The sequence below is a fragment of the Acinetobacter sp. NyZ410 genome, assembly GCF_022828975.1.
In the GTDB taxonomy this organism is placed as follows: Bacteria; Pseudomonadota; Gammaproteobacteria; order Pseudomonadales; family Moraxellaceae; genus Acinetobacter; species Acinetobacter guillouiae.
The window spans coordinates 1-57,671 of sequence record NZ_CP094620.1 but is presented as its reverse complement, the minus strand read 5'-3'; the positions used below and the strand labels follow the sequence as shown (position 1 = coordinate 57,671).

Genomic DNA, 57,671 nt, shown 5'->3' with positions numbered 1-57,671 from the left:
CAGCAGCTTGCACATGGATCGACGTTGTATCAAACAGCGGAACAGAAAACTGAGTATCTCCAATGAGCATACAAATTTCTGTACATCCCAGAATAACGCCTTCAGCACCCTCTAATATTAGCTGCTCAACAATATGGATGTATTTTTGACGAGATTCTTCCTTGATCACACCTAAACACAATTCATCATAAATAATATTGTGAACCAGCTGTCGATGCGCTTGGTTAGGCACCAGTACATTGATGCCTTGTTGTTCTAACCGATGCTTATAGAAGTTCTGTTCCATGGTAAATTGAGTACCTAGCAAACCAACTTTGCCAATGTTCTGATTTAAAACTTCTTTTGCTGTTGCATCTGCGATATGAATAAATGGAACTGAGACCGAGCTTTCAATAGTAGAAGCAACTTTATGCATGGTATTGGTACACAGTAAGATCCCTTCTGCCCCTGCTTTCTCCAACTGAATTGCCTTCTCTGTTAAATACATTGCTGCATCGTCCCATAAGCCTTGACGCTGTAATATTTCTATCTCAGCGAAATCAACACTGATTAAAACAGTTTTTGCAGAGTGTAATTTTCCTAATTTTTGTTGAACGCTTTTATTCAGCTGTTGATAGTACAAGTCTGTAGATTCCCAACTCATTCCACCTAATAAACCAATCGTTTTCACTTTTTTTACTCGCTTAGAATTTTCATCTTTTCTAGGGTGTTTTGAGATTTCATCAATGGTTTGCGTTTTAGACTCAAATTGGGCAAGTCAGGCATATGATCAATATCAATCAAGTTACTTATGTTTCAAACCTATATATTTTCCAATACAAGCACTTTAAATATCCAGTGACTATCGTACGATATCGTCGTGATCAAGCCTTCATTGTTTCAATTTAAATCTCGTCTTACTCATCGTTGAAACAATCTACACGATATCGCATATTTGTATGATTATTCAGCTATACTTTGATCTCATTTCAGCTCTTTATGATTCGCATGCGCCTAGACTTCTTCGATTTGCAACTGTTTATCAATATCGTGGACACAGGAAGCCTCACCAAAGGCGCAGAACGCTCGTCGATTTCACTACAGGCAGCCAGTGAACGTATTAAAAAACTCGAACAACAATATGCCACAAGCCTTTTTACCCGGCATGCCTCTGGGGTCAAACTCACAATTGCAGGTCAAACTTTTGTAGAACAGGCTTTACGTCTAATACAACACAGTAAACAGCTTGAACAAGCGATGTCACCCTTCGCAAAAGGTCTAAGCACACAGATGACTTTGTGGTGTAATTCATCTGCACAAAGTGAATATCTGCCTTTATTACTTCCTCAGTATTTAGTTGAAAACCCACATATTCAGATTGATCTACAGGAAGCTGAAAGTAATGAAATTATTCAGACCATTGAAAAAGGCAATGCAAAACTCGGCTTAATTTCGAGCTTTTTTAATGCACATCAATTACAAACTTTAGCCTTTTCAGATGATCCGTTAGTGCTGATTTGTCCATCAAATCATGAATTAAGCCAGCGAACAGAGCTCAGACTGGTCGATACTCTGAACTATGCCTTTGTGGGTTTAATGCAATATCACTCTCTACAGCAGTCGATTGAAAACCAAGCCAAATTGCTCAATTGTGCAATTCAGTATCGTTTAAGATTGCCAAATTTTGCTGCGATCGCACAAGTGGTTGCAAGTGGTGTCGGCATTGCCATTATGCCCAAACGGGCAGCAATGCGACTCAATCAACTGTATGCATTTGATCAAATTGAGCTGGTTGGAGAATGGGCAAAACGCCAACTACAATTGGCTGCTCAAAATTTTGATGAACTTCCAACAGCATATCAACACTTTGCCCAATTTTTAATTTCACAAAAATCGAAACTGATTTTAGCTTAAAGACTTAAGTACCACGCTTATATTCATTTTTAAAATTAACTAAATCGCTATCATCTGCTTTGATTTTTTCAGTTTACCCAATATGGTCATAGCTTCACATGTGCGGACAGAACCATTACACGACCATTTGTCCTCAGACTAGATCACACCAAATTGATGCAATACCGAATATAAGCCAAAAATCACCAAGCCACAGAAGAAAACTTTACGAAATTTTTGCTCTGGAATACGATAACGAATTTTTGTTCCCACCCACATTCCTATTAATGCAGGCACCAAAGCAATAAGAGATAACTGATAATCAATTGGCGTATCTTCAACAGGATTTTGATGTAAGAAAACAGCAAGACACAATGTTGAAACGGTAAAAGCTAAACCTAGAGATTGAACCAAATCATCACGCTTTAACTGCAAAGATTGTAAATAAGGGACCACAGGAATCACCACCACTCCCGTGGCAACAGTTAAAGCACCGCCTAAATATCCAATGATTGGGGAAAGCCATTTTTCATGCGGTGCAAGATTTGGCATACGTTTGGAAAATAAACCATAGAGTCCATACAATGCCAGCATTCCACCCAGTAATGCTTCACTATGAAAACCACCACTAGAGTGGCCTAAAGTGGGGAAAATACTCCAAATTGAACCGATAATAATTCCCAACAATAAGGGATAAAAACGGCGAACCAACCGCCATACATGACCTTCAGCAAACAATTGCCAAAAGTTGGTCACCATAGATGGAATGATCAATAAAGTTGCGGCTTGGAATGGGCTAATCACAAGGCTTAAAAGTCCCATTGAAACGGCAGGTAAGCCGAGACCAATTGTGCCTTTAATCATGCCTGCAATTGCAAATACACCAATTACAAATCCCATCATGTCATTTTACCTCAATATTCTGAGGCAATGCTACGTCAAAGCTTTGTTTTGAAATATCACTGTTTTTAGGATAGAGCCTCAAGCAATGATTGAGGCTTGATGTTGAGTGTTTTGGCTAAGTATCTAAGAAAAGAATTTACGATCATTTTACGTTACTAGAGCAAACAAGCTTTCTATAATTTTTTTACCCCATTTGGATTTATTCACAATGAATATGTCACTTGCCAATTCTACAAAAATATTCCCCACAGCACTGATCTTAGAAAATCAGGGCATGCATGATTTCAACAAAGAAATTCAACAATATTTAGAAGATTATCCAGAGACCCAGTTTATTGATATCTGCTTACATGATCTCAATGGTCATCTTCGTGGTAAGCGTATTGAAGTAAATGCCCTCCACCAATTGCAGAAAGGCTGTTATTTTCCGTTGTCTATTTATGCGATGAGCTTGGATGGTCAAGTGGTTGAAGAAAGTGGGCTGGGAAAATATATTGGCGAACCCGATCGCTTATGTATGCCCGTCTTGGGCAGTCTAAAGCCTTGTGCAGATCAACCCAATCAGCATGCCCAGCTGCTATTAACCATGAAATCCGATGATGGTTCAGATTGTGTGATTGAGCCTCGCAATATATTAAAAAGAATTTTATTGACACTGCATCAGATGCACTATTTTCCAATGATGGCCGGTGAAATCGAGTTTTATTTGTCTAAAAATATCCAAGATGCCCCGTTTTCTCCCCAATCTGATCCGCTTTCTACCCAATGTTTCGATGTCGATACTCCGCATAATTTTCAAACTGTCATTCAACAAATTGAATTAGAAGCAAAACGACAAGATATTAATTTAACAGGTGTTGTAGCTGAAAGTGCTTCTGGACAATTTGAATTAAATATTCAGCACAGTGACAACATTTTAAAACTGTGTGATGACATCATGAGTATTAAACGAATGATTCGTCAAATTGCGATGCAACATGGTTTAAAAGCCAGTTTTATGGCGAAACCAAATATGGCAATAGCAGGCAGTGGCATGCACTTTCATATGAGCATACGCAATCAATGGCAAGACAATCTTTTTAAAATAGATCAGTTGAAAAATCCAAACCCCATCATGCATAAAGTGATTGCAGGTTTACTTGACTTAATGCCCGCATCCATGGCTATTTTAGCACCCAATATTAACGCATTTCGTAGATTCCAACTTGGCAATCATGTTCCACTCGAAGCCAATTGGGGCTTCAATAATCGCAATGTTGCGATTCGTATCCCCTGTTCAGATCAGGACAATCAACGCTTGGAATATCGTGTTGCGGGTGCAGACGTCAACCCTTATTTGTGTGTTGCAACCATTCTGACGGGGGTACTGCATGGCTTACATGCAGCACTGGATTTACCTCAATCAATCCAACAAGTAAAAGTGATTAACTCACAGCATTTCTTACCCTCTCATCAGCTTGAAGCGCTGCAATTATTTGAAAAACATGCAGTCTTTAAACAATATTTTGGTTCAGATTTTATCCAATTATGGTGTGCATGTAAAAAATTTGAATATCAAACTGTCATCAATAAAATCACAAATGCAGAATTGGAATGGGGCATATAAAGGGCTGATTTAAAAATTCTAATGCCTTAAATTAAAATAGTATGATGGCCATAAATTAACAGTGATCAATAAAAAAATCCCTTTTATATAAAAGGGATTTTAAGCAGCTTAGACTGAATTGCCTTAAAGCTGATTATGCTTTAAGTATTGAAATAAATAACAATTTAGAAACTATTTACACACGGCTTTAAAAAATGCCAGATTAATTTCATCATCATCGATATCACTTGGATCTGAATCTTGTGGATCGCTATTGATCAATTGACCATTTTTTTTATAATCTTCAACCAAGGTGATATTTGTCGTACGATCAGCACATTGGTCTAAATTATGAGAAAGTGTATAGTCACCTTTTTTCATATCCAGTTCTTCACTGTCTGCATCAGCAACAAACTTAGCCCAATAATTAACCGTTTTGTCTTTTTTCACAATACGATCGGTATCTAGATAAAAACTACCATCCTCATCTTTGACAATAAATTTCCAATTTTCTGCAAGTGCATACTGACTCAACATTGTTGTGATGCAGATTAGAATAATTTTTTTCATACCGTTCTCTAAAATAAATATTTTTATGGGCAAAATTAAAATCACATCACCGTTATGGACGGATTTCTTTTAATTCTCTTTGGATAAAATGCTGGATCATTTCCCGATAGAGCATTTCCACCAAATCAGGGTTGGTGCCAACATCTATGGCTTTCTGACGTACTTTATTAATCACTTGTTGTACACGCTCTGGAGACTGTACGTCATCTACATTACGTTTAAATCGGACAGCTTGATCAACATAAAATTGGCGGGTTGCAATCAGCTCAATCAGTTCCTGATCCAACTGATCGATTCGATCACGTACTTGTTCTAATGATTCACATTTCTCTTTTTTAATCATCTGTTTTTTCTGCATCCTGTGCTTCTATATGATGTTGAGCGCGTTCCAACTCATTCTCGGCTTTATACTTCTGTTCTAACACATTACTAAAAATACTTTCAATCATCCAAACCCGATATAGGCTATTAAAAACGTAACGCTTTCCTTCAATACGCAATTCTAAAACAGGAAAATCAGGCTGATGTTTCTCTGCACATTGCTGATCGTTGGCTGTTAATAAAGCTTCAACGTCAATATCTGTTAGATTTTCAATCCCTAAATCATGTTGCATTTGCTGTAAATGCGGCTTGAATGATAAATCACGCCCCTTGGTCCAAACCGCCTGTAAAATGTCATACATCACATCTACACGTTGCTCTTCTGCTACGCTGTAATAAAGCTTTGCCATATTTAAGGTGCTTTCGGCAGTCGGACGACAGAACGGGGTAAATTTCACTTCTGAACGCTTGGAAAGACGGGTCGCCAAACTCCAGTCAAAAAAGTCCCTACCGTGATAACTCAGCGGAAATAGGTTCAACTGAATATTATAATAATTTGCGAGTTCTTCTTTGATATATGCCAATAATAACCAACTGATCGGGTCTTCTAAGGCAATATATAAATCAAGTTCAGGATGCATGGCCTGAATTTCAGCAAGCTCTTCTGCATCACTCATCAAATGCTCACGCCATTCAATGTGATTGATCAGAAAAATAGGGTTATCAATCAATAATTTTTGTTGTTTTAAACGACGAGTTAACCGTAATAAATCATCCACTGCATGATATTTACGTCCACCAAATTCAAAATAGCTTTCTAAAATTGGACTTTGACCAAACACACGTTCTGGAAAATTCTGTGGTTTTTGATGCTGACTGGCCATCACGAATAAAGTGCGCAATTTGCCATACTGCTGCTGCCACAGCATATGAAATACATCTTCGAGTAAATAAAGAAAATTTTGACCGGTTAGCGGTGTATTTCTAAGAATTGTTTCCGCTTGTTGTAATGCTTCTTGAGTCGGTTGTTCTGGTTTTTCATCATCATAACTAAAGCGATGTTGATTGGCTAAGATTTTGGCGTCTTCTAAACTATAATTGCGCCATTCTTCTATGGTCATGCCATTGGGGGGTTCTGCTGCGGTATTGGAAATAATCACTTTAAGTGGCTTTAAATCATCACTTAAAAGATCTTCCAATTGGGTCAGTTGCTGTACAGCAAGATAGCTATAAACATCATCTAAACGCAGATAAATACTCAGTCCCTGTTCCGTAGATAACACCTCTTGACGAATCGGCTTTTGGTAAAACCAACTCGATCGGATTGGATCAAACCAACGGCGTAACAGTGACATGCGTAGAGCCTCGAAATAAGCACTGAAAAATAAAAGAAAATCTGATTGAAACTCGCTCAAGCATACCATTCATTCACGGGTGATGCTGAGAAAATTAATTCTAACCAGTCATAACAAAACTTATAACAATTTGAATCTGAATGATCAATATCCCAAAACTCGATAAAATTTAAATCGTTAGGTCAATGCAATAAAAAGCACCCAATCCATGAGTGCTTTTATTTTGTTTGGGAATCTTATTTTAACGCTTAGATTTCACGCACCGCACCTTTCGACGCACTGGTGGTATGCATAGCATAAGCTTTTAATGCTTTTGAAACCTTACGTGGACGTTCTTCAGCTGGCTGCCAACCTTTTTCGTCTTGAACCTTACGGCGTGCAGCTAAGGTTGCATCATCAACAGCGAGATGAATTGTACGATTTGGAATATCGATTTCAATCAAATCGCCATCTTCAACCAATCCAATAACACCACCCTCAGCAGCTTCTGGCGATACGTGACCAATGGAAAGACCTGAAGAACCACCAGAGAAACGACCATCTGTAAGTAAAGCACATTCTTTACCTAAGCCTTTCGATTTTAGATAGCTGGTTGGATAAAGCATTTCTTGCATACCCGGACCACCACGAGGACCTTCATAACGGATGACAACCACATCACCAGCTTTGATTTCATGACCAAGAATTGAATCTACAGCAGCATCTTGGCTTTCAAAGACACGAGCCGTACCATTAAATTTCAGGATCGAATCATCTACACCCGCAGTTTTTACAATACAACCGTCCACAGCGATGTTTCCGTACAGTACAGCCAAGCCACCGTCTTTAGAGAATGCATGTTCAGCATTACGGATCACACCTTTTTCACGGTTACCATCTAAAGTTTGATAATAACGGTTTTGTGAAAATGCTGTTTGAGTCGGAACACCGCCTGGTGCTGAACGGAAGAACTCGTAAACCTCTGGATCTTCGGTACGAATAATATCCCATTTATCTAAGGCATCTTTCAACGTATTTTCGTGTACGGTATAGACTGATGTATCCAATAGGCCTGCACGATCCAATTCACCTAGAATTGACATGATACCGCCCGCACGATGGACATCTTCCATATGGACATCTTGTTTTGCAGGGGCAACTTTACACAACACAGGCACTTTACGCGATAAACGATCAATATCGTCCATGGTAAAATCAACGCCTGCTTCATGTGCCGCGGCCAATAAATGCAATACGGTATTGGTTGAACCACCCATTGCAATATCTAGCGTCATCGCATTTTCATAAGATGCTTTGGTCGCAATTGAACGCGGTAATATGGTGTAGTCATCTTGCTCATAATGGCGTTTTGCCAACTTAACAATCAATTGACCGGCTTTTTCAAATAATTTTTGACGATTTGCATGGGTTGCTAAAGTTGAACCATTACCCGGTAAAGATAAACCAAGGGCTTCTGTCAAACAGTTCATTGAGTTGGCTGTAAACATACCTGAACATGAACCACAAGTTGGGCAAGCTGAACGCTCATATTGTTTTACTTCTTCATCGGTAAAACTATCATCAGCAGCAACCACCATCGCATCAACGAGATCAATCGCATGTTCTGTACCACGGATTTTAACTTTACCCGCTTCCATTGGACCGCCAGAAACAAATACCACAGGAATGTTCAGACGCATTGCCGCCATTAACATCCCTGGTGTGATTTTGTCGCAGTTAGAAATACACACCATGGCATCTGCACAATGCGCATTGACCATGTATTCAACAGAATCTGCAATCAAATCACGCGAAGGCAATGAATACAGCATGCCATCATGCCCCATTGCAATACCATCATCGACTGCAATCGTATTGAATTCTTTTGCCACACCACCCGCTGCTTGAATCTGTTCAGCAACCAGCTGACCTAAGTCTTTTAAATGCACATGACCAGGGACAAACTGAGTAAATGAGTTGACTACCGCAATAATCGGTTTACCAAAATCTTCATCTTTCATTCCTGTTGCACGCCATAAGCCACGTGCACCAGCCATATTTCTTCCATGTGTCGATGTTTTTGAACGATAGTCAGGCATTTGTATTTCCAACATTGTTTGAGCTTGAAATGAATATCAATTCACTCTGGCTAAATAGAACTGATGATATAGCAATAAATCAGTCGAAATATGAACACATCATACTATAACTTAGCATATAACCAATGATCTTAAGCATGATCTTTTTTTAAACAAGACGTGTCTATTGATATTCCAACAAGCTTTATAGATAAATAAAACATTAGAATTTAATATAACGCTATCGTGTTGGATAAGACACAAAACTTCTATGAATAATTTTTTATTTTTTAATAAAAAATATTTATCATTTAACAAAATTCACTAAATTTTATTTTATAAAAGCTCTCTAAACGATCCTCGTTTATTCACTTTCAAACAGATTATTTCTGTTTAATTAAAATGTTTTTTTGCTGATGCTTCTGTTCGGTTAACTTGGTAATCGATATCATTTGGTGATGTATGATTTATTCAAAATAAACCAGAACAGTAAATAATTTAAAACGCCCGATAAATTTCATCGGGCGTTGGTATGCAATAAGGTTCAATCTATTTGAAGAATAAACACCTTCTTTTAAACTGAAGGTATTTGATTATGCATTCAGTTTTACCAAGTGATGTTTACTCGGCGATTAGGTGCTAAACACTCAACCAATTGAATTTTTTTGTTCATTCCATTGCATTTCTGATACACATCCGTTTTATTTTCTGCTGAAAATTGAATTTGATCCGCAGGAATACCCTGTTGTTTCAATAAATCTACAACGGTATTGGCTCTCGCCGCTGATAAACGTTGGTTATACGGAAATGAACCTAAACGGTCAGTATAACCAGCAACAAAAATCTTGCTATTCCCATCAGTTTGCTTAATTTGATCAGCAATTTTGCTAATCACTTCAGGATTTTTTACCCCACTTTTACCTGAATGATCAAAATAGAATAAAACACTGGCTGATTGGCCTGTAGCGGATAGAGCCGTTTGTTCTGTCGCGGATTGGTTATTGATGCCCCAAGCCACCAGACCTTGGCATTGTTCACCTTTCCAATATAGATTTTCTGAACGGTAGTGCTTATCAAAGTCTATGCGTAACTGACAACGTTTATATTGATTGGAACTCGGCTCTCGAACATCCAATACATAGTTCCAAGTTTTAACAGCAAAAAGGCCCTCAGAAAATTGTGGATTCCCCAAAACATGGCGAATCTGATCTTTGCTTAAACCTTTATCTAAACGTGCCACGTCATCATATTCATAACGATTCACTTGCTTTAAATAACTGTCTTTTACTTCAGGAAAATGAATTTCTTGGATATTTGATGTTTCAACTTCAGCAGCATGACTCAATGACATCACAAGACCACTGAATACACTAAACATAATTTTTTTGTTAAATGCTTTCATTTTTTCTCTCTTAAAAATTAGTGAAGAAAAAGGAAGACCGTTCGATCTTCCTTGTCTCGTGATTTAGTCAATTACACCACTGATACCGATACGAACACTTGGGTCGCCTTGAGATGCTGCTGCAACACCACCTGTAATCGACCAACGTCCATTATCTGCAGTTTTACGTAGCGTCACACCTACCGCATTCTCACCACCATGGTATGCCGCACCTGCAGCATAGGTATATTTACCAGGAATATATGGTGCTGATTCAAGTGCCATTGCTGCTGCAATACCCGCATTGGCTTTTTTCTCTACATCATCAATCCTGTTATTGGTAATACGGAAAGCGTTGTCTAACTTGTTGCTGACATTGTCAATTTTGTTATTCAATGCTTGATCCGCTTGGTTCAATGCATCGATTGCACCACCGACATTGTTATACTTAGAATCACCTACATTGTAAGTTGGTGCAGTGAAGCTACCCGTAATGTTGTCATAGCCAGCACCACCGCCAAGATAATTCACAACTGCTTGGTTGGTCGTGTTCAATTGGCTGCCGTTGACTGCATCTTTTGATGTTGCATTGACTGCGCCATCTTTAACACCTGTCACAACGCGGTTGCCATCTGTACCCGCCACACTCACACTTGTACCACCAGTATCTTTCGCAACTGTAACTGTTGCGTCTTTACCTGCTTGTTGAACTAAGCCGACAGTACCATTGTTAATATCATTTTTGATATTGCTGATATCCGTTGAGTTTTGATCAACTTGTTGCTGAACATTCCACAATTGACCGCCATTTACAGCATCTTTAGAACCTTGAGTGACTGCACCATCTTTTACATTGCTAATGGTTGTACCATTTGTACCACCACCAAGTGTGATCTTATCTTTTGATGCATCGTCATATTTAACGGCATTATTGGCAAGCTCATTGACATTGTTATTCACAGTGCCAATTGCGCTATCTAACTGCCCTTTATTGACTGCATCTGTAGCATTTACAGCATTTGCCACGTTGGTAATTGTTTTATTACCCGCGTTAATACCTGCCACCGTTACACTTGGTCCACCGGCAATGGTTAATCCTGTGTTGTTTATCACAACCGCATTATTACCAATTGAGATTCCAGCATTATTGAGAACCGTATCACCTGCTTTCACAGAATCAACTGTTAAATCTTTTGCTGTTGATACTTCATAGTTGTCTGAACCATCAGCATTTTTGCTCTTATTCACAACAATATTCTGACCATTAGAAACAGTCGTTTTAGATGTTGTTGCTGCAGAACCAATGGCTTTATCCAATGCTGTTAAAGCATCACCAACATTGGACTGATTACCTTGTGCAACATTATAGGTTGGCCCAGTAATGGTGCCATCAGCATTGACCTTCGCATTACCGCCCAAACCATTTACAAGTGCGTTTTGAGTGGTAACAACTTGGTTACCAACAGCTTTTAACTGCGCTACGTTTACAGCATCAGCATCTGCGCTACCCGCTGCAACACCTGTAATTTGACGATAAATACCGCTTGCCGCATCACCAACTGCTACTGCACCAGTTGTTGATGTTGTATTGCTAATCGCTGTTTTGTCTGCACTTGTTGCAACTGACAGCGCATAACCTGCAACACCTGCACCAGTTGTCGCCGCTGAGCCATTGCCTAACACAACTGAACCAGCAACTGTTTTGGTCACATTGTTTCCAAGTACAAACGTATCATCTGTAAGCACTTGGTTATTATTACCTACAGAATAACTGTTCGCACCATCCACAATGGTCGGGTCACCAATCGCACCAGAATGGTTGCCTTTCACTTTATTGCCCGTACCAATACTGATTGATTGTGTACCTAATGCCTCAGCACCTTGACCAATAGCAATGGATTGTTTGCCCTCAGCTTTTGTATTGTGACCTAATGCAACAGCACTATCTGCACCCGTTGCCACAATTGCATTTACACCAATCGCTGTAGAGTTTAAACCACCCGCACTTGAGTCATTGGTTGTACCTAAATCACCTTTCGACATATCGGCATTGGTATGGAAGAACTTAATACCATCAGTATTCATCTTCTGTACTGTTTGACCAATCGTCAAGCGATCTGTGGTTTCTTGACCTTGCTTATCATAAGTTAAGAACAATGAATCTTGGTTCTTATTGTCAGGTTTCGTATTTACAACTTGATCAATAATATTCACTTTGTTGCCATTACCATCTACAACTTCAGTGATGTTTTTCGTCACAGCTTGCTTCAATTGCTCTTCAGTCGCTGCTCTACCTTTAGTTGCAAAATCACTTGCTCTTAAGTCAGTATTACTTAAGCCTTCGATTGTATTGCTGGCTTTATTTACAACAACATTACCTACTGTCACTTTGTCGAAGTTTACGTCTTTCGCTGTCGCAACTTGATAATTACTTGAACCATCTGCATTGGTACCAGCAGTCACAACAACGTTGTCTCCAGCCGTAACTGTGGTCTTCGCTTTGGTTGCTGAATCTTTAATGCTGTTGATTGCACCATCAATTGTGTTTGAACCCGTGCCACCAATGTTGCTTGTCGTAATGATACCAGTCGTTGCATCTCTCGTGGTCAAACCGCCAATTGCATTTTTCAGACTATTACCAACATCATACAATTGACTACCGTTGATCGCATCAGTTGATGTTGCGTTAATAGCGCCTGCTTTAACATTGGTGATTGTTGTTCCACCTGTACCTGCAAGGGTTACGCTATCGTAGTTTGCACTACCATCAGCATTCTTGTCGTACTTCACTGCAAACTTATCAGTTTCACCTTGCGATGCATTAAGAGTATTGATCGCTTTGTTAATGCTGGTTTCTGTGTTGCCACTACCATCTTTCACTGTCAACGCTGTGTTATCTACACCTGCAATGGTATTGCCTGAACCATCTTTAACCGAAATACCATCTTTACCGATCACTGTAGAACCATTTGTACCATTGGTTCCATCGTTCACTGTAATGCCGGTTAAGTTATTGAGGTTTTTATTTAACTCAATCGCAACTTGACCATTTGCAACCTTCGTAGTGATGTTGCTATCTGCACCGACAACTTCAACCGCTTCGCCTAACTTCTTGTTAACTGTATTGCCGTCTGCTGCTTTTAAGCCAAAGCCAGTATTAGTAAGACCTGTACTTAAGCTATCCAACTGACCTTTGTTGACCGCATCACTTGCTGCTGTCGCATCTGCTACATTTTCAACTTTGTTGCCATTTGCATCTAAACCATTTGCTTTCACTTTGCCTGCAAATACTGGTGCATCTGCCAACTGGATATCTAGCGTATTGCCAGTGATCACTGTCTTGATGTTGCTGTTCGAACCTGCGCCTGTTAAGCCACCTGTAATGTTCAGCGTCTCTCCAAGTTTACGATCAACTGTGCCACTGTTACCCGTGAAGGTCACTGGTTTAACCACTTCAGTGTTGAGGTTGCTTAACGCATCACCCACGTTGTTCGCTGTTGTGGTCGTGCCATCAGTTTTTGTGGTGACATAGCTTGGTGCGCTGATTGCACCTGTGCTGTTGTCATATTTTGATCCACCACCTAAGTTGGTTGCAGTGCTATTACCCAAAGTATCGGTCTTGCTGCTTGATGCTGTAGTCGCTGCATCCAACTGACCTTTATTCACTGCATCGCTTGCTGCTGTCGCATCGGCTACGTTCTCAACTTTGTTGCCATTTGCATCTAAACCATTTGCTTTCACTTTGCCTGCAAATACTGGTGCATCTGCCAACTGGATATCTAGCGTATTGCCAGTGATCACTGTCTTGATGTTGCTGTTCGAACCTGCGCCTGTTAAGCCACCTGTAATGTTCAGCGTCTCTCCAAGTTTACGATCAACTGTGCCACTGTTACCCGTGAAGGTCACTGGTTTAACCACTTCAGTGTTGAGGTTGCTTAACGCATCACCCACGTTGTTCGCTGTTGTGGTTGTACCATCAGTTTTAGTGGTGACATAGCTTGGCGCACTGATTGCACCTGTGCTGTTGTCATATTTTGATCCACCACCTAAGTTGGTTGCAGTGCTATTACCCAAAGCATCGGTCTTACTGCTTGATGCTGTAGTTGCTGCATCCAACTGACCTTTGTTCACCGCATCACTTGCTGCTGTCGCATCTGCTACATTTTCAACTTTGTTGCCATTTGCATCTAAACCATTTGCTTTCACTTTGCCTGCAAATACTGGTGCATCTGCCAACTGGATATCTAGCGTATTGCCAGTGATCACTGTCTTGATGTTGCTGTTCGAACCTGCGCCTGTTAAGCCACCTGTAATGTTCAGCGTCTCTCCAAGTTTACGATCAACTGTGCCACTGTTACCCGTGAAGGTCACTGGTTTAACCACTTCAGTGTTGAGGTTGCTTAACGCATCACCCACGTTGTTCGCTGTTGTGGTTGTACCATCAGTTTTAGTGGTGACATAGCTTGGCGCACTGATTGCACCTGTGCTGTTGTCATATTTTGATCCACCACCTAAGTTGGTTGCAGTGCTATTACCCAAAGTATCGGTCTTGCTGCTTGATGCTGTAGTCGCTGCATCCAACTGACCTTTATTCACTGCATCGCTTGCTGCTGTCGCATCGGCTACGTTCTCAACTTTGTTGCCATTTGCATCTAAACCATTTGCTTTCACTTTGCCTGCAAATACTGGTGCATCTGCCAACTGGATATCTAGCGTATTGCCAGTGATCACTGTCTTGATGTTGCTGTTCGAACCTGCGCCTGTTAAGCCACCTGTAATGTTCAGCGTCTCTCCAAGTTTACGATCAACTGTGCCACTGTTACCCGTGAAGGTCACTGGTTTAACCACTTCAGTGTTGAGGTTCGTTAATGCATCACCCACGTTGTTCGCTGTTGTGGTCGTGCCATCAGTTTTTGTGGTGACATAGCTTGGTGCGCTGATTGCACCTGTGCTGTTGTCATATTTTGATCCACCGCCCAAGTTCGTCGCAGTGCTATTACCTAAAGCATCGGTCTTGCTGCTTGATGCTGTAGTTGCTGCATCCAACTGACCTTTGTTCACCGCATCACTTGCTGCTGTCGCATCTGCTACATTTTCAACTTTGTTGCCATTTGCATCTAAACCATTTGCTTTCACTTTGCCTGCAAATACTGGTGCATCTGCCAACTGGATATCTAGCGTATTGCCAGTGATCACTGTCTTGATGTTGCTGTTCGAACCTGCGCCTGTTAAGCCACCTGTAATGTTCAGCGTCTCTCCAAGTTTACGATCAACTGTGCCACTGTTACCCGTGAAGGTCACTGGTTTAACCACTTCAGTGTTGAGGTTGCTTAACGCATCACCCACGTTGTTCGCTGTTGTGGTTGTACCATCAGTTTTAGTGGTGACATAGCTTGGCGCACTGATTGCACCTGTGCTGTTGTCATATTTTGATCCACCACCTAAGTTGGTTGCAGTGCTATTACCCAAAGCATCGGTCTTGCTGCTTGATGCTGTAGTTGCTGCATCCAACTGACCTTTGTTCACCGCATCACTTGCTGCTGTCGCATCTGCTACATTTTCAACTTTGTTGCCATTTGCATCTAAACCATTTGCTTTCACTTTGCCTGCAAATACTGGTGCATCTGCCAACTGGATATCTAGCGTATTGCCAGTGATCACTGTCTTGATGTTGCTGTTCGAACCTGCGCCTGTTAAGCCACCTGTAATGTTCAGCGTCTCTCCAAGTTTACGATCAACTGTGCCACTGTTACCCGTGAAGGTCACTGGTTTAACCACTTCAGTGTTGAGGTTGCTTAACGCATCACCCACGTTGTTCGCTGTTGTGGTTGTACCATCAGTTTTAGTGGTGACATAGCTTGGTGCGCTGATTGCACCTGTGCTGTTGTCATATTTTGATCCACCACCTAAGTTGGTTGCAGTGCTATTACCCAAAGTATCGGTCTTGCTGCTTGATGCTGTAGTCGCTGCATCCAACTGACCTTTATTCACTGCATCGCTTGCTGCTGTCGCATCGGCTACGTTCTCAACTTTGTTGCCATTCACATCTAAACCATTTGCTTTCACTTTGCCTGCAAATACTGGTGCATCTGCCAACTGGATATCTAGCGTATTGCCAGTGATCACTGTCTTGATGTTGCTGTTCGAACCTGCGCCTGTTAAGCCACCTGTAATGTTCAGCGTCTCTCCAAGTTTACGATCAACTGTGCCACTGTTACCCGTGAAGGTCACTGGTTTAACCACTTCAGTGTTGAGGTTGCTTAACGCATCACCCACGTTGTTCGCTGTTGTGGTTGTACCATCAGTTTTAGTGGTGACATAGCTTGGTGCGCTGATTGCACCTGTGCTGTTGTCATATTTTGATCCACCACCTAAGTTGGTTGCAGTGCTATTACCCAAAGTATCGGTCTTGCTGCTTGATGCTGTAGTCGCTGCATCCAACTGACCTTTATTCACTGCATCGCTTGCTGCTGTCGCATCGGCTACGTTCTCAACTTTGTTGCCATTCGCATCTAAACCATTTGCTTTCACTTTGCCTGCAAATACTGGTGCATCTGCCAACTGGATATCTAGCGTATTGCCAGTGATCACTGTCTTGATGTTGCTGTTCGAACCTGCGCCTGTTAAGCCACCTGTAATGTTCAGCGTCTCTCCAAGTTTACGATCAACTGTGCCACTGTTACCCGTGAAGGTCACTGGTTTAACCACTTCAGTGTTGAGGTTGCTTAACGCATCACCCACGTTGTTCGCTGTTGTGGTCGTGCCATCAGTTTTAGTGGTGACATAGCTTGGCGCACTGATTGCACCTGTGCTGTTGTCATATTTTGATCCACCGCCCAAGTTCGTTGCAGTGCTATTACCTAAAGCATCGGTCTTACTGCTTGATGCTGTAGTTGCTGCATCTAACTGACCTTTATTCACCGCTTGATCATCTGTAGTTGCATCAGCAACATTACTGATATTCTTGTTCGCTGCATTAATACCGCTGCTCGTAACACTTGGACCACCTGTAATCGTCAATCCACTGTTATCTAACTTGCTATTGCCTGTAATGACACTGCCAGCTGCGCCTAGGTCTAAGTTTGGATTTAACTTAACCTGTACGCCATCGGTGGTCGCAACTGTACTAATATTCATGTCACCAGTAATGGAAACCGTATCACCTAATTTCTTAGTAGCGCTTGTCGCTGCGGTATCACCTTTAAAGGTTAAGCCTGTATTATCAACAGCTGTCTTCGCATCTACACCTTTTTGAATATCTGTTTTAGTGCTTGTTGCAAGATCTACTTTATAGTCAGTAACGTTATTTGCATCTTTTGTTCCCGCAGTTACTGTGACAGCTGATGAACCTGCTGATGCGGTGGTACCATTGGCATTAACCGTATAAACATCTTGACCATTTGCACCTGTAGTTTTTGCAACCCCTGCTATATTGCTTCCACCTGCAACTTCAGTTTTTGATGCCGCAGATTTAGAGTCAACATAGGTTTTATTGGTCGCATCTGTACCTGCTGTTGGTGCATTGTTGACTGTTACTTTATTTGCTGTAATCCCTGCATTGTTAATAACCGTTGCACCTGTAGTAACACTACCAGCTGCGCCTAAGTCCAATGCATTCGATAACGCAACTTCGACTTTACCTGCATTTACTTTAGTCGTGATATTGCTGTTTGAACCGACTATATCAACCGCTTCACCTAACTTCTTGTTAACAGTCGTACCGTCTTGCGCTTTTAAACCAAAGCCCAAGTTCGTCAATGTTGAACCAGCATCATCTACATACTTTTTATTGGCTGCATCTGTATTGTTTGTTGGCGCAGCAACATTGGTAATTGCTTTACCACCAGCATTAATACCTGTTGTGTTGTTAATAACAACACCACCAACTGTAACTTGGTCAGCTGTAACACCTGCATTATTAATAGTGGTATTACCAGTTTTAACACTACCAGCTGTACCTAAGTCTAAGTTTGGATTTAACTTAACTTGTACGCCATCAGTAGTCGCAACTGTACTAATGTTCGTATCACCAGTGATGGAAACTGTATCACCTAATTTTTTAGTTGTGCTCGTCGCTGCGGTATCACCTTTAAAGGTTAACCCAGTATTATCAACCGCTGTCTTCGCATCTACACCTTTTTGAATATCTGTTTTAGTGCTTGTTGCAAGGTCAACTTTATAGTCAGTAACATTGTTTGCATCTTTAGTTCCCGCAGTTACTGTGACAGCTGATGAACCTGCTGATGCGGTGGTACCATTGGCATTAACCGTATAAACATCTTGACCATTTGCACCTGTAGTTTTTGCGACCCCTGCTATATTGCTTCCACCTGCAACTTCAGTTTTTGATGCCGCAGCTTTAGAGTCAACATAGGTTTTATTGGTCGCATCTGTACCTGCTGTTGGGGCATTGTTAACTGTTACTTTGTTTGCAGTAATCCCTGCATTATTAATAACAGTTGCACCTGTAGTGACACTACCAGCTGTACCTAAGTCCAATGCATTCGATAACGCAACTTCCACTTTACCTGCATTTACTTTAGTCGTGATATTGCTGTTTGAACCGACAACTTCAACTGCTTCACCTAACTTCTTGTTAACAGTCGTACCGTCTTGTGCTTTTAAACCAAAGCCCAAGTTTGTCAATGTTGCACCAGCATCATCTACATATTTTTTATTGGCTGCATCTGTATTGTTTGTTGGCGCAGCAACATTGGTAATGGTCTTATTACCTGCATTAATACCAGTACTCGTAACGCTTGGACCACCTGTAATCGTCAATCCACTGTTATCTAATTTAGAATTGCCTGTAGTGACACTGCCAGCTGCGCCTAAATCTAAGTTTGGATTTAACTTAACCTGTACGCCATCGGTAGTTGCAACTGTACTAATATTCGTGTCACCAGAGATAGAAACCGTATCACCTAATTTTTTAGTTGTGCTCGTCGCTGCGGTATCACCTTTAAAGGTTAACCCAGTATTATCAACCGCTGTCTTCGCATCTACACCTTTTTGAATATCTGTTTTAGTGCTTGTTGCAAGGTCAACTTTATAGTCAGTAACATTGTTTGCATCTTTAGTTCCCGCAGTTACTGTGACAGCTGATGAACCTGCTGATGCGGTGGTACCATTGGCATTAACCGTATAAACATCTTGACCATTTGCACCTGTAGTTTTTGCGACCCCTGCTATATTGCTTCCACCTGCAACTTCAGTTTTTGATGCCGCAGCTTTAGAGTCAACATAGGTTTTATTGGTCGCATCTGTACCTGCTGTTGGGGCATTGTTAACTGTTACTTTGTTTGCAGTAATCCCTGCATTATTAATAACAGTTGCACCTGTAGTGACACTACCAGCTGTACCTAAGTCCAATGCATTCGATAACGCAACTTCCACTTTACCTGCATTTACTTTAGTCGTGATATTGCTGTTTGAACCGACAACTTCAACTGCTTCACCTAACTTCTTGTTAACAGTCGTACCGTCTTGTGCTTTTAAACCAAAGCCCAAGTTTGTCAATGTTGCACCAGCATCATCTACATATTTTTTATTGGCTGCATCTGTATTGTTTGTTGGCGCAGCAACATTGGTAATGGTCTTATTACCTGCATTAATACCAGTACTCGTAACGCTTGGACCACCTGTAATCGTCAATCCACTGTTATCTAATTTAGAATTGCCTGTAGTGACACTGCCAGCTGCGCCTAAATCTAAGTTTGGATTTAACTTAACCTGTACGCCATCGGTAGTTGCAACTGTACTAATATTCGTGTCACCAGAGATAGAAACCGTATCACCTAATTTCTTCGTAGTGCTTGTCGCTGCGGTATCACCTTTAAAGGTTAAGCCTGTATTATCAACTGCTGCTTTCGCTGCAACACCTTTAGCAATATCTGTTTTAGTCGCTGCTGCAAGATCTACTTTATAGTCAGTAACGTTATTTGCATCTTTAGTTCCCGCAGTCACTGTGACAGCTGATGAGCCTGCTGATGCGGTAGTACCATTGGCATTAACCGTATAAACATCTTGACCATTTGCACCTGTAGTTTTTGCAACCCCTGCTATATTGCTTCCACCTGCAACTTCAGTTTTTGATGCCGCAGATTTAGAGTCAACATAGGTTTTATTGGTCGCATCTGTACCTGCTGTTGGTGCATTGTTGACTGTTACTTTATTTGCTGTAATCCCTGCATTGTTAATAACCGTTGCACCTGTAGTAACACTACCAGCTGCGCCTAAGTCCAATGCATTCGATAACGCAACTTCGACTTTACCTGCATTTACTTTAGTCGTGATATTGCTGTTTGAACCGACTATATCAACCGCTTCACCTAACTTCTTGTTAACAGTCGTACCGTCTTGCGCTTTTAAACCAAAGCCCAAGTTTGTCAATGTTGCACCAGCATCATCTACATATTTTTTATTGGCTGCATCTGTATTGTTTGTTGGCGCAGCAACATTGGTAATGGTCTTATTACCTGCATTAATACCGCTGCTCGTAACGCTTGGACCACCTGTAATCGTCAATCCACTGTTATCTAATTTAGAATTGCCTGTAGTGACACTGCCAGCTGCGCCTAAATCTAAGTTTGGATTTAACTTAACCTGTACGCCATCGGTAGTTGCAACTGTACTAATATTCGTGTCACCAGAGATAGAAACCGTATCACCTAATTTCTTCGTAGTGCTTGTCGCTGCGGTATCACCTTTAAAGGTTAAGCCTGTATTATCAACTGCTGCTTTCGCTGCAACACCTTTAGCAATATCTGTTTTAGTCGCTGCTGCAAGATCTACTTTATAGTCAGTAACGTTATTTGCATCTTTAGTTCCCGCAGTCACTGTGACAGCTGATGAGCCTGCTGATGCGGTGGTACCATTGGCATTAACCGTATAAACATCTTGACCATTTGCACCTGTAGTTTTTGCAACCCCTGCTATATTGCTTCCACCTGCAACTTCAGTTTTTGATGCTGCAGCTTTAGAGTCAACATAAGTCTTATTTGTCGCATCCGTACCTGCTGTTGGTGCAGCAACATTGGTAATCGCTAACCCACCGGCATTAATACCTGTTGTTTTATTGATAACAACGCCACCAACTGCAACCTGATCTGCTGTAACACCTGCATTGTTAATAGTGGTATTACCCGTTTTAACGCTACCAGCTGCGCCTAAATCTAAGTTTGGATTTAACTTAACTTGTACACCATTCGCTGTCGCGACTGTACTAATGTTCGTATCACCAGTGATGGAAACCGTATCACCTAATTTCTTCGTAGTGCTTGTCGCTGCGGTATCACCTTTAAAGGTTAAGCCAGTATTATCAACAGCTGTCTTCGCATCTACACCTTTTTGAATATCTGTTTTGGTGCTTGTTGCAAGGTCAACTTTATAGTCAGTAACGTTATTTGCATCTTTAGTTCCCGCAGTCACTGTGACAGCTGATGAGCCTGCTGATGCGGTGGTACCATTGGCATTAACCGTATAAACATCTTGACCATTTGCACCTGTAGTTTTTGCAACCCCTGCTATATTGCTTCCACCTGCAACTTCAGTTTTTGATGCTGCAGCTTTAGAGTCAACATAAGTCTTATTTGTCGCATCCGTACCTGCTGTTGGTGCAGCAACATTGGTAATCGCTAACCCACCGGCATTAATACCTGTTGTTTTATTGATAACAACGCCACCAACTGCAACCTGATCTGCTGTAACACCTGCATTGTTAAGAACAGTATTGCCTGTTGTAACTGATGTGAATGTAGGATTGTCAGAAATCGAAACTTTAATTTGGTTTGCTGTAACCGCTGTAGAAATATTTTTACTATCCCCAATCACTGCAACAGATGAACCTAATTTCTGGCTCGTTGTTCCAGTTGTTCCTGTAAATGTAATTGGTTTAACCACTTCAGCATTTAATGCACTCACTGCAGCACCAACATTATTAACTGTTGTTGTTGATGCATCTGTTTTGGTGATTGTATAACTTGGAGCAGTAATACCGCCTGCCGTTGTACCCGCTGTAGCCCCACCACCTAAAGCCGTCGCTGTATCTGTTGCTACCTTGGCCAACTCAGTATTGGTATTAAATAATTGGCTACCGTTAATTGCATCGGTACTAGACGCTGTAACCTGACCCGCTGCGACATTTTGTATTTGTCTTTTTATTGTACTTGAACCAACGCTCACAACACCTGTGCTCGCTGTACCCGTTGCAGTGTAAGATTTACCATTAATCGTTTGAGCGGTGCTGTTTACGGATGCTGATGTTGTCGTACTTGCTCCCAGTGCTGTACTACCAGCAATAGATGCATTTGCCCCATCACCTATAGCAACAGCGCCACTCGCAGTTGCATTCGTTCTTGCACCTAAAGCAACTGCACCTGTTCCTGCCGTTGAGACTGCAGACTGTGCACCTATTGCAACAGCATCAGTTCCAGCAGACTGCGCACCTTTAACCGCATTACCACCAATAGCCACAGCACCACTACCAGAAGCGGTAACAGCATTTGCAACTGATAAAACATTTCCATTAGCAGTACCTGTAGCCGTTCCACCTAATGCTACAGCATTTTGTCCTGTTGACTGGCTGCCTTCACCAAGTGCAGTACTACCTACCCCTGTTGCTCGACTCTCTACACCCACAGCCGTGCCAAAAGCATTAGCTTGGCTATTATGACCGATAGCTGTTCCTGCATTACCTGTAACTTCTGAAAACGCTCCATATGCAGTTACAGCCGAAAGACCATTACCTTTAGCATTACAACCAGCAACAGTAGAGTATGTACCAGAACCATCCGTTGCCTGGCCACCAGTCGTTCCAGGGTTTATAGTACCGACAATCCCATTAGAGCCAGTTATACAATTATTTGAATCTGTGTTTATAACATTCGCAGTTACATCGGATGAAAAAGTGATCATCAAGCTAACTGTTGCTGCCCCGACAATTCCCGTTACTTTAGATGACTTGGTTTTCCCTTTTGCCAATTCAGAAACTGCAACCCATGCCGACAAAGTCGCATTCCAAATCACTTTGTAGATCTTATTCATATTACTTTTCCTTTAGGAGGTGCATTACAGCCGCTGATTTCGCATCAATAACGCATATAAAATGTACAATTTTTTTTATTTAACAATTTACATACATTTAAAGCAATAGAAAAATTGAGATATATTTCACTTATTTTGTTTTTTTAAACACATGGTCTAAACTTTTAAATAAAAAGCAAAATAATCACACATTTTATAATTTTTATACCTATAAATCAGCAATTTATACACCAATCAAAAAACATTAAGATTTATTAAATACATATTGTTCTTAAATTGAGCATGTGACAAAATTTGTCACATTTAACAAAATAATGTGAGACTTAGTTTACATTTGACATATTGTTAAATTTCGATTAACTGCCTATGCTTATTCAGTTAACAATTTTTTATTGCGTAATAGGTCACAATAATTCTAGTTTAAATCTCCAAATCATCTGTTTGTTTAGATTAAGTTAAAAATAAGACCTATTTCTATCAATTTAAAGTGAAAAATTTTATATAAAAAAGTGATATTTATTTTAAAAATGAATGTTGGTTAATTTAGATTTACGCGAATTTTAAGAGTGCTGTAAAAGACATCTTCTGACTATTTCCAAACCAGATAGGTGATCAGAACAAAATATACAATTGATCGTATTTTATTTTTTACATAGAAAAAGCCGTATTTTCATTTGAAAACGCCACCGTATAATCAGGTTTGCTATAATTCAATTTAAAATTTAATCTGAGCATAACCTTTGAAGATCATTTTTGCAGGTACACCCGAATTTGCAGCTTCTGCTTTAGCAGCACTCATTGAAACTGATCACGAAATTGTGGCTGTGTATACTCAACCTGACCGTAAATCAGGTCGTGGACAAAAATTGACAGCTTCAGCCGTGAAACAACTTGCGCTCGCAAATAACTTACCCGTCTATCAACCACTTCATTTCAAAGCATCAACAGACGAAGGCTTAACAGCTCAACAAGAATTAGCAGCTTTGGGTGCAGATGTAATGGTGGTTGCGGCTTATGGTTTAATTTTGCCTCAGGCCGTATTAGATACACCGCGCTATGGTTGTTTAAATATTCATGGTTCTTTGCTACCACGTTGGCGTGGTGCTGCTCCGATTCAGCGTGCCATTGCAACGGGTGACACTGAAACCGGAGTAACGATCATGAAAATGGCGGCTGGACTAGATACAGGCGATATGATCTTTAAAACAGTGTGTCCAATCACTGCACAAGAAACCTCAGCGACTTTATATGACAAACTTGCGCTCCAAGGTGCTGAAGCAATTTGTGTAGTATTAGAGTCAGAACAAAAATTACAACAATATTTAGATGCACGTGAAGTGCAAGATGAACAATTTACGGTATATGCACATAAACTCACAAAAGCTGAAGCACAAATTGACTGGACTAAATCAGCAGTTGAACTTGATCGCAATATTCGGGCATTCAATCCTTGGCCAGTCGCATTTACACCAATAGATGAAAGCAATAATTTACGTGTGTGGAATTCTCAAATTTCAGACCTTACAGCCAATGGCGAAGCACCCGGAACCATTATCGAAATGAACAAACAAGGTGTACATGTGCTGTGTGGAGATGGTGTGATTTGTCTGACTAGCCTACAATGGCCAGGTGGCAAAGCCATTAACCCTGTACAAATTATACAAAGCCATAAACTTTCAGTAGGAAATATATTCGCATGAGCCAAATTCAATCATCTGCAAAAAATTTGAATTTGCGCGCACAAGTGGTTAAAACACTTTTAGCTGTTCAAAATGGACAGTCTTTGGCTTCCGTTTTAAACCAACATATCAATATTGTTTCTGAACGTGATCGTGGTTTATACCATGAGCTTACTTTGGGCTGTTTACGTCAGTGGTATTCTTTAAAAGCAATTACCTTACCCTTGCTCACAAAACCGTTAGACAATGAGGCACTAGAAAGTTGCTTATATTTGGGTTTATACCAGATTTTATGCACCCGTATTCCTGCACATGCGGCGATTTCAGAAACTGTCAATGCAGCGAAGCAATTAGGTTTTGAACCGATGAGTGGTTTGGTCAATGCCATCCTTCGTCGTGTTTCACGTGAAACAACTGAGTTTCAAACGGCTTTGAATAATACCCATGGTTTACCAAGCTGGCTGTTCAAACGACTTAAAAAAGATTGGGCTGATCTACTCCCTGAAATCTGTCAAAATTTAAAACAAGTTGCCCCACTAACGCTGCGTGTCAATGAACGTCAAATTAGTCGTGATGAATATCTTGATATTTTAGATGAAGAACAGATTGATGCTCGTCCTTGTACACTTTCAGATGTTGGTATAGTTCTGGAACAAACGGGCAATATTACTCATTTACCTGGCTTTGAAGAAGGCGGGTTTTCTGTTCAAGATGAACATGCTCAATTGTGTGCAACACTGTTACCCAACTTAGATGACAAGGTCATTATCGATGCTTGTGCAGCACCGGGTGGTAAAGCAGCTCATATCTTAGAACGTTTCAATCCTAAAAAATTAATCGCACTTGATCATGATGCTAAACGCTTATTGCGTGTTTCAGAAAACTTGGAACGCCTTGAATTAAATGTTGATGCAACAGTTGAAATCATCACAGCAGATGCTACAACATGGGTGCCTAAAGAATTGGTCGATTGTATCGTATTGGATGCACCATGTTCTGCTATTGGTGTTCTACGTCGTCATCCTGATATTCGCTTATTGCGCCAATCTACAGATATTCAGCAAGTGGTCGATCTGCAAAAGCAAATTTTAAAGCATATGTGGCAGCAGCTTAAAGTTGGTGGAACACTACTTTATATTACCTGCTCAATTCTAAAAGTTGAAAATGAACAGCAGATGGTCGAGTTTTTTGCTGAACATGCAGATGCTGAAGAAATCAAGATTGACGCAAACTGGGGAATAGAACAAATTCACGGTCGTCAATTGTTGCCTGAAGCGCATCATGGTGATGGTTTCTATTATTGTCGAATTCAAAAAACAGCTTAAAAAACGCATTAAAAAAGCAGGCTCATTCGCCTGCTTTTTTTGGCTCAAGTTTAAAGGGTATGGTGATCTTTGACTTCTTCCAGAACTTCATCCAGTTCTTCAGGATTTTTCATCAAATGTAGGATCGATAAAATCAACCCACCCCATAAAAATACCATTGAAATAATCATCATCACGATTGCAGAAGTATTCATTTTGACGCTCCTATCGATCTTTCATTTTGCTAAGGACTAAAGCAATAACAGCACAGAAAATCACACTGCCCCAACCAAAGAACATCAACATACTAGAACTATAGGTATCGTATCCATTTTTAATCAAGCTAAAAACGGTCATAGATAAAGTGACCAGCAAAATTAAAGAAGTGATTACGGTTAAAGTGAAATCCCAACCTTTACCAAGCTGCACAGTTGAAATACGATTCACATGATCACGTAATTCCATCAATGCTGAACGTTTAAACCACGCTATCGAAATGATTGACAATAATGCACCGCCAATAATCCCAATGTTATTGATAAAGTGATCGACGATATCTACCAGTTTAATCGAGTTCACGCTAGAGAATAAGAAAATTGAAACCAGCGCACTACCACCGCCAATGATGCTTACGGCTTTTTTACGCCCCCATTTTAACTTGTCTTGCATCGCTGCAATCGGCACTTCAAGGATACTCACCATTGAAGAAATACCCGCAACAAATAAAGAAGAGAAGAACAGTAAACCGAATAAATCCGCACCAGTCCCTAAACTAGAAATGATTTTAGGGAAAGCAATGAATGCCAAGCCGATACCACCACTGACCACTTGGTCTACAGGTTTTCCAGCTGAAAATGCCATAAAGCCCAGCGCCGCGAAGATACCAATCCCCGCAAGGATTTCAGTAGACGCATTGGCAAAACCAACGATAAGGCCCGAGCCTGTTAAATTGGTTTTTGGTTTAAGATACGAGGCATAAGTCACCATGATCCCAAAGCCAACAGAGAGTGAAAAGAACGTATGACCAAATGCTGCAAGCCATACTTTATAATCCCACATCGCTGCCCAGTTTGGTGTAAAGAAAGCATTTAAACCTTGAACTGCACCGGGTAAACGCAACGCTTGAATAACAAGAATCGTGAACAGAATAAACAGTAAAGGCATGAAAATTTTATTGGATAATTCAACCCCTTTTTTCACACCACCAAATAAGATGATCAACGTTAATGCCCAGATTCCTACAATTGGCCAAAATAAATGACCAACAAATTGAAAATCAAAACTTGTTGATTTTGAAGTTTGTAAATAGGTATTGAAGAAAAAGTTTTCAGGATCACTTCCCCACAATTGACCTACAGAAAAATAAACATAACTACCGGCCCATGTCAGTACGCTGGCATAGTACAAACCAATAATGATACAGACACAGACTTGCCACCAACCTAAAGTTTCGCCCCCTTTAAATAAAGCACGATAGGCTTTAGGAGGTGAAGTATTACTTTTATGCCCTGTCGCATAGTCTAAAAATAACAGTGGTAATCCTGCCGTGATAAGTGCAATTAAATATGGAATTAAAAAAGCGCCACCACCGTTTTCATAAGCAATGTAGGGAAAGCGCCAAATATTACCTAAACCGACAGCCGATCCAACAGCTGCGATAATAAAACCTGATCGTGATGTCCAGTTTTCACGAGATTCTGTCATAAAACACCTAATTCTGTAGATGTCCTCAAATGCTGCTTTTTTTCATTGTGATCTGCGAGCAAAAGAAGTACCAATTTTAAATTTTGTTGTTTGAATAAAACAGCACCTTTTGGGTGCTTTGTTATTATTCCAAACCAGTAACTTTGCAAACTTCTCGGTTAAAGTGCATCAACAAAATTACTGTTTAATGTTGTAACAATACTCGTTTTGCAGCGCTTTTTCTGTAATTTGTGTCTATTTTCTCAGGTTTTTTTTACTTTTTATTGCACATGGTTAATTTTTAGCTATTTTGCTTGGAATTGCCTATTTCTAATTGACCGTCTTGGGTAAACGATAATGCCCAATGATTTTATATTCATGCAAAATGTCATTTTCACGTGTTCCATAACCAATGTTATGAATAACCAAAGGTGTTTTTGACAACATTGTGGTTTTATTTGAAATGATACCAATGTGGGTTAAGCCTTTACCTAAATCCCATGCCACGATATCACCTGCTTGATACTTTTGATCATTCACTTGATAACTTTGACGCTGAAAATAGGTCATGATATTTGGAACCCGTCGATGATCAATATTTCGATCGGTTGCTTTTAAACCCCACTTTTGTGGATATTTTTTAAAATTGGCTTTCATATCTTCATGAATACGTTGTTGCAGATCTATACCTTGATGGCGTAAGGCGCGAATAACCACGTCTGTACATACACCTTTGATCAATGGAACATCACCCATTGGATAAGACAACTGAGTATAAGCAGGATCATAATAAAGTGTTTTCAAAATCTGAGAGCGTGCATCATTTACCAGTTTTTCAGATTGAAATGCCCAAATTTGCACACTCTGTAAGCAAAGCAAAACCATTAAAAAGAATGAATTGAAAAATTTTATTATCATTTTTTAACTCTATATAAAATTCAAAGAAATAAGGAGCCGTAGCTCCTTAGAATATTAACTTATTGTTTGATCACAAGTAAGCGCTCTTCCTGCATATCACCAATTGCAGACTGGATCCCCTCACGACCTAAACCCGAATCTTTCACACCACCATATGGCATATTATCAACTCTGAAGGTGGGTATATCATTGATAATTACCCCGCCCACGTGTAAATGATCCCATGCATAAAGCATCTTATTGAGATTTTGAGTATATACACCAGCTTGTAAACCAAAGCGACCTTGGTTAATCACTTCGATACCTTTCTCAAATGTTTTATATTTTTCTAAAATTGCCACAGGGCCAAATGCTTCATTTTGATAAATTTCAAGAGATTCATCGACATTTTCAAGCAAAGTTGGCTCGAATAAAACCCCTTTTAAAGTGCCACCAATTAAGATTTTCGCACCCTTTTTCTCCGCTTTATCTACCCATTTTTTTAAACGAATCGCTTCAGCCTCTTTGATCATTGGGCCCACTATCGTGGTTTCTACATGTGGATCTGCCGCAGATAATTTTTTCAATTTTGCTAAGATTTTTTTTCTAAATTCTATATAAATATCAGCATGGACTAAAATTCGTTGCACACTAATACACACCTGTCCCGCATGACCATATGCACCACCAATTACTCGATCAATCAATGCATCACTTATTTCTGTATCAGGTTCAATTAAAACAGCTGCATTCCCCCCCAATTCGAGGGTAACTTTTTTGCGACCAGCACGTGCTTTCATATCCCAACCCACTTGATCAGAACCGGTAAAGCTGAGCAGCTTAAAGCGATCATCCGTCACTAACACATCAGCATGTTCTCGTGGGCAAGGCAAAATTGAAAATGCGCCTTTTGGTAAATCTGTTTCAGCCAAAATTTCTGCGATTTTTAATGCGGAAATTGGCGTCAAACTTGCCGGTTTTAATACAAATGGACAACCCGCTGCAATTGCTGGTGCAATTTTATGCGCTGTTAAATTCAAAGGAAAATTAAATGGACTGATCAGAGACACTGCTCCAATCGGTACATGTTGTACCATTCCTCGATATGCAGAAGCCGCAGCGGTTACAGCCAAGGGCATTAAATGACCATCATTAATTGTGGAGACTGCATCTGCCGCTAGTTGGAAAGTATTAATCAGCCTTTCAACCTCAGCTGCTGCAGCAAGTTTAGGCTTTCCACCTTCGATAATTAAAATTTGGGTTAATTCTTCACGGAGCTCTTTAAAACGCTGAACACAATGTAACAGTATTTTTTGCTTCTGAAATGGTTTTAAAGTAGCCATTTCTTTCTCTGCTTTCACAGCTGCACTGATGGCTTTTTCTAAAATTTTTGCATCCGCTAAAGCCACTTTTGCATAAATTTTCCCCGAAAATTTATCATGAACTTCAAGCCATTGCCCTGATTTAATCGCTTTATTGGCGACATAAAGTGGGAATTCAATCACTGCTTGATCAATAGAATCACTCATCCTACACCCTCGATTTAATCTTTTTAATAATGCAAAATTTGATAAACCCCTATATCATGCCTTCAGTTGGTACAGTATTGAAATGTATTTAAGTAACAAAAATATAGGATGAAAAATCATTTCATCAAGAAGGACATATGAAATCTATTCAATTACCCTTATTTATCGCAGCCCTAGGTCTAAGTTCATTTGCTCAAGCTGATTTTATTGGTTTAAAAGGTGATATTAGTTATTGGAGTATTGGTGGAGATTCTCAAATCAACCACAAAACATCCAGTCTATCCAACAAAACGGGGACAGATAATTTATTATTAGATCCTTATGCTGGGCTAAACGCAAAACATGATTTAGATACCAAAGGCACGATTCAAGCCTCTGTTGCTTTTGAGCACCCGATTCCAATCATTCCCAATGTAAAATTAAAATATACCAAGTTAGATACTGAAACTGAGTCTAATAATGAGTTTGCTAAAACTAAAATTGATTTAGACCATACAGATCTTATTCTTTACTATGAAATCTTAGACAATATTGTAAAAGCTGATGTCGGTGTAGGGGCAACTAAACTCAACGGTACTGTAAAGCAATTTTCACAAAATGTTGATGTTGATGAATATGCACCAATCCTTTATGCAGAAGCTGGTGCAAAACTACCATTTACAGGTTTAAGCGCAAAAGCTGAGGCGACTTATACCAATGTCAATGATGTAAAAATCACAGACGCTCAGGCTGAAATTCAATATGATTTTGTTAAGTCTATTGTTTTAGATCTTGGTGCCAAAGTGGGTTATCGTGTTTTAAATATCGAACTCAGTGATTTAGATAACCGTGATATGAAGTTTAATTTTAAAGGGCCTTATATTGGTTTAAATGCCCATTTTTAATAGAAAATACCCGTTTATGATCATGTAAGCTTTTTCTTACATGGTCTGCCGAATTATGCGTATAGGCAGAACAGCTAAATTTTAATACTATAAACACATCAGGAAACAGGAAGTTTCCATTAAAACAAGAATAAGATAGGACAATAACGCAGGATAGCGAAAGGTACGACAGGAGTTATACCTCAGAACCAATACAAAAAACCTCAGGCATGGATGTCTGAGGTTTTTTATTTTGAATACACTAAAAACAATTAAAGTAAAAAACTTACCACTTCATAAAAGCCATTCCTTCAATAGCATCAATTTGAATCAGTTCAGTTTGTTTTTGAACCAGTTTAACCGCTTTATGCAAACTTATTGTTTTTGTATAAGAGCCTTTTTGATCAGGAACAGGAATATCTGCATCTAATGAATAATCATCATTAACGATAAACTGTAAAGTACGATCATTTTTATCAACGATCCCTAAAAAGTTTTCTGGCCTGATTAACACAGATTGCATTATTTCTATGATTTCATCGATAGATGCATACTGATTTTGAGTGGGTAAAACCTCTTCACCATCATAATCTGTAAAGAAAAATTGGAAAATCAACATATTATTAACTGTTTTTATCGTAATACTTTAATTTTTAGCATAAAGAAACGGCTGGTTCAATAGCTCGACTCTTTCTATATCCCTTACTTCAATAATAATCATGATGAGGAATACAGAAAATCAGTTCAGTTTCATCAATGCATAAGCTTAAGCAGTCATCAATTAGCTTAATATAACGAGATCTGTTTCATTCCGCTAATAAACACCGCGCATAAAAAAACACCCCGCTCTCGCTAAAGAACGGGGTGTTTTAGATTTAAAAGCTGGCGATGACTTACTCTCACATGGGTAACCCCACACTACCATCAGCGCTAAGAGGTTTCACTTCTGAGTTCGGGAAGGGATCAGGTGGTTCACTCTTGCTATTGTCGCCAGCAAACTGTTATGGACTTGTTCGGGTCTTATTTAAATGCCTTACTTCGTACCAAATGAGTTTAACAGAACATTTGAGTTGGGTATTGTAACTAGCTTTACAACTAAATCAAGTATGTTTGATCTTTTATGAATCAAATGATGCTTCATATACAACTGCTTGGGTGTTGTATAGTCAAGCCTCACGAGCAATTAGTATTGGTCAGCTTCATGCGTCACCGCACTTCCACATCCAACCTATCAACGTCGTAGTCTTCAACGGCTCTTTAGAGGACATAAAGTCCTAGGGAAATCTTATCTTGAGGTAGGCTTCCCGCTTAGATGCTTTCAGCGGTTATCCCTTCCGAACATAGCTACCCGGCGATGCGACTGGCGTCACAACCGGTACACCAGAGGTTCGTCCACTCTGGTCCTCTCGTACTAGGAGCAGATCCTCTCAAATTTCCAACGCCCACGGTAGATAGGGACCGAACTGTCTCACGACGTTCTAAACCCAGCTCGCGTACCTCTTTAAATGGCGAACAGCCATACCCTTGGGACCTGCTTCAGCCCCAGGATGAGATGAGCCGACATCGAGGTGCCAAACACCGCCGTCGATATGAACTCTTGGGCGGTATCAGCCTGTTATCCCCAGAGTACCTTTTATCCGTTGAGCGATGGCCCTTCCATACAGAACCACCGGATCACTAAGACCTACTTTCGTACCTGCTCGACTTGTGGGTCTCGCAGTTAAGCGCGCTTTTGCCTTTATACTCTACGCGTGATTTCCGACCACGCTGAGCGCACCTTCGTACTCCTCCGTTACTCTTTAGGAGGAGACCGCCCCAGTCAAACTACCCACCAGACATGGTCCTCGTCCCGGATAACGGGACAGAGTTAGAACCTCAATATTACCAGGGTGGTATTTCAAGGATGGCTCCATAGCAACTGGCGTCACTACTTCAAAGCCTCCCACCTATCCTACACAAGTAAGATCAAAGTTCAATGTCAAGCTGCAGTAAAGGTTCACGGGGTCTTTCCGTCTAGCCGCGGGTACACCGCATCTTCACGGCGATTTCGATTTCACTGAGCCTCTGCTGGAGACAGCGCCCCCATCATTATGCCATTCGTGCAGGTCGGAACTTACCCGACAAGGAATTTCGCTACCTTAGGACCGTTATAGTTACGGCCGCCGTTTACTGGGGCTTCGATCAAGAGCTTCGCTTACGCTAACCCCATCAATTAACCTTCCAGCACCGGGCAGGCATCACACCCTATACGTCCACTTTCGTGTTTGCAGAGTGCTATGTTTTTAATAAACAGTTGCAGGGGCCTGGTTTCTGTGGCTGCCAATAGCTCAAGGAGCAAGTCCTATCACCGTCAGCAGCGTACCTTCTCCCGAAGTTACGGTACCATTTTGCCTAGTTCCTTCAGCAGAGTTCTCTCAAGCGCTTTGGTCTACTCGACCTGACCACCTGTGTCGGTTTAGGGTACGATTCCTGTGTAACTGAAGCTTAGAGACTTTTCCTGGAAGCATAGTATCAGCCACTTCGCTAGTAAACTAGCTTGCTATCAGCTCTCAGCATAGAGCACCCCGGATTTGCCTAAGATGCATGCCTACTGCCTTTCACCTGGACAACCAACGCCAGGCTGACTTAACTTTCTCCGTCCTCTCATCGCATTACACAGAAGTATTGGAATATTAACCAATTTCCCATCGACTACGCCTCTCGGCCTCGCCTTAGGGGTCGACTCACCCAGCCCCGATTAACGTTGGACTGGAACCCTTGGTCTTTCAGCGAACGGGTTTTTCACCCGTTTTGTCGTTACTCACGTCAGCATTCGCACTTCTGATACCTCCAGCATACTTCTCAATACACCTTCATCGGCTTACAGAACGCTCCCCTACCACGTATACATAGTATACATCCGCAGCTTCGGCATATAGTTTTAGCCCCGTTACATCTTCCGCGCAGGCCGACTCGACTAGTGAGCTATTACGCTTTCTTTAAAGGGTGGCTGCTTCTAAGCCAACCTCCTAGCTGTCTATGCCTTCCCACATCGTTTCCCACTTAACTATAATTTGGGGGCCTTAGCTGGCGGTCTGGATTGTTTTCCTCTTGACTACGGACGTTAGCACCCGCAGTCTGTCTCCCGGATAGTACTCATAGGTATTCGGAGTTTGCATCGGTTTGGTAAGTCGGGATGACCCCCTAGCCGAAACAGTGCTCTACCCCCTATGGTATTCGTCCGAGGCGCTACCTAAATAGCTTTCGGGGAGAACCAGCTATCACCGAGTTTGATTAGCCTTTCACCCCTATCCACAAGTCATCCCCTGGCTTTTCAACGACAGTGGGTTCGGTCCTCCAGTTAGTGTTACCCAACCTTCAACCTGCTCATGGATAGATCACCCGGTTTCGGGTCTATACCCAGCAACTAAACGCCCTATTAAGACTCGATTTCTCTACGGCTCCCCTATGCGGTTAACCTTGCTACTGAATATAAGTCGCTGACCCATTATACAAAAGGTACGCAGTCACCGAACAAGTCGGCTCCCACTGCTTGTATGCATGCGGTTTCAGGATCTATTTCACTCCCCTCACAGGGGTTCTTTTCGCCTTTCCCTCACGGTACTGGTTCACTATCGGTCAGTCAGGAGTATTTAGCCTTGGAGGATGGTCCCCCCATATTCAGACAAGGTTTCACGTGCCTCGCCCTACTCGTCATCATTATATGTGCCCTTTCGTGTACGGGACTATCACCCTCTACGGTAGCACTTCCCAGAGCTTTCCGCTAAAACACATATAACTTAATGGGCTGATCCCCGTTCGCTCGCCGCTACTGAGGGAATCTCAATTGATTTCTTTTCCTAAGGGTACTGAGATGTTTCACTTCCCCTCGTTCGCCTCGCATGACTATGTATTCATCATGCGATACCTACCTTATGGTAAGTGGGTTTCCCCATTCAGAAATCTCCGGATCACAGGATATTTGCCGCCTCCCCGAAGCTTATCGCAGGCTATTACGTCTTTCATCGCCTCTGACTGCCAAGGCATCCACCACATGCACTTAATTACTTGACTATACAACCCCAAACAGTCGTTAATCCCTACAAGGAGGATCAACAATGTGAACTTAATCACTTCTATTTGTTGCCTGTGAACTTAATCACTATACAGCTTCAATTTAATTCATATACCAAAACGCTTGATTCAGTTTTATCGCTAGTGCTCATTTCATTCAACATTAACAATTGCTTGCTAACATCAACTAAAACGAGTTTAAACAATTATTTCAACTCAAATATATTCTGTTAATGATTCACTACCGCCTCGTCAGCGAGTAGTTAACTGTGATAAATCACAGAACTTAATAAGCTATCGGCTTACTAAGTTCTGTAATCACTTAGTCTTTAATTAGTGGTGGAGACTAACGGAGTCGAACCGTTGACCTCCTGCGTGCAAAGCAGGCGCTCTACCAACTAAGCTAAGTCCCCAGCTTAAGATCTTAATATATCTGCTCTTCTGTGTTCAGTAGACTTGGTGGGTCTGACAAGACTTGAACTTGTGACCCCACGCTTATCAAGCGTGTGCTCTAACCAACTGAGCTACAGACCCTCAGATACATCAATGAAGAACAACTTGTTGTGGATTCTTACCAATCGTCAATCTTTCGTTAAGGAGGTGATCCAGCCGCAGGTTCCCCTACGGCTACCTTGTTACGACTTCACCCCAGTCATCGGCCACACCGTGGTAAGCGTCCTCCTTACGGTTAGACTACCTACTTCTGGTGCAACAAACTCCCATGGTGTGACGGGCGGTGTGTACAAGGCCCGGGAACGTATTCACCGCGGCATTCTGATCCGCGATTACTAGCGATTCCGACTTCATGGAGTCGAGTTGCAGACTCCAATCCGGACTACGATCGGCTTTTTGAGATTAGCATCCTATCGCTAGGTAGCAACCCTTTGTACCGACCATTGTAGCACGTGTGTAGCCCTGGTCGTAAGGGCCATGATGACTTGACGTCGTCCCCGCCTTCCTCCAGTTTGTCACTGGCAGTATCCTTAAAGTTCCCACCCGAAGTGCTGGCAAATAAGGAAAAGGGTTGCGCTCGTTGCGGGACTTAACCCAACATCTCACGACACGAGCTGACGACAGCCATGCAGCACCTGTATGTAAGTTCCCGAAGGCACCAATCCATCTCTGGAAAGTTCTTACTATGTCAAGACCAGGTAAGGTTCTTCGCGTTGCATCGAATTAAACCACATGCTCCACCGCTTGTGCGGGCCCCCGTCAATTCATTTGAGTTTTAGTCTTGCGACCGTACTCCCCAGGCGGTCTACTTATCGCGTTAGCTGCGCCACTAAAGCCTCAAAGGCCCCAACGGCTAGTAGACATCGTTTACGGCATGGACTACCAGGGTATCTAATCCTGTTTGCTCCCCATGCTTTCGTACCTCAGCGTCAGTATTAGGCCAGATGGCTGCCTTCGCCATCGGTATTCCTCCAGATCTCTACGCATTTCACCGCTACACCTGGAATTCTACCATCCTCTCCCATACTCTAGCTTCCCAGTATCGAATGCAATTCCCAAGTTAAGCTCGGGGATTTCACATCCGACTTAAAAAGCCGCCTACGCACGCTTTACGCCCAGTAAATCCGATTAACGCTCGCACCCTCTGTATTACCGCGGCTGCTGGCACAGAGTTAGCCGGTGCTTATTCTGCGAGTAACGTCCACTCATCTTGGGTATTAACCAAGAGAGCCTCCTCCTCGCTTAAAGTGCTTTACAACCATAAGGCCTTCTTCACACACGCGGCATGGCTGGATCAGGGTTCCCCCCATTGTCCAATATTCCCCACTGCTGCCTCCCGTAGGAGTCTGGGCCGTGTCTCAGTCCCAGTGTGGCGGATCATCCTCTCAGACCCGCTACAGATCGTCGCCTTGGTAGGCCTTTACCCCACCAACTAGCTAATCCGACTTAGGCTCATCTATTAACGCAAGGTCACAAGTGATCCCCTGCTTTCCCCCGTAGGGCGTATGCGGTATTAGCATCCCTTTCGAGATGTTGTCCCCCATTAATAGGCAGATTCCTAAGTATTACTCACCCGTCCGCCGCTAGGTCAGTTACCGAAGCAACCTCCCCCGCTCGACTTGCATGTGTTAAGCCTGCCGCCAGCGTTCAATCTGAGCCATGATCAAACTCTTCAGTTAAAAATCATTAGTGACTTAAGGTCACAATTCTGGCTCATCAATGTACTGACAAATTCTCTCAAATAAACTTCGAGTAATTTAAACCAATCAATCAATGATAATATTTCGATCAATCAATCAGTAAAAATCCACACAAGTTGTTCTTCATATTCTCTTAATGATTAATTTATCACTTCGTCAGTGATAAATAAGACGCAATAAACATTTAACAACTTAACCCTCTAAGCTAAGTTCGTTTGCTGTATCGCGTCGGGATGAGCTCATTATAGGGCAATTTCTTACACACGCAAGTGCTTTTAACTGATTGTTTTATCGAGTGTTGTATTTTTATGCACTGTTTTGGTTCATTTTTAGGATTTTTGTCGCGTAAGCTTTTAATATTAAAGCAGAAATATGAACAAAATATTTCTGCTTTATTTTTTAACTATTTTTTCACATTTGTTTTTATTGTTTGAATACTGATGATTTTTACAGCTTGTTTAGGTACATCTTGGTGCATACCCACTGTTTGTGTTGGTGTCTGTACGATTTTATCGACGATATCCAGTCCTTGTGTCACCTTACCAAATACGGCGTACCCAGGATTTCCAGCAGACTTATTTAAAAAGTCGTTATTTGCAACATTAATAAAGAATTGACTGGTTGCAGAGTTTGGCGCATTAGTCCGTGCCATAGCCAAAGTCCCACGAACGTTCTTTAAGCCATTGCTAGATTCATTCTGGATCGCTGGTTGAGTAGCCTTCTCTTTCATGTTGCTATCAAAGCCACCGCCTTGAATCATAAAACCAGGGATAACACGATGGAAAATGGTGCCGTTGTAAAATTGACTATTTACATAGCTCTTAAAGTTTTTTACTGATATCGGTGCTTGATCATCATAAAGCTCTATATTGATGTTGCCTAAATTGGTTTTAATTTGCATATCTGTATTGGCGAACGCTTGATTCACTAAAACCACTAAAGCAAGACCGATGCCTATTTTTTTGATCATTCTCTTTTCCTTAAACATTTTAAATTAATAAGCCTCTCATAGTAGTCTGCTTTTATTCTGTTGAAAAATGACATTTAAACACGTTTACCAATACTCAACAGTATTCACGACTATATCTATATAGCTGTCATAAGCCTTATTGGTTGTTGAATATGTTGATGATGCTTTATCAACAAAAGAACTGTATGGATAAATCCGTGTGCTTAGCCTTTATAGAACAATTATTCTTATTTGATTATTTTTTAATCAGTCACTTTTGTTCCACGTGAAACAAAAGTGACTTGTACAAGTGGATATTATGTTATTGCTTATCCCAGAATTTACGGAACTCTTTACTCATCTCTATAACGTATTTTTTAGCTTTACGTGAAACAGGGGTTAAATTAATAAATCCGTGGGTTTGATCTTCATAATCCTGATAATGAACCTTTACCCCATTTTGACGTAACTTATAAGCATAAATTTTACCTTCATCATGCAAAAGATCATGTCCAGCCGTTACTACAAATGCAGGGGCAAGTTTCTTTAACTGCCCATTGGTCGGTGAAATGATTGGATCATCCAATGCCATATTAAAACGTGTCGCATAATAGTCGGTCACATAATCAATATCTGAGCCTGTCAACACCAAGCCATCTTTATAAGCAAAGAAAGATGGATGTCGACTCTTAAAATCAACAGCAGGATAAATCAAGAACTGGGCTTGAGGCGCAAACACTGTATTGACTGTGCGTTGTGCAACAACAGCGCTAATATTTCCGCCCGCGCTATCTCCTGCAACCGCAATCCGGTTTTTGAGAATTTTAAATTGACGGCGATTTTGATACACCCAAGCCAAAGCATCTTCACAAGATTGAATTAAGTCACGTGGGCCAACTTCAGGTGCGAGTGGATATTCAATACTTAAAACCTGAACTTTTGCATGAGCAGCAATTAAGCGACACACTTCATCATGGGTGTCTACACTACCTACCACAAAACCACCGCCATGATAAAATACAATCATTGGCAATTTTTTATTTGGTGCAGGATGGTAATGGCGTGCATAGACGCTGCCACTTTGCAGCGGAAGACGAATATCTTCAACAAATTGGATATGGGTCGGTTTGTTTATAATAGATTGCATTTGTGATTCAAATTGCTTTCTAGAGCGCTCTACATCTGCGCCAATAAAACCTACTTTGCCCTGTTTAAGTTGAGCTGCCATCAAACATTTGGTGAAACTATCCAATTGAGGAAATTGGTACGGGTAACCCAATAACTTGGTTAATGACTCTTGAGCGAATGTAGGCAAACGATCTAAAGCCCTACCTGCCGAACCCTGCCCTTTTTCGACTAAATCATGAATACTACGTTGAAAAGCAACCATTACGCTTCTTCCTTAAATGTTCAAATTCTTCATATTGTCTACATGATCAGGTATCGACTGACTATAATCTTATACAAGTCTCATCATCGATATACAAATATAATTTTTAAATACGCTAATCTGAGTTAAATGACTTGTCATTGACTATTTTGCTATATCTGAATTTTTTTTTGCTATTTTGCTTGTTAAATGGAGACAACTTATGGCTATAAAAGCATTAATTGTTTCATTCATAACATCTATTATTGCTGTTGGTTGTGTTGCATTTCCTGAAGATGGTTATGACTCTCGCGGCTATGGGCAACCCGTATATCGAGATTATGGCTATGGACAACGCTATGATCCAAGATATGACCGAAACAATGATCGCCAACGTTGGGAACGCGAGCGAGCTTATCGTTTACAACAAATGCGCATTGAACAAGAACGGCGCCAAAACAACTGGGATAAACAACGTTGGCAATATGAACAAGCCAAACGTGATCAAATGAAAAAGCAGCAATGGGAACAACATAGAAAAGATTGGAACAATAAATCAAATCGTGACCATCGCTGGGACAATAGACCTGATCAAAAACAGTGGCAACAGCGTGATCGTCAAAATCAACAACAGCAACGTGATAAAAGACGTGATGAGCGTAAAAACAGAGATCAAAACCAAGATTAATCTTCAAGAATCTGGGGCTAACCCAGATTCTTTTGTCTTTTTAGCAAACAATTTGTTCATTTATAAAAGCAAAAGTAATGATTTTCCTCAGTAATTAATAGCTTCTGACATTTCTTCTTTGCTGAGGAAATTTTGTCATTTGGGTCATTGCGAACCGACTCATTTCAAGTAATGATTTCAATAACATCAATTCATCATTGAACTCGAACAATTGATTTGGAAAATCGATTGTTCAGAATAGATCATGTTGGGTTTAGCAATAAACGATTTTCTAAACTAGATACATTTTTGATGTCACAAAGTTCTATTGGTCGAAGCTCTTCGATTCAATTGAACATGAATAATATTGATCATGGAAAGGAAAAAAATAATGAAATGGTCTAATGCTCTCATTGCTGCTGCGGGTCTTTTGCTTGCAACATCTGCCACTCAAGCAAAACAAGTCATGTGTGTATTTGATTTAGTAGGCAAAAATGGTGATGTGTTTACCTTAATGAAAGATTATCAACTTGCAGCGAAAAACTGGGGTGCGGATCTGGAATTAAAAGTGAATTCAAATGAATCTGTTATTGCAGAAGATTTTAAAGCGGGTAAATGTGATGCTGTCAGTATCACAGGTATGCGTGGCCGCCAATTTAATAGTTTCACCGGTTCTTTAGATGCAATTGGTGCGATTCCAGATCTCAATCTCGCGGTAAAAGTCATGCAAGGCTTAGCAAATCCAAACTTTGCAAAATACATGACCAGCGGAAAATATGAAGTTGTTGGTGTTATTCCAGTCGGTGATGCTTTCCTGATGGTCAATGACCGCAATATCAATACCGTTGCAAAAGCAGCAGGTAAAAAAATTGCGGTACTCGACTATGATCAAGCACAAAAAATTATGGTTCAACAAATTGGTGCTCAAGCAGTTGCCGCGGATGTTACAAATTTTGGCAGTAAATTCAATAATGGTCAGGTTGATATTATTGGTGCACCTGCAGCGGTATTTAAACCTTTAGAGCTGCATAAGGGTTTAGGAACCAAAGGCGCTATTGTGAATTACCCACTGCTACAAGTCACAGGTAATATCATCATTCGTCCAGATAAATTCCCTGCTGGCTATGGTCAAAAATCTCGTGATTGGATTAAAACGCAATTGCCTCGTGCAAACACTATCATTGGAAAAATGAAAGCAGATATTCCGGCGAAATACTGGATGCAAGTTCCAGATGGTGATAAGCCTGGTTATCAAAAACTCATGCGTGAATCGCGTATCAGCTTGACCAAACAAGGCGTTTATAACAAACAAATGATGAAAATCCTTTGGCAATTCCGTTGTAAAAACGATCCGAAAAACTTTGAATGTGCGCTACAAGATGAGAACTACAAATAATTCTAGATTAAATCCGATAAATTTAGTCTGAATTTACTTTAAAGTTCACTCACTGACCATATATTGAGTATGTTATACTGAATATATGGTCTTTTCATTTAAGCCATTTGAAATCTGAGGAACAATATCATGACCGCCCAAGCACTTGAGCTGACTGACAATGCTGCAAATAAAGTTCGCCAACTTCGTGATAGCGAAGGTAATCAAGATCTGATGTTACGTGTCTATGTAACGGGTGGCGGCTGTTCAGGATTTTCTTATGGTTTTAACTTTGCCGAAAGTATGAATGAAGATGATGCTGAATTTATAAATGGTGATGTAAAAATGTTGGTTGACTCGTTGAGTTATCAATATCTCGTCGGTTCTAAAGTTGACTATATTGAAGGCTTAGAAGGCTCACGTTTTATTGTAGAAAACCCGAATGCAACAACAACTTGCGGTTGCGGTTCATCATTCTCCATTTAATTCAAAGCATATTTTGAATCAAATCATGCCCTCTTCTTATGAGGGCATTTTTATGGTTGAGACATCAAGCTTAAATCGTTTCTAAAATATGTTGGCTCAATTGTTTTGCATTCTGCACTGGAATCCAATGCGTCGCATCCATCACAATTTCTTTATAAGCTGCTTTTACATAATGATGATTTAAGGCAACGCTTTTAGAACCGATCGCCGAGTCATGTTTGCCCCAAATAAATAAAGTCGGCACACAAACTGGTTGGGTTAAATTTTTATTTGAACTAAATGGAAGTCCCCGATACCAATTTAATGCAGAACTTAGACGCTTTTCCACCACGATGTCTTGTTGGAAATCTTCGAGTTGTTTTGCGGTCATTCCTGAATCTTTTAATAAACCTAGACCCAACTTCGGTAATTTCTCGAATAATAATTCTGGAATTTTAGGTAACTGGAATAAACCAATATAGTAAGATTTTAACAATTGATTACTGCTGAACATCGAACGCATAAATGCTGCTTTATGCGGTACAGAAATCGTAATCAAATGTTTTATTTTTTCAGGATAGCGTTGAGCAACATCCCAAGCCACTACAGCTCCCCAATCATGTCCAACTAAATAAACCTGTTGTTGAATCATATCGATTAAAGCATTTACATCTTCAACCAAAGTAGAACTTCTATAATCACGGCGGTTTTGCGGTTGTGCGCCTAAACTATAACCACGTTGATTAACAGCAAAAGTACGATAACCGTTTTGATTCAAGATCTCTGCAGTTTCTTGCCAGCTTTTATTGGTTTCAGGAAAACCATGTAACAAGACAAAAGGCTGTCCATCTAAAGGACCCGAATCTATCACATCAAAGCTGAAGCCTTCTCTTTGAAATGATTCTATGCGCTGTTTCTGTATCGCTAAGTTCATTGTGATCTCAGTTTTAATTTTTATTGATAGTGGAAGCTTATGCGCTATTTTTTAACAGCAGTAAAGGACAATCTCAGCGCTAAACAGGTCGATCATTGTTCTACAAAATATCTCAGGCTACTAAGCAAAAAATGAATTCTCTTTTTAAAGAACAATAATCCGTAGTCGTTATATATCAGCAAAATTTATCCCATTCTGGTTGCTTTCATTTGTTTTTACAGCGCTTTTGTTCTTGTGTAAATATTGATTACTAAGGTGTATCACTCACCTTAGCAATCATTTCAGTTTTAAACTGCTGTAATCGTACCTAAGATACGATAGCCTTTTGCCCCCGTAACAGCAGGTAGGTTGCCACTTAACTGTTGGTCAAAGCGCATGGCGAGCCATGCAAATGCAGTTGCCTCTACCCATGTCGGTGCTAAGCCCAATGCAGAAGTCGATTGTACAGACCAATTGTGCTTACGTAGGCGCCAACGGAGTTGTTCAAGTAGATGTGAGTTATAAGCACCTCCACCGCAAACATAGACCTCACCCGTATCTAGAGGCGAACGATAAATGGCTTTCTTGATGGCACGTGTCGTGAGTTTCATCAACGTTGCCTGAATATTTTCAGGGGTATCTTCTAATTCATCATATTCTAAATCATTGCGCCAATCTAAAATCTGCTCATCTAACCATTCCAAGTTAAAGTCTTCACGCCCTGTACTTTTTGGAGGTTCTTTAGAGAAGTATTCATTTGCTTGAAGGCGATCTAACAATGAACGTATCGGTTGACCATAAGCTGCCCAATTGCCATTTTCGTCATAAGGTTGCCCAGTATAACGATGACACCACGCATCCATAAGAATATTGGCAGGGCCTGTATCAAAACCATAAACATTCTGCTCATCACCAGCAGGCAGCATGCTGACATTGGCAATCCCCCCTAAATTGAGAATCACTCGATGAATGGTTGAATGTTGGAATAAAGCTTGATGAAACGCTGGAACTAGAGGAGCACCCTGCCCACCTGCCGCCATATCACGACGACGAAAATCTGAAATCACAGGAATTTGAGTAATTTCTGTAATAATATTTGGATCACCAATTTGTAAAGTAAACCCATGTTCTGGGCGATGCCGAATAGTTTGTCCATGACAACCAATCACTTTAATTTGGCTTTTATCTAAATTATTTTCTTGTATAAGTTGGTTAATGCTATTGCCAATCATGGTTGCAAGAGCGACATCAGCCTTACCCATTCGATCGATTTCATTATCATCAGGTAAGGTCAATGCCATCAATTCATCGCGTAAATGAGGATCAAAAGCGACTGTAAGCGTGGCATGGATATGTAAAGGATCAAATGAAGCAGCAACAAAATCGACGCCATCCATGCTGGTTCCAGTCATTACGCCAATATAGATTGTTGTCATGAGATATTCTTCGCCTGCATTATGCTGAAAAAATGTTAGTATATCGCACAAATAGTCTAACTGAAGTATTTGGGTTTTTGTAATGTCAAATTTCCTGCCGGCTGAAGAACAACTTGCCCTCATTCGCCGAGGCACTCACGAAATTATTTCTGAAGAAGATCTTCTGAAGAAACTAAAAGAAAATCGTCCTTTAAAAATTAAAGCAGGATTTGATCCAACTGCCCCAGATTTACATTTGGGTCATACTGTTTTAATTAACAAATTAAAAGCGTTTCAAGATCTTGGTCATGATGTCACATTCTTGATTGGTGATTATACCGCCATGATTGGTGACCCAACAGGTAAGAGTGCGACTCGTCCACCGCTATCGCGTGAACAAGTTTTAGAAAATGCCAAAACATATCAAGAACAAGTGTTTAAAATTCTTGATCCAAATAAAACCAAAGTTCGTTTTAACTCTGAGTGGTTTGCAACAAAAACCGCTGCGGATTTGATTCAATTGGCTTCGCAGCAAACCGTTGCGCGTATGCTTGAACGTGATGACTTTACTAAACGCTATAATAGCCATCAACCGATTGCTATTCATGAGTTTTTATATCCTTTGGTTCAAGGTTACGACTCTATTGCGCTTGAAGCCGATGTTGAGCTTGGTGGTACAGACCAAACCTTTAACTTACTCATGGGGCGTACCCTTCAAGGTCGTTATGACCAAGAAGCTCAAGTGTGTATTACCGTACCGATCCTAGAAGGATTAGATGGCGTTAATAAAATGTCGAAGTCTTTAGGCAACTATATTGGTGTATTTGATGCCCCTGGCGCAATGTACCAAAAAGTATTGTCTATGCCTGACAGCTTGATTGAACGCTATTTTGAATTACTCAGCTTTAAGTCTATGGACGAAATTGACGTTCTTCTCAAAGAAATGGCTGAAGGTCGTAATCCGCAAGACATTAAGAAAATTCTTGCACTTGAGTTGGTTGAACGCTTCCATGGCGCAGAAGCTGCTGAACATGCACATAAAGGTGCGGGTAACTTAATCACAGAAGGCGAGCTACCTGAAGGTACGCCTGAAGTAACTATTTCTCGTGGTGAATACAATGGAGAAATCTCGATTGTGTCTATTTTACGTGCCGCAGGCTTAACCAAGAATTCAGCACAATCTAAAGATGCTGTTTCACGTGGAGCCGTAAAAGTGGATTGGGAAGTTGTGGATGCAAACTTCACTGTGAAAGAAAATGTTACTTTGGTTATTCAGGCAAGTAAAAAAGCCATTGCAAAAGTGACCTTTACCGATTAATCCCGTGTAAGCCAATAAAACCAGAAAAGCCATCAACATTGATGGCTTTTTTATTGAATAAACTTATTCACCTGCAAGTGAACATTCAAAGTTAGTGCGATCTACCGTACAGCGTGCTTTTTTCAGTACCGACATCATCACAGGATCGTACACCCCTCTTTTTGTTAACTCAATCCGCCCTTCTCGCAATAATTTCTGATAACGGAGTGCATCATCCTTAGATACATTTAATTTATATTTTGCTGGAATTTCAGCTTCCATTTTTTCTATTTTCTTAAATGAACTTGGTAACTGCTTCACAGCCCACTCACGTGACTTAATACCAAAACCTTCTGGAAACTGCTCAGGTTTAATAATTAAATCGGCAGTCACATTCACTACGGGATAAGTAAACATTGCACCATTGCTACCTAAACCTTTATAAATTTCCAATGGTTTATAGGCATAGGCTGGTGAAGCAATCGCATCCACTTCACCATCATTAAATTTTTTCACAAAATTAAAAATATCAGAAGGAACCCCGATTGCGCCTACACGTTCAACGGCAACCTTTTGTGCAAGATCATAATGCAGATAGGCAAACTTTTTGCCTTTGCCCTTCTCCAAAGTATTCATTGCGCGATCTTTAACAAAGATATAAGCAATACCAATCGGGGTAATCATTGCCAATTCATATTTGACCCCATTTTTTTCAGAAACCAATCTTTTTGCATTGCGTTTATCCAAGGCATAGTTGATCGCTCTTCTGGCAATTTCATTGTTGGGAATTCCGCCCAAAGCATCAATAGAACCACCAAATTTATTGTATTCACGTGAACGCATCGTGGTCATTGCCGCGGCATCACATTTATTGGTTTTAAAATTTTTATCCACGGCTTCTTCTGACTGATACACGGTTAAATTAATATCAGCGCCCCATGCTTTGGCTGCTAAAGCCCATTCTTCCATGAGTTTATAAGACTCACCCGCTTTACCCAGTAAATCAAACACACACACATTTTGTTTTGCCTGTAGCAGAGGTGAAAAAAAAACTGAAAAAACAATCGGTAAATATCCTATTTTATTCATCATCTAACGTCCATATTTTTATAAATAGATTTATCCTTGTAGATGTAAAAGCAATCCGAGTCTTTTACTTTAACTACACATTTTTAGGTGATACTGTGATTAATTCTACATAAACTGAATATTTTGTGTTAGTTTTTTAACCAACTTTTAGATGAGATAAAAAATTCAGGACAAAATTCTGATAAAAATAAGCGGCTGAGCTGATTTGATTGAGCGGTTTTTTATTGAGTGGTTGTAAAATAAAAATATTCTAATGATTGCTGCTGATTTGGGAGATATACGCATTTTTTATTGAAGCATTCACAATAAAGCATTGTTTGTTTTTTTGAATTGATCCTATTTACCCAATTTATTGTGCTTTTCACTCAAGAAAAGACATTTTGTCACTTCTTTTATCAAATACATTTTTTGAACTCTACCATTTATCCTTTACTATACCGCATCCGATATTCAATAGTCAGTTTCCTATGATTCAGTTAGACCAACTTTCAATTCGCCGTGGTGGACGCATTTTATTCCAAAAAGCGTCTATGCAACTTCATCCTGGTTGGAAAATTGGTTTAACAGGTGTAAATGGTGCGGGTAAATCCACATTGTTCTCAGCACTTTTGGGTGGAATGGAGTCAGACAGCGGTAGCTTAACCCGTCCAAATATATGGACCGTTGCCCATATGGCTCAAGAAATCAAAGCCTTAGATATGAAAGCTATTGATTTTGTGTTATCTGGTGATGAAGAATATTGGCTGATACAAGACAAACTAAACCATTCTGAAGATTTGAGTAATGATGAGTTAGCACATTTATATAGCCGTTTTGAAGAAATTCATGGCTATACAGCTGCATCTAAAGCATCTCAACTGATGGCCGGTTTAGGTTTTTTTGAGCATCAATCAGAACTCTTGGTTTCAAGTTTCTCTGGTGGGTGGCGGATGCGTTTAAATCTTGCTCGCACCCTGATGAGTCGCTCAGACTTACTATTACTCGATGAACCGACCAACCATTTAGATTTAGATGCAATTTTATGGTTAGAAGATTGGCTCAAGGCATATGAAGGCACACTCATTTTAATTTCACATGACCGCGATTTCTTAGATGCAATCACAGATCATATTTTACATATCGAAAATCAAGTACTGACTTTATATACTGGTAACTATTCTACTTTTGAAACCACACGTGCTGAGCGATTAGCACAACAACAACAAGCGTTTGAAAAGCAACAAGAAGCTAAAGCACACTTACAAAAATTTATTGACCGTTTTAAAGCCAAAGCGACTAAAGCACGACAAGCGCAAAGCCGTATTAAACAACTTGAACGTATGCAAGAGCTTGCCCCTGCGCATGTCGATAATCCATTTACCTTTAGTTTCCGTGAACCAAGCAAAATGAGTTCACCGCTGCTCACACTCGAACATGCAGATATTGGCTATGGCGATAAATTAATTGTCACCAATGTAAATTTACAGATTACACCAAGCAGTCGTATCGGTTTACTGGGAATGAATGGTGCAGGTAAATCGACCTTAATTAAATCTTTAGTTGGTGATTTACCGCTGATTCAAGGTTTACGTAAAGATTCTGAGTTACTCAACATTGGTTATTTTGCCCAGCACCAAATGGATGCTTTAGATGGCAATGCCAGCCCGATGTTACAACTTTCTCGCATTGCTGACCCAAAGATCAGTGAAGCAGCATTACGCTCCTTTTTAGGAAGTTTTGGCTTTAGTGGTGAACGTATGGACACTCCAAGCGAAAGCTTCTCTGGCGGTGAACGTGCGCGTTTGGCTTTGGCTTTAATCGTCTGGCTACGTCCAAATGTTTTAATTCTCGACGAACCGACTAACCATTTAGATTTAGATATGCGCCATGCACTTACGATGGCTTTACAGGATTTTGAAGGTGCTGTGGTTTTAGTTTCCCATGAACGTCAGCTGATCGCTTCAGTCTGTGATGAACTTATTTTGGTTCATGCAGGTCAAAGCAAGGAATTTGACGGGGATTTACAAGATTATGCAACGTGGTTACGTCAAGCACGTATCGATATGATCAAGAATGGACAACAGCCTAGTGCACCTGTTCAATCTCAGGTGGTTGAAAAGCCAAGTATTTCAAAACTCGATAAAGAAGCACAACGTAAAGAAGCTGCTCGTCAACGTGAACTGAGCCGTCCTATTCGTAAAAATATCGAGAAAATTGAAAGCCAAATTGGAAAAATTCAACCTAGACTTGCAGAAATTGAAACATTACTTGCAGACTCAGCCCTTTATGAGGCAAACCGTAAAGATGATTTACTCAAACTCATGAATGAACAGACAGAGTTAAAAGTAAAATTAGAACAAGCTGAAGAAAAAATGCTTGAACTGATGATGGAACTAGAAACATTAGAAAGCTCTTTCGATTAAAAGGCGCTTTTAATTAAAAAGTGCTTTTAAAGACAGTAAGCCCCTCAAATTAGCTAGAAATAGGCAAATGCCTTTTCTAGCTTTTTAATAAAATATAATTAAAAATCAATAAGTTATTCAATAAAAACTATTTATTTAAAGTTTTAACCGCAATTTCATCGCCTTAACAAAATTTAAAGTTCTATACCCCTTCTCATAAATCATCAGTAATTCAATACATAGCCACGCTATGCAAACACACTCAGGTGTTGTTTCTCATTACTTTAGATTTCCCCAGATCAAAAAGAAGGCTTTTTATCACAATAATCCAATAAAAATCATAAGCTTATTTTATTCAACCTCCAAACCACATCCAACAGCCGCGTCCAAGCCTAAAAGCATCTTTAAATCGACAAAATACAATCATAACTTTTATTTATAATAGACAATTTCCACCGTGGAACATATTAGCACACCTAAATAATAGCAAAAAAGGCTTTAAAAAAGACAATTCATTTGAATTTAAAAATGTTTTTTATCAATTGCTTGTGGATAAGTTAAAATTTTAAAACAGTTCTTCTGACTCATTCTTTGAGAGCATTTTTTAATGATTTTGAAGTTTTATATGTGATTAAATCAGTCAGTGTTGATCGAATTTAAGCTTAATTGCAAAGTTACCCACATACTTATCAACATTATTTTGGTTAATAATAGAACAAAATTCAAGTGCAAAATTTAACCGTTCGTCGCTTTTTATAATGAACATTCATCTAATTTTTTTTGATTTCAGCAAAATTATTTAAAATTACATAGATCATGAATTTCGAACAATTTGTAATGAAAAAGCATAACTCATACTTAAAAAACTGATTTACTTATAAAAAGATTGTCGATGAAATGAGAGTTAAGTCGCTAATTCACAATAATTGTCAAAAAAAAAATAATAAATGGAGTAAATGCTCTATTTTTTTCAAACAAAGCTGATTAATATTGCGCTTATGGAAAAGTTCCTAAAGATGGATAAATAGATAAGGACGAAAATATGAAAAAAATTGCATTCGCTATTGCTGCAACTTCAATCGTTGGATTTAGTTCAGCATCTCAAGCTGCGACAGATGTCTGCGTATTTGACTTATTAGGTAAGTCAGGTGAATCATTTCAAATGGCACAAGAATGGGCATTATCAGCAAAAAGCTGGGGCGCTGATATCAATCTCATTCCCAAACAAGATGAGGCTGTTGCAGATAACGACTTTAAAGCAGGCAAATGCGATGGCGTATTTATGACTGCAATGCGTGCGCGTCAATACAATAAATTTGTGGGTTCAATCGACTCTATTGGTGGTGTGCCAAGTAATGCGATTGCACAAAAAGCCATTACTTTTGCCTTAGATGCACGTAATGCTGCAAAAATGACCACAACCTTGGGTGGTAAAAAATACGAAGTTGCTGGTATTGCACCACTTGGTTCAGCATTTATTTTTGTCCGTGATAAAAATATCAACTCGATTGAAAAAGCCGCTGGTAAAAAGTTTGCTGTGTTAAGCTATGACAGCGCTCAAAAAATTCTGGTACAACGTGTTGGTGCGCAAGCAGTTCCTTCAGATATCACCAACTTTGTTGCAAAATTCAACAATGGTCAAGTTGATATGGTCGGTGCACCAGCTTATGCCTACAAACCACTTGAAATTCAAAAAGGTTTAGGCGCAAATGGGGCAATGTTTAACTTCCCTGTATTACAAGTAACTGCTGACTTTGTCATCCGTCCTGAAAAGTTCCCTGCAGGTTTTGGTCAAAAATCTCGTGATTATTTTGTGAAAAACTTGCCAAAAAGCTTTGCTATGATTAATCGCCTAGAAGCGACTATTCCAGCAAAATACAAAATGAATTTAACCGCTGAAGATAAGCTGAAATATCAAAAATTAATGCGTGATGGCCGTTTAGAACTAACTAAACAAGGTATTTATGATGCAGGTATGATGTCTGTGTTGAAAAAGGCACGTTGTTCAGTAGATAAAGCCAACTTTGAATGTACGCTTGGTGGTGAATAATACTTTAGCTGAAATAAGCAAAAGTCTACAAAAAAACCAGCTTTAATAAGCTGGTTTTTTTTGCTTGAAATTTTTTAATAGCAGTAGTTTAGCACCATCAAAATTAAAATAGCGGATATAAAAAAGGGAATAAACCGAGGTTTATTCCCTTTTATTGATTAAAATGAGTTTAATTAAGCATCAATATCTGCATTTAACGCATTTTCTTCAATGAAAGCACGACGTGGTTCTACATCATCGCCCATTAAACATGCAAACATACGATCGGCTTCAATTGCATCATCAATGGTCACTTGCAGCATATTACGGTTTTCAGGATCCATCGTGGTTTCCCAAAGCTGTTCAGCATTCATCTCACCCAAACCTTTATAGCGTTGGATCATCATGCCACGACGTGAATCTGTCAAAATGTGTTGCCAGACCTGATGGAAAGTCGAAACGTTGATTTTACGTTCGCCTTTTTGCAAATAAGCACCTTCTTCTAACAAGGTGAACCAGCTCTTCGAGTTTTGCAATAAACGCTTATATTCGCCCGATGCCAATAAACCCGCATCTAATAAATAGCTATGCGGTAAATTGTGCACATAAATCGTTATACGCGGGAAATAAATCGTCGTTTTAAGCCCATCAGCAGTTTCTTTATCAAACGACTCCAAGCTCAACACTGGACGTAAACTTGGTTGCGTTGTTTCAATCGCAGCACGAAGTTTCTCACCCCATTGTTGTACATAATCTTGGTCATGATTTTGATCAAGTTTAAAATGCTCAAGACTCAATAAACCATCCAGCAAGGTCGCAGGATAACGTACAGTTAAACGCTGCAAACTCTTTTGGGAGGTTTGATAATCAGCAATCACTTTCTCTAATGCTACGCCACGAATTGCAGGCGCTTCAGCATTGACACGTAATTCAAGTTCATCAATCGCATTTGAAATCAAATAAGTTTCTAAAGCATCATTGTCTTTAATGTACTGCTCTTGCTTACCTTTTTTCAGTTTATACAGTGGTGGTTGTGCAATATAAATATAACCACGTTCCACAAGTTCTGGCATTTGACGGAAGAAGAAAGTCAAAAGCAGGGTACGAATGTGTGAACCATCCACGTCAGCATCGGTCATGATAATGATTTTATGATAACGCAACTTGTCTGGGTTATATTCTTCACGACCAATACCACATCCTAATGCAGTAATCAGCGTACCCACTTCCTGAGATGAAATCATCTTATCGAAGCGTGCACGTTCCACATTCAGGATTTTACCTTTGAGCGGAAGAATGGCTTGCATTTTACGGTTACGGCCTTGTTTTGCAGAACCGCCCGCAGAGTCACCCTCGACCAAGTATAATTCTGAAAGTGCTGGATCTTTTTCCTGACAGTCTGCCAATTTACCTGGAAGACCAGCAATATCAAGCGCACTCTTACGACGTGTCATTTCACGTGCTTTACGCGCAGCATCACGCGCACGTGCAGCATCAATGATCTTGCCTGCAATAGACTTTGCAGCCTGAGGATTTTCTAATAAATACTCAGAAAAGGCTTTGTTCATTGCCTGCTCGACAGCAGGTTTAACTTCACTCGACACCAATTTTTCTTTGGTTTGTGATGAAAATTTAGGATCAGGCACTTTAACTGAAACAATTGCTGTTAAGCCTTCACGCGCATCATCACCAGTGACCGCAACTTTCTCTTTTTTGAGTAAGTTTTCATTTTCCATGTAGCTATTTAAGCCACGTGTCAACGCTGCACGGAAACCAGCTAAATGAGTTCCACCATCTTTTTGTGGAATATTGTTGGTAAAGCAACGAACATTCTCTTGATAGGTATCATTCCATTGCAAAGCAACTTCAACACCTATGCCATTTTCAGCTTGAGTGGTGAAATGGAAGATTTCATTGAGATGGGTTTTACCTTGGTTGATATATTTTACAAACTCAGATAAACCACCTTCGTAATCGAAGACATGTTCTAAAGCAACACGTTCATCACGCAGGACAATACGAACACCCGCATTCAAGAATGAAAGTTCACGTAAGCGACGTGCTAAAATATCGACATTAAAAATCGTTTGGCTAAACGTTTCAGTACTCGGCCAGAAACGAACAATAGTCCCTGTGGTTTCGACATCACCCACAATTTTTAACGGATAAACCGGATCACCATGTTTATATTCTTGTTGATGAATATGACCAGCACGATGAATCGTAAGTTCAAGTTTGCTTGAAAGTGCATTAACTACAGATACACCTACACCGTGCAAACCGCCTGAAACTTTATAGCTATTATCATCAAACTTACCACCTGCGTGCAGAATCGTAAGAATTACTTCTGCAGCAGAGACACCTTCTTCCGGGTGAATATCGGTTGGAATACCACGTCCATTATCTGCAACGCTGACTGACTCATCTTCATGAATCGTCACTAAAATTTCATCACAATGACCAGCTAAAGCTTCATCAATCGCGTTATCCACGACCTCAAATACCATATGGTGTAAGCCTGAACCATCATCAGTATCACCAATATACATACCTGGGCGTTTACGAACTGCATCTAGACCACGTAATACTTTGATACTAGAGGAATCATAAGCCTTTTCAATGGTTGGTTCTGTTTGAGAAGCTATTTGATCTTCTGAACTCATGGTTTCTCCCTAGTGAAAAATAGGTCTTTCCAAAATTGGCTAAAATCTAAAATCATGTTGCAACAACACTTACCTGACCTTGGTCAACATTGAATAACTGGTAGGAAATAGACAAATCATGTAAATGTTTTTTTACTGATTCATGGTCTAGTGTGGTAATAAAAACTTGACTACCAAGTTGGCTCAATCGCTCAATTAAACGTTGTTGTGCGCTTAAATCTAATTCTGCTGTCACATCATCTAATAATACCACAGTTTCTTTATTACAGGCATGTAACATGGCAATTTGTGATAGTTTTAAAGCCATTATCAATAACTTTTTCTGCCCTCTAGACAGTACCACATCCGCTTCGCCTAATGGGGTTTTTAATCGGATATCTGCACGATGCGGTCCATACTCGGTATAACGTCGATCAACATCTTTTTGGTGATATTGAATCAGGTCATTGGCCAAACCATGTTCCACATGGAACCCTGCACTATATTCCATTTCAATCTTTAAATCGGGTAGCAACTGCGCCAAATCTTCTTGCAAATATAGCTTCCATTGCTCAATAATCTCGACCCGTTGAGAATGCAACATTTCACCATAATCACTGAGCATTTTGTTCCACGGCTCTAAATCGAGCAAAGTTAGATTACGTTTGGTTTTAAGTAAGCTATTTCTTTGCTTTAAAGCGCGTGAATAATATTGCCACGCATGATAGAAATCTGGTTCCACGTGAAACATGAGCCAATCCAACAATTGGCGACGTGGTTTTGCCCCATGATCAATAATATCGGTACTTAATGGGTCAATCAGTTGCAAAGGTAAGATTTTGGCAAGCTGCCCTTGGGTTGCAACAGTATCACCATTGACTTTAATTAACTGCTCACCACTTTGCAGCTTTTGCATACCAATCTTTTCAGTCAAAGATTGGGCAAAAACAATGGCGTCTGATTGATTATTTTGAATGTAATTTTTAGGGATATGTGTTCGAAAAGATCGACCTGTTGCCAATAAATGAATGGCCTCTAAAATCGAAGTTTTGCCTGAACCATTTTGTCCATAAAAAACATTAAACGGTTGCAACTCATGCAGAGCAACCGTCTTGAGGTTTCGAACACGTTGTATATTTAAACGCGTAATATGCATGGCTATGATTTAAAAATAAATCAATTAAACACGCATCGGCATCACAACATAAGTTTGATTAGATTGGGTTGGATCTTGTACCAATACCGACTGATTCGCTTCAGACATGGTCATTGCGACATCATCACCATCTAAAACGCTTAATACATCTAAAATATATTGCGCATTAAACGACATTTCCATCGGCGCATTGGCATATTGAATAGCTAAATCTTCAATCGCTTCATCTTGCTCAGGGTTATTGGCACGTAATTGCAAAGAATCAGCATTAAAGTTTAAGAATACACCACGTAATTTTTCATTACTTAAAATCGCAACACGTTGTAAGGATTGCTTAAATACATCATGTGGAATATTTACAACTTTGTCACCACCACGTGGAATCACACGACGATAATCAGGGAATTTCCCATCAATTAATTTTGTTGTGAAACGTACTGTAATATCGCCCTGTTCTTTGTCACGGCTAGAGGTTTGAATGGTAACATTTAACAATTCACGACCAATTAACAAGGTCAGTTGCTCATCTTCGATACTTAAAAGACGTTGTAACTCACCGACTGCTTTACGTGGAACAATGGCTTGAACTAATTGTGCAGCGGTTGAAGACGCCAATGTTTCACACAATGCTAAACGGTGCCCATCGGTAGTGACTGCGCGTAATTGATTTTCATCAATTTCCAATAATGTACCTGTGAGGTAAAAACGTACATCTTGCACAGCCATGGCAAATGAGGTTTTTTCAAATAAGCGTTTTAATTCACGCTCAGTGACTTGAACTTGAGTGCCTTGGCTATTTTCATTGGTTAACAATGGATAATCTTCAGCAGGTAAGGTTCCTAAAACAAAGCGGCTGTTTCCAGATTTTAAAATACAGCGTTGATCTTCAGTGATCTGCAAATCAATCAAAGCTGCTGCTGGTAAAGATTTACAAATATCGACCAACTTACGTGCAGGAACTGTGGTTTCCCCTGCTTGTAAACATGCACCTTCAGCTAGAGTTGTACTTGCCACAAGCTCCACTTCCAAATCCGATCCTGTAATCGTAAGGGCTTGATTTGTAGCTTGAATTTTCACGTTTGAAAGAATATTTAAAGTATGGCGACGTTCAACTGCTCCAACCACATGGGACAAAACATTAAGTAAGCTCTCTTTCGCGATTTTCAAACGCACGGTGGAATTCCTCTAACTAAATATGACAAAAATGTGGGTAATAAATTTTTTTTAATGACGTACTATGCGGCAGTTTATGCCGCATTGCAAGCGCATAATTTGTACAAATTTTAACTTTGTAACAGGCGCATGAGGTTTTTATAATCCTCATTAAAAATTGGATCTTCATCGCGTAAACTTTGCACTTTTTCACAGGCATGCATGACCGTACTGTGGTCACGACCGCCAAAAGCCATCCCAATTTCAGGGAAACTGTCTCCAGTAAGCTCACGCGCAAGCCCCATCGCCAACTGACGTGGTCGTGCGTAAATACGTGTGCGTTTTGGCCCCACCAATTCTTTCAATGGAATACGGAAGTATTCACTCACTACGCGTTGAATATTTTCAGTACTGATGGTACGGGCACGAATCGCCAAAACATCTTTCAATGATTCACGAACCACTTCTAGATCAATTGCAGACCCCTTAAAGCGTGAGATTGCCACAACTTTGTTTAAAGCGCCTTCAAGCTCTCGCACATTGGCAACAACCTGTTGTGCAATAAATAAAGCGCAATTTCGAGGCAGATCGATGCCACTGCTTTCGGCTTTTTTCAGCAAAATTTCGATACGTGTTTCAATATCTGGTGGTTCAACCCCAACCGATAGTCCCCATGAAAAACGCGAGACTAAACGCGGATCCAATTCAGTTAATTCTTTTGGATAACGGTCAGAGGTCAAAATAATTTGTTTAGATTCATCCAATAAAGCATTGAATGTATAGAAAAATTCAACAAGACTGGCTTCTTTACCTGCCAACAAATGAATATCATCAACCAACAATAAATCTAAAGAACGGCAATTCTTTTTAAATTCTTCAACCTTGCCTTTTTGCAAAGAGCTGACAAAGTCTTGGACAAAGCTTTCCGCAGTCATATACATCACACGCGCATTTGGCTTTGCCTGTAATAAGGCATTCCCAACCGCTTGCATTAAATGCGTTTTACCTAAGCCTGTAGGGCCGTATAAAAAGAGTGGATTATGTTGAGATTCACCGAGTTGTGTTAAAACTTTGCGGCAAGTTTCAGCAGCCATTTGGTTTGAACGACCTTCAACAAATAAAGCAAAGTTAAATAATGGGTTAAGTTGTCGTTTCTTCACATTTTTTGCAGAAACAACTTCATATTCTTTGTCTTTTTTGGCTTTGATATGCTGTGTAGGCATCGGAGAACTTTCAAGTGCCGCCGTTGTGGTAGCAGGCTGTTCAGCAGCAGAAAGAATTGCACCAGGACGCGAGTCGACTAAAATTTCGACTTTACGAATACGACCTTCAGATAATTGTTCTGCCAAAATAGAAATCAGTTCTAAATGATGTTCTTGAATGTAGCGAGTCCAATATGGATTGGGTGCATACAGTTTTAAAGTATCTTCGACTTCTTCTGCAACCAAAGGACGAATCCACATGGCAAAGACATTATCAGAGAGCTCTTGTCGCAAGCGAGTTAAGCAGTCCGTCCAAAGCAT

Annotated in this window: 33 protein-coding genes, 2 tRNA genes and 3 rRNA genes (1 of these 38 running past the window's edge); 11 read left to right on the top strand and 27 right to left on the bottom strand. The window is 40.2% G+C overall.

The annotated features are described in order from the left end of the window. Window positions 1–670, bottom strand: the 5' portion of a protein-coding gene (locus tag MTO68_RS00190) for an aspartate/glutamate racemase family protein (protein WP_244014551.1). It extends 20 nt beyond the left edge of the window; only the first 670 of its 690 coding nucleotides appear in the window; it begins with the start codon at window positions 668–670; its stop codon lies off the left edge, out of view. 317 nt (window positions 671–987) lie between these two features. Between MTO68_RS00190 and MTO68_RS00185 the strand changes: the two genes are divergently transcribed. After that, complete coding sequence (locus MTO68_RS00185; protein WP_244014549.1) at window positions 988–1,893, top strand: LysR family transcriptional regulator; 906 nt, start codon at window positions 988–990, stop codon at window positions 1,891–1,893. Between the two features lie 138 nt (window positions 1,894–2,031). Here the strand turns inward: MTO68_RS00185 and MTO68_RS00180 are convergent, their stop codons facing one another. Further along, window positions 2,032–2,775 carry a sulfite exporter TauE/SafE family protein gene (locus MTO68_RS00180; RefSeq protein ID WP_004818219.1) on the bottom strand — a complete coding sequence of 248 codons (744 nt, stop codon included), beginning with the start codon at window positions 2,773–2,775 and terminating at the stop codon, window positions 2,032–2,034. Between the two features lie 208 nt (window positions 2,776–2,983). Between MTO68_RS00180 and MTO68_RS00175 the strand changes: the two genes are divergently transcribed. After that, on the top strand, window positions 2,984–4,381 hold the full coding sequence (locus MTO68_RS00175; RefSeq protein WP_244014547.1) for a glutamine synthetase family protein: 1,398 nt from the start codon (window positions 2,984–2,986) through the stop codon (window positions 4,379–4,381). Window positions 4,382–4,552: 171 nt separating this feature from the next. On the opposite strand, the gene MTO68_RS00170 is transcribed toward MTO68_RS00175, so the two are convergent. The 6 genes from MTO68_RS00170 to MTO68_RS00145 form a co-directional block, all read right to left on the bottom strand. Next, on the bottom strand, window positions 4,553–4,930 hold the full coding sequence (locus tag MTO68_RS00170; RefSeq protein WP_239046711.1) for a surface-adhesin E family protein: 378 nt from the start codon (window positions 4,928–4,930) through the stop codon (window positions 4,553–4,555). A 52-nt stretch (window positions 4,931–4,982) separates the two neighbouring features. After that, the gene (locus MTO68_RS00165) at window positions 4,983–5,273 is read right to left on the bottom strand and encodes a chorismate mutase (RefSeq protein WP_016539541.1); all 291 of its coding nucleotides are present in this window, start codon (window positions 5,271–5,273) and stop codon (window positions 4,983–4,985) included. Continuing rightward, a complete protein-coding gene (locus MTO68_RS00160) occupies window positions 5,266–6,606 on the bottom strand; it encodes a hypothetical protein (protein ID WP_034618051.1) in 1,341 nt (446 codons plus the stop codon). The genes MTO68_RS00165 and MTO68_RS00160 overlap by 8 nt, the downstream gene beginning before the upstream one ends. Window positions 6,607–6,854: 248 nt before the next feature. Beyond that, window positions 6,855–8,684 (bottom strand): dihydroxy-acid dehydratase, encoded by a 1,830-nt coding sequence (ilvD, locus tag MTO68_RS00155; protein WP_004718884.1) that lies wholly within the window; start codon window positions 8,682–8,684, stop codon window positions 6,855–6,857. A 586-nt stretch (window positions 8,685–9,270) separates the two neighbouring features. Further along, entirely contained in the window at window positions 9,271–10,065 is a 795-nt protein-coding gene (locus MTO68_RS00150; RefSeq protein ID WP_244014545.1) for an OmpA family protein, read from the bottom strand. 63 nt (window positions 10,066–10,128) lie between these two features. Continuing rightward, window positions 10,129–23,088, bottom strand: coding sequence for an ESPR-type extended signal peptide-containing protein (locus tag MTO68_RS00145; protein ID WP_244014543.1), 12,960 nt, complete (start codon window positions 23,086–23,088; stop codon window positions 10,129–10,131). Between the two features lie 740 nt (window positions 23,089–23,828). Here MTO68_RS00145 and fmt point away from each other — a divergent pair. Continuing rightward, window positions 23,829–24,788, top strand: coding sequence for a methionyl-tRNA formyltransferase (gene fmt / locus MTO68_RS00140; RefSeq protein ID WP_034618074.1), 960 nt, complete (start codon window positions 23,829–23,831; stop codon window positions 24,786–24,788). Continuing rightward, window positions 24,785–26,092, top strand: coding sequence for a 16S rRNA (cytosine(967)-C(5))-methyltransferase RsmB (rsmB, locus tag MTO68_RS00135; RefSeq protein ID WP_244014541.1), 1,308 nt, complete (start codon window positions 24,785–24,787; stop codon window positions 26,090–26,092). The genes fmt and rsmB overlap by 4 nt, the downstream gene beginning before the upstream one ends. 50 nt (window positions 26,093–26,142) lie before the next feature. On the opposite strand, the gene MTO68_RS00130 is transcribed toward rsmB, so the two are convergent. The 4 genes from MTO68_RS00130 to MTO68_RS00115 form a co-directional block, all read right to left on the bottom strand. Next, window positions 26,143–26,286, bottom strand: a complete 144-nt coding sequence (locus MTO68_RS00130; protein ID WP_004718897.1) for a methionine/alanine import family NSS transporter small subunit — start codon at window positions 26,284–26,286, stop codon at window positions 26,143–26,145. A gap of 10 nt (window positions 26,287–26,296) precedes the next feature. After that, window positions 26,297–27,775, bottom strand: coding sequence for a sodium-dependent transporter (locus MTO68_RS00125; protein WP_034618072.1), 1,479 nt, complete (start codon window positions 27,773–27,775; stop codon window positions 26,297–26,299). Between the two features lie 309 nt (window positions 27,776–28,084). Beyond that, window positions 28,085–28,672, bottom strand: coding sequence for a DUF1287 domain-containing protein (locus MTO68_RS00120; protein ID WP_239046717.1), 588 nt, complete (start codon window positions 28,670–28,672; stop codon window positions 28,085–28,087). Window positions 28,673–28,731: 59 nt separating this feature from the next. Next, entirely contained in the window at window positions 28,732–30,180 is a 1,449-nt protein-coding gene (locus tag MTO68_RS00115; RefSeq protein ID WP_244014539.1) for an aldehyde dehydrogenase family protein, read from the bottom strand. 137 nt (window positions 30,181–30,317) lie between these two features. Between MTO68_RS00115 and MTO68_RS00110 the strand changes: the two genes are divergently transcribed. Further along, window positions 30,318–31,064 carry a TIGR04219 family outer membrane beta-barrel protein gene (locus MTO68_RS00110; RefSeq protein WP_244014538.1) on the top strand — a complete coding sequence of 249 codons (747 nt, stop codon included), beginning with the start codon at window positions 30,318–30,320 and terminating at the stop codon, window positions 31,062–31,064. A 265-nt stretch (window positions 31,065–31,329) separates the two neighbouring features. On the opposite strand, the gene MTO68_RS00105 is transcribed toward MTO68_RS00110, so the two are convergent. The 8 genes from MTO68_RS00105 to MTO68_RS00070 all read right to left on the bottom strand — a co-directional run bounded on the left by MTO68_RS00105 (window position 31,330) and on the right by MTO68_RS00070 (window position 39,588). After that, window positions 31,330–31,662 (bottom strand): hypothetical protein, encoded by a 333-nt coding sequence (locus MTO68_RS00105; RefSeq protein WP_244014536.1) that lies wholly within the window; start codon window positions 31,660–31,662, stop codon window positions 31,330–31,332. 261 nt (window positions 31,663–31,923) lie between these two features. Beyond that, a 5S ribosomal RNA gene (gene rrf, locus MTO68_RS00100) occupies window positions 31,924–32,038 on the bottom strand. A 167-nt stretch (window positions 32,039–32,205) separates the two neighbouring features. Then, a 23S ribosomal RNA gene (locus MTO68_RS00095) occupies window positions 32,206–35,096 on the bottom strand. Window positions 35,097–35,433: 337 nt separating this feature from the next. Further along, window positions 35,434–35,509 (bottom strand) — tRNA-Ala (locus MTO68_RS00090). A gap of 44 nt (window positions 35,510–35,553) precedes the next feature. After that, window positions 35,554–35,630 (bottom strand) — tRNA-Ile (locus tag MTO68_RS00085). Window positions 35,631–35,689: 59 nt separating this feature from the next. Continuing rightward, a 16S ribosomal RNA gene (locus MTO68_RS00080) occupies window positions 35,690–37,228 on the bottom strand. Together the 16S, 23S and 5S rRNA genes with 2 tRNA genes alongside form the textbook arrangement of a ribosomal RNA operon. A gap of 424 nt (window positions 37,229–37,652) precedes the next feature. Continuing rightward, window positions 37,653–38,219, bottom strand: a complete 567-nt coding sequence (locus MTO68_RS00075; protein ID WP_004718908.1) for a peptidylprolyl isomerase — start codon at window positions 38,217–38,219, stop codon at window positions 37,653–37,655. Between the two features lie 301 nt (window positions 38,220–38,520). Further along, window positions 38,521–39,588: an alpha/beta hydrolase gene (locus MTO68_RS00070; protein WP_004718910.1), complete on the bottom strand. Its 1,068-nt coding sequence runs from the start codon at window positions 39,586–39,588 to the stop codon at window positions 38,521–38,523. Between the two features lie 202 nt (window positions 39,589–39,790). On the opposite strand from MTO68_RS00070, the gene MTO68_RS00065 reads away from it, so the two are divergent. From MTO68_RS00065 to erpA, 3 genes are all read left to right on the top strand, one after another. Then, the gene (locus MTO68_RS00065; RefSeq protein ID WP_239044658.1) at window positions 39,791–40,255 is read left to right on the top strand and encodes a hypothetical protein; all 465 of its coding nucleotides are present in this window, start codon (window positions 39,791–39,793) and stop codon (window positions 40,253–40,255) included. Between the two features lie 370 nt (window positions 40,256–40,625). Further along, window positions 40,626–41,630, top strand: a complete 1,005-nt coding sequence (locus tag MTO68_RS00060; protein ID WP_004818193.1) for a putative solute-binding protein — start codon at window positions 40,626–40,628, stop codon at window positions 41,628–41,630. A gap of 129 nt (window positions 41,631–41,759) precedes the next feature. Next, entirely contained in the window at window positions 41,760–42,095 is a 336-nt protein-coding gene (gene erpA, locus MTO68_RS00055) for an iron-sulfur cluster insertion protein ErpA (protein ID WP_004718915.1), read from the top strand. A 70-nt stretch (window positions 42,096–42,165) separates the two neighbouring features. Here the strand turns inward: erpA and MTO68_RS00050 are convergent, their stop codons facing one another. Further along, a complete protein-coding gene (locus MTO68_RS00050; protein WP_034613356.1) occupies window positions 42,166–43,008 on the bottom strand; it encodes an alpha/beta hydrolase in 843 nt (280 codons plus the stop codon). A gap of 287 nt (window positions 43,009–43,295) precedes the next feature. Further along, window positions 43,296–44,423: an anhydro-N-acetylmuramic acid kinase gene (locus tag MTO68_RS00045; protein ID WP_244014534.1), complete on the bottom strand. Its 1,128-nt coding sequence runs from the start codon at window positions 44,421–44,423 to the stop codon at window positions 43,296–43,298. Between the two features lie 82 nt (window positions 44,424–44,505). On the opposite strand from MTO68_RS00045, the gene tyrS reads away from it, so the two are divergent. Next, window positions 44,506–45,720: a tyrosine--tRNA ligase gene (tyrS, locus tag MTO68_RS00040; RefSeq protein WP_004718921.1), complete on the top strand. Its 1,215-nt coding sequence runs from the start codon at window positions 44,506–44,508 to the stop codon at window positions 45,718–45,720. A gap of 63 nt (window positions 45,721–45,783) precedes the next feature. Here the strand turns inward: tyrS and MTO68_RS00035 are convergent, their stop codons facing one another. After that, window positions 45,784–46,788: a putative solute-binding protein gene (locus MTO68_RS00035; RefSeq protein WP_004718922.1), complete on the bottom strand. Its 1,005-nt coding sequence runs from the start codon at window positions 46,786–46,788 to the stop codon at window positions 45,784–45,786. A gap of 467 nt (window positions 46,789–47,255) precedes the next feature. On the opposite strand from MTO68_RS00035, the gene MTO68_RS00030 reads away from it, so the two are divergent. After that, entirely contained in the window at window positions 47,256–49,190 is a 1,935-nt protein-coding gene (locus MTO68_RS00030; RefSeq protein ID WP_034613338.1) for an ATP-binding cassette domain-containing protein, read from the top strand. Window positions 49,191–50,211: 1,021 nt separating this feature from the next. Then, on the top strand, window positions 50,212–51,219 hold the full coding sequence (locus MTO68_RS00025) for a putative solute-binding protein (protein WP_004718925.1): 1,008 nt from the start codon (window positions 50,212–50,214) through the stop codon (window positions 51,217–51,219). A 173-nt stretch (window positions 51,220–51,392) separates the two neighbouring features. Here the strand turns inward: MTO68_RS00025 and gyrB are convergent, their stop codons facing one another. The 4 genes from gyrB to dnaA all read right to left on the bottom strand — a co-directional run bounded on the left by gyrB (window position 51,393) and on the right by dnaA (window position 57,671). Next, window positions 51,393–53,861: a DNA topoisomerase (ATP-hydrolyzing) subunit B gene (gene gyrB / locus MTO68_RS00020; RefSeq protein WP_034613335.1), complete on the bottom strand. Its 2,469-nt coding sequence runs from the start codon at window positions 53,859–53,861 to the stop codon at window positions 51,393–51,395. Between the two features lie 52 nt (window positions 53,862–53,913). Next, a complete protein-coding gene (recF, locus tag MTO68_RS00015) occupies window positions 53,914–54,996 on the bottom strand; it encodes a DNA replication/repair protein RecF (protein ID WP_244014532.1) in 1,083 nt (360 codons plus the stop codon). Window positions 54,997–55,020: 24 nt separating this feature from the next. Next, window positions 55,021–56,169, bottom strand: a complete 1,149-nt coding sequence (gene dnaN, locus MTO68_RS00010; RefSeq protein ID WP_004718933.1) for a DNA polymerase III subunit beta — start codon at window positions 56,167–56,169, stop codon at window positions 55,021–55,023. A gap of 110 nt (window positions 56,170–56,279) precedes the next feature. After that, window positions 56,280–57,671 (bottom strand): chromosomal replication initiator protein DnaA, encoded by a 1,392-nt coding sequence (dnaA, locus tag MTO68_RS00005; RefSeq protein WP_096732407.1) that lies wholly within the window; start codon window positions 57,669–57,671, stop codon window positions 56,280–56,282.

Excerpts from the sequence above, each read along its gene's own strand:
- rsmB (WP_244014541.1), top strand. The coding sequence starts at position 24,785 with ATGAGCCAAATTCAATCATCTGCAAAAAATTTGAATTTGCGCGCACAA.
- MTO68_RS00125 (WP_034618072.1), bottom strand. The coding sequence starts at position 27,775 with ATGACAGAATCTCGTGAAAACTGGACATCACGATCAGGTTTTATTATC.
- MTO68_RS00075 (WP_004718908.1), bottom strand. The coding sequence starts at position 38,219 with ATGATCAAAAAAATAGGCATCGGTCTTGCTTTAGTGGTTTTAGTGAAT.
- MTO68_RS00070 (WP_004718910.1), bottom strand. The coding sequence starts at position 39,588 with ATGGTTGCTTTTCAACGTAGTATTCATGATTTAGTCGAAAAAGGGCAG.
- erpA (WP_004718915.1), top strand. The coding sequence starts at position 41,760 with ATGACCGCCCAAGCACTTGAGCTGACTGACAATGCTGCAAATAAAGTT.
- MTO68_RS00060 (WP_004818193.1), top strand. The coding sequence starts at position 40,626 with ATGAAATGGTCTAATGCTCTCATTGCTGCTGCGGGTCTTTTGCTTGCA.
- dnaA (WP_096732407.1), bottom strand. The coding sequence starts at position 57,671 with ATGCTTTGGACGGACTGCTTAACTCGCTTGCGACAAGAGCTCTCTGAT.
- MTO68_RS00035 (WP_004718922.1), bottom strand. The coding sequence starts at position 46,788 with ATGAATAAAATAGGATATTTACCGATTGTTTTTTCAGTTTTTTTTTCA.
- MTO68_RS00160 (WP_034618051.1), bottom strand. The coding sequence starts at position 6,606 with ATGTCACTGTTACGCCGTTGGTTTGATCCAATCCGATCGAGTTGGTTT.
- recF (WP_244014532.1), bottom strand. The coding sequence starts at position 54,996 with ATGCATATTACGCGTTTAAATATACAACGTGTTCGAAACCTCAAGACG.
- MTO68_RS00130 (WP_004718897.1), bottom strand. The coding sequence starts at position 26,286 with ATGAATACTTCTGCAATCGTGATGATGATTATTTCAATGGTATTTTTA.
- MTO68_RS00175 (WP_244014547.1), top strand. The coding sequence starts at position 2,984 with ATGAATATGTCACTTGCCAATTCTACAAAAATATTCCCCACAGCACTG.
- MTO68_RS00065 (WP_239044658.1), top strand. The coding sequence starts at position 39,791 with ATGGCTATAAAAGCATTAATTGTTTCATTCATAACATCTATTATTGCT.
- MTO68_RS00030 (WP_034613338.1), top strand. The coding sequence starts at position 47,256 with ATGATTCAGTTAGACCAACTTTCAATTCGCCGTGGTGGACGCATTTTA.
- MTO68_RS00150 (WP_244014545.1), bottom strand. The coding sequence starts at position 10,065 with ATGAAAGCATTTAACAAAAAAATTATGTTTAGTGTATTCAGTGGTCTT.
- MTO68_RS00185 (WP_244014549.1), top strand. The coding sequence starts at position 988 with ATGCGCCTAGACTTCTTCGATTTGCAACTGTTTATCAATATCGTGGAC.
- MTO68_RS00115 (WP_244014539.1), bottom strand. The coding sequence starts at position 30,180 with ATGAGTGATTCTATTGATCAAGCAGTGATTGAATTCCCACTTTATGTC.
- MTO68_RS00025 (WP_004718925.1), top strand. The coding sequence starts at position 50,212 with ATGAAAAAAATTGCATTCGCTATTGCTGCAACTTCAATCGTTGGATTT.
- ilvD (WP_004718884.1), bottom strand. The coding sequence starts at position 8,684 with ATGCCTGACTATCGTTCAAAAACATCGACACATGGAAGAAATATGGCT.
- MTO68_RS00110 (WP_244014538.1), top strand. The coding sequence starts at position 30,318 with ATGAAATCTATTCAATTACCCTTATTTATCGCAGCCCTAGGTCTAAGT.
- MTO68_RS00165 (WP_016539541.1), bottom strand. The coding sequence starts at position 5,273 with ATGATTAAAAAAGAGAAATGTGAATCATTAGAACAAGTACGTGATCGA.
- MTO68_RS00120 (WP_239046717.1), bottom strand. The coding sequence starts at position 28,672 with ATGATAATAAAATTTTTCAATTCATTCTTTTTAATGGTTTTGCTTTGC.
- MTO68_RS00170 (WP_239046711.1), bottom strand. The coding sequence starts at position 4,930 with ATGAAAAAAATTATTCTAATCTGCATCACAACAATGTTGAGTCAGTAT.
- MTO68_RS00050 (WP_034613356.1), bottom strand. The coding sequence starts at position 43,008 with ATGAACTTAGCGATACAGAAACAGCGCATAGAATCATTTCAAAGAGAA.
- gyrB (WP_034613335.1), bottom strand. The coding sequence starts at position 53,861 with ATGAGTTCAGAAGATCAAATAGCTTCTCAAACAGAACCAACCATTGAA.
- MTO68_RS00180 (WP_004818219.1), bottom strand. The coding sequence starts at position 2,775 with ATGATGGGATTTGTAATTGGTGTATTTGCAATTGCAGGCATGATTAAA.
- MTO68_RS00145 (WP_244014543.1), bottom strand. The coding sequence starts at position 23,088 with ATGAATAAGATCTACAAAGTGATTTGGAATGCGACTTTGTCGGCATGG.
- MTO68_RS00045 (WP_244014534.1), bottom strand. The coding sequence starts at position 44,423 with ATGACAACAATCTATATTGGCGTAATGACTGGAACCAGCATGGATGGC.
- tyrS (WP_004718921.1), top strand. The coding sequence starts at position 44,506 with ATGTCAAATTTCCTGCCGGCTGAAGAACAACTTGCCCTCATTCGCCGA.
- MTO68_RS00105 (WP_244014536.1), bottom strand. The coding sequence starts at position 31,662 with ATGTTGATTTTCCAATTTTTCTTTACAGATTATGATGGTGAAGAGGTT.